The organism is Candidatus Bathyarchaeia archaeon (assembly GCA_038873195.1).
Lineage (GTDB): Archaea > Thermoproteota > Bathyarchaeia > Bathyarchaeales > Bathycorpusculaceae > DSLH01.
The window spans coordinates 57,238-114,908 of record JAVZEV010000002.1; the positions used below are offsets into that span (position 1 = coordinate 57,238).

Below are 57,671 nucleotides of genomic sequence, written 5' to 3' on the forward strand. Positions count from 1 at the left end.
GAGTTCCATAGGGAACGGTGCCTATTGTGTGTAGTATATTGGAATAAGCAGCGTAAGAGTCCCGTAATGGCGCGTATGCAACAATGTATATTAGAATGATGGAGACCAACATGAGAATTGCACCGACGAGTTTTGAATCGGTTTGTTTGCCGCAGTAAGCCCTAAAACCTATCAACAACAAAATTGCTCCAACAACCACGATTATCGGATACGTCAATGAAGATGTGGGGTAATAACCGTATGGAGCATAGGCACTTGCCGCTCCGCTAACTAGGATTATGCTACCTATTCCAACGAATAAAATTATGCAAGAGAACGCTGAAACTGAAGATGAAATTGCATCAAGGCTTATGCCAAAATCCCTTGCAGATTTAGCATTTCTTATTACTGCTCCGCCCAATATAGCGCCAAAAATCACCGCTATCAAGTAGCAGACTAGTCCTGCTATGAGCCAAGGTTGAATGTAGGGCATTATAAGCGACCACATGGAAGGTGGAATTCGCGCTAGAGATTCTATCACTACAACGATTATCCCAATAAAGGTTAACAAATATCCGGCACCGAAAACAAGTGCAGCATAGTATCCAGCAGTTCTGGCTTGTTTCTCCAAAGATGAAACAGTGCTAACTTCTTCAGTCATGCAGTCCTCCACCAGACTGCTACTTTGTCCGTTACTGCTTAAAAATTTTCTCAACAAACAGTAAAGTTGTATTTTATAAGCAACTTTTTATCTACTTATTAACGGTCGTAAGGGATTTGGCAATGAAAATCGCGTTTTGGCTTTTAGATTTGAACTATGAACTTCGCAATAACACGCCTGAAATTTGGCTCTGGGGCATTGATGATTCTGAAAATCGCGTGCTCGTTATTGACAGAAATTTTGTTGCTTATTTCTATGCTGTTGTTGAAGAGGGGGTGAATCCGAAAAAGGTTGTTGAAGAAATTGAGAAAGAGACTCATGCATCCATTGCTAAACTTGAGGTTGCTGAACGCAAGTTTTTTGGAAAGCCAATTAAAGCCGTGAAAGTTTACTGCAAAAACCCTGACGATATAATAAAATATGCTAAGGTTTTTCGAAAGCTCGAAGGCGTAAAAGATTGCTTCGAAGACGACATTCGCAGTTCTATGCGCTACTTAATTGACAATAATATTGCTCCGTGCGGTTGGCATGAAGTAGAAGTAGACGAAGAAAAGAACACGCTTCATGTTCAAGCTGACAAGGTTTATACAGCAAAATCTTCTCCTAAACTCATAGAGAAAACAGAAATTCCTCAACTAAGAATTCTGGGTTCCTCGACGATATGTTATAGTCGTGAAGGTTCACCTAAACCCGACAAAAACCCTGTAATCATTATTTCAACTGCAACAAACAGCGGCGAGGAAAGACAGTTTTTGGCGGATGAAAATAAAAATGATAAACAAGCTCTACAAGCCTTCTTAAATTATGTGCGAAATTATGACCCAGACATTATTGTGGGTTACGGCACAAACACGAAAGATTGGCAATATCTCAATGAAAGATGCAAAAAGCTTGGATTGCGATTAACCGTTGATAGAGTTGGAACTGAACCTCACACAAGTGTTTATGGACACGTTTCGTTAACTGGAAGAATCAACATAGACCTATCGGATTACGCAGACGAGTTTCCAGAAGTTAAGGTTAAGACTTTGGAGAATCTAGCGGATTATCTGGGAGTTATGAAGCTTGAAAACCGCACATTAATCGACGAAATAGACTTTGCGGATTACTGGGACAACAAAGACAAGCGTGAAATTTTAAAAAAGTTCTCTTCTGACAACACCCGTTGCGTTATGGGAATAACCGAAGCCATATTAGACTTTGCAATGCAGCTTTCAAATCTTGTAGGCTTACCATTAGACCACGTGGGAACTGCGGCTGTGGGCTTCCGCGTCGAATGGTTCTTGATAAAACATGCCCAAAAAATCGGCGAACTCGTGCCCAGAAGAATTGAACAGCCATATAGACCCTACGCAGGTGCGATAGTGCTTAAGCCAGAACCTGGACTGCACGAGAACATTGCAGTATTAGATTTTAAGGCTATGTATCCAAACTTGATGATAACTTATAATTTGTCTCCAGACACGTATGTACCGCCGAAAGAGCCAATTCCAAAAACTGGAGTTTATGAAGCGCCTGAAGTTAAGCATCGATTCAGAAAAGAACCGGCAGGCTTCTATAAGGAAGTATTATCATATCTTATTAGCGTGCGGGACGAAGTTCGCAAAAGAATGAAAACTTTGAATCCTAAAAGTGTTGAATACCGTGTTTTGGACGCGCGGCAAAAGGCAGTGAAGGTAATAACTAACGCTTCTTACGGGTATGCTGGTTGGATAGGTGCAAGATGGTATGTTAAGCCCGTGGCTGAAGCTGCAACTGCATGGGGAAGATACACAATACTTAACGCGGTAGATTTGGCAAAAAAGATTGGTTTAAGGGTTATCTACGGCGACACAGACAGCATGTTCGTAAAGTACGAGCCAGAAAAAGTGGAAAAGCTTTCACGGGAAATTGAGGAAAAGTTTGGGTTAGAAATCAAACCAGACAAGATTTACGTGCGCATTTTCTTTACAGAAGCCAAAAAACGTTATGCTGGGCTTCTGCCTGATGAGCGTCTTGATATTGTGGGTTTGGAAGTTATACGTGGAGATTGGGCTGCCATAGCTAAAAAAGTGCAGGAGAAGGTTTTGGAAATAATCCTTAAAGAGCAGTCTCCAAAGAAGGCAGCCGCTTTTGTGCAACAGTGTATTTGTGAACTTCGCCAGAAACAAGTGCCATTTCGCGACCTTATAATTTGGAAAACGCTGACAAAACCTGCAGAAGAGTATGAGATTAAGGCTTCTCATGTGGAAGCAGCGAAAATTTTGAAGGAAAAGGGTTGGGAGCTTGCGGTTGGCGATAAAATAGGTTATGTGGTTGTGGTTGGGACTGGACGTTTATATGAGAGGGTCAAACCGTACATTTTTGCTTCTTATGACGAAATAGATGTGGATTATTATGTGTCAAAACAGGTTGTGCCTGCTGCTGCCAGAATTCTCGAGAGTTTTGGCATAACCGAGGAACAGTTGCTAACGTCAAGTGTTGGAGAAAAGGAGACTCGAAAACTCACGGACTTTTTCGGCAGTTAAGCTTCTTTGATTTCTGAAAAGGTCATTAATTGAACGTTTAATGGTGATTTCACAGCTTCTGATATGCGCGATGCGATTATGTTTTTTACGTTTTTTTCGCTTGCCATGTCGACGATTCTCTGTGTTATGATGCCGTCGAAGACTACTGTGTCCACTCCTTCCATTTGCTGAAGTTTTTCAGCTAGTTGGCTTACTGGCAATCGTTCTATTTGTTCTAGCTTTTCGTTGAGAAGCACAGCTTCCAATGTGCCTTCTAATTCCTTCGCAATTTGAGCTATCTCTTTAGGAACTTCAATCTTTGGTTTCTCTCTTTTCGGGGGCTTGTATACTTCCTCTATAGGAACTTTTGCTTCTAAAGCATCAAAAATTTCTTTACAGTTTAATTCTTCAACTTCTTTGCCTCTCGGCGCTCTGGCAACGTATTTTACGTTTGCAACTTGCAAGAGTTCCTTTAGGATTAGGTCTCCGCCTCTGTCGCCATCTAAGAAGGCTGTGGATTCTTTTTCTCTGGTTAGTTTTTTGATTGTTTCTGGAACTTTTGCTCCTTCTAGGGCTATGACGTTGAGTAGTCCGCATCGCATTAGGTTTATTACGTCTGCTCTTCCTTCTACAACGATTATTTCTTTGGAGCTGTCGACTTCTGGTCCTGCGGATAATTCGTCTGGTCCGTACTTTTCGACTTTGGCTATTTTGAGGGTTTCTGCGATTTCTTTGAATACTTCGTCCACGGATGGCATGGATTCGATGGTCCATTTGTGGAGAATTTCTTTGGCTCTGTCGATTATTACTTTTCTTCTTGCTTCTCTTACGTCTTCGATTTTTTCGAGTGTTACTTTTGCGGCGCATGGTCCGACTCTGTTTATGCTTTCTATGCTTGCGGCGATTAGGGCTGTGGAGACGCGGTCCATGCTTGTTGGGATTGTTATGCTGCCTGTGGTTTTGTCGTTTTTTGAGTGTAATTCGATTTCGATTCTTCCGATTCTGCCTGATTTTTGCAGTTCTCTGAGGTCGAGTTCTGGTCCGAAAAGTCCTTCTGTCTGTCCGAAAACTGCTCCTATAACGTCTGGTTTTTCAACTACTCCTTCTATTTCGAATTTTGCATGTATAACATACTTTATGGTAAACGTTTGTGATGAACCCGTAAACGTGCACCTCCAGATTATTTTATGTGAGGGTTAGTTTCACCGTGTTATGAGAGAATCTTGCTCTCAATTCACGAGATTATTATTCTAACTCTTTATTAGTTTTATGAATTACAAATCTTGCTCTTTAATGTTTCCATGTAAGCTGTTAGGCTTTCAACATCTTTTATGTCTCTGCCTACGAGGCTTAATAGCGCATTTCGATATTCAGTGTTAATTTTTATTCTGGTTTTTTCAAGTATCTGTGTTAGGCGTTTGGTCCATTCTTCTCCGCGTCTGTCGAAATCTAACATCAGAATAACTTCTCGTGTTCCACATTTTTCTATTTCTGAAACTACGTCTAGGAGTGTTTTTCCGCCGGTTTTTGCTGAGAGTATTTTTCCTTGGATGCCCATGTTTCTTAATGCTTCAATGTCTTTTTTGCCTTCCACGACTATTGGGGTTCCTTTCGCTGATTCTTCAGCTAGGCATGACAGAATTTGCAGAATTTTCTCTTCTTTTTCTTTGAGGCGTGTTGACAAGATGTTTACCTTGTTATTTGAGCTTCTTTCAGCACTTCTAAGTGTTCTTTTGCTTGTTTGTTGGTTTCGAAGTATTTTCTGATGGGGCTGATGATTTTGGAGAGTTCTTCTGCTACTGCGTTTTTGAGGTCTTGCGGGTGCAGTTTGCCTTGTGCGTAGGCTTTTTCTAGTTCCTCGTAGTTTTCGAATTCTATTGTGCCGCCGAATTTTGTTGGGCGTTCTATTTTGAATGTTTTTGTTTCGTGGAATACTACGTGTTTGGCTATGTCTAAAATGGGGTTCATGTCTACTTGTTTTTCTGGGCACCATGCTTTGCGTAGTTTTTCTTTTATTTGTTGGTCTGTGTCGTGGATGAATATGGCGGTCCATGGTTTGGATTTGCTCATTTTGCTTGCGATGACTTGTTCGAGTTTGTCTTTGGTTTTGAGTTTGACTGGTTCTGCTATGCCCATGAGCACATGGTGGTGAACTGCGACTGGTTTGGTCCAGCCCATTTTTGGGAAGATTTCTCTTGCGAGCACGTGGGCTTTTCTTTGGTCCATTCCCCCGTGTGGTATGTCGGCGCCTATTTCTTTCACGTCCACTGCTTGCATTGGCGCGTAGAAATACTGGGATAAATCGAGTTTTTCGTTTTCGCTTCTTCCCATTATTGTTAGGCAACGGAGGCTTCTGCTGAGCGTCATGTGCTTCGCGAATTTTAGTAGGTTTCGCCAGTACTCGTCGTTGTTGTGGTAAAGTTCTGAGCCTACGACGATTTTTGCTCCGGGGCAGAAGAATTTGAAGGCTTCAGCGTAGTATTTGGATGCGGAGAGGATTTTGTTCCAGTCGCCGCCGAACTTGTTGTTTATGAAGCTGTGCCAGTCGGCGAGGTAGACTTGACATTTTATTCCTGCTTTTAGGAAGTCGTTTATTTTGAAGCCGGAGATTATTAGGTTTCCTAAATGTAGCAAGCCGGAAATCTCAAAGCCTTGATAGTGTCCGGGGTGCTCGTTTGTTTGTAAAAGTTGTCTTAGTTCTTTTTCTGTTAGGATTTCTTCTGTTGGCGGCTTTTTGATTAGGTCGATTTTTGTTTCTATGTCCAATCTTTATCAACTTCTAACTTTCTATGCGGAAGAGAGACTTAAAAGTTGTTTCGCGGGCGTTTGTTTCCCACGTAACCTATCACTTAACTTCACTGTGGAGCGTTGCGCTCCTCTAGGTTAAGCTCTCTCGGCGTGGGATTTTTGCGCCCGCGCCCACCGTGTCCCATGTTTGGGTAAACCCTTCGTCATTGGCTTGTTGCCTTTGTTGGGTCCGTCTTCATGGATTTGCCGGTGGGATTTGGGAAGCTCCAGACTTTGTCATCGCCCATGGATTAGGTGGGTTTTTGAAAAGTTAAACATTACTGTCTACTGATGAGTGGTTGTTGGAAAAAATAGGTTCTTTTTTGTGACTAGACCCCCCTTATAAATAGGTTGACCCGTTAGTCTACTCTCTTCCAAGGTAATGTGTTATAGGCTATATTTCATTATTTTCTTATTAGTGGTTCTAGGTCTATTTCGAATGCTGCTGTTGGGTTTTCAAGTTCAAAGTTGTTTAGGACTTGCGGGTGAATCTCGCCTAAAACGCCCAGCTGTTTGCCGTTGATGATTATGGCGGCGGTTCTGCCTTCTAAGAAGCTTGGGTGTTTAGCCTCTTTTATTTGCCATTTCAATCCCAAATTCGCAAGAAAAGCCTCAACAATTGATTTTATCTCGGTGAAGTTCGCTGTGGAATGTGAAGCGACTGCAGCTACGTGAAGTCTCCTTTCGCACATGGTTTCTGTTCGCTTGTTTATTTTTCCAACATCCGATGCCTCGAACAATCGCTGTGGAAAGCTTTCGCTTTTGTTGTCAGCCAAATTTTTCATCAGTCCAGGCAATAGGGATTGCCGCATTATTGTATAGTCCATGGAGACTGGATTGGCAAGTTTTATTGGGTTTTCTGGTTTGGTTCGCATGTACTCGTAGTGGATGCGTTCGTTTGTAAGTGTGAAATTCATGGCTTCCAAAAAGCCTAAGCCTATCATTATTTGACGCGCAGTGTTCGCCAGTCTGTGGGCTGGATGCTGTTCGCCGACTGTTACAGCCTTAGGAATTGTTGGCTTCAGCTTGTAATATCCGTAGCCTATGGCGACTTCTTCGACTAAATCCACTTCGTGAAGGATGTCAATTCGATAAGCGGGATAAGAAACTTCCAAAACTCCTTTGCATGTTTTCTTTGCATCCAATCTGCATTTTCGCAAGCACCTAATAGTTTCTGCTTCAGAAAGCTTCAAACCGAGAAGCTCATTTGCATAATCAACTCTCAACCTCATCTTTTCAGCGTCAAGGTTCGGCGAAACCACAGTGCGATCAGAGTATTTCACGTTAACCTTTTCGAGCGTGCCGCCCATTTCCGCTAAAGCTGTGGCTAAAACATTCAAGCTTTTTTCAACAGCTTCATAGCTTGTGCCAGTAACATCCAAAAACAAGTTTCGCGTGTTAGCGTCTACTCTCGTTAATTCCCCATTTATTATCGGAGGCATCGAAAGAACAGCGCCGTCCTTGTCAATTAACAATGGATACGTTGGCGACCAGTCCACAAGATGACGATAATCCATTCCCTTCTCATGCTTCTCCAAAATCTCCTTCAAATCCATCTCTTCAGTCTTACCTAAAGGAACAAACTTCACGCTTTTAGGCTCAACAGCCGTGAAAGTGAAAGGCGGCTTGACTACGTCTAGGTTGTGAATGCCAATAGACGCTTTTTTGCGGTCTCTGCCGATTCCCCAGTGAAGGTCTTCCTGAATCTCCATCAACTCGACAACAGCGTCTTCATCAAGCTTTATGCCACGAACAACGCCCGCAAGCATGTATGGTCTAACATTGGCAACAGCTTTGTCTATGACAAGCGTGGTTTTCGGAGCGTTCAAAGTGTATTTTGGCAGTCCAGTTTCCAATTCCAAGAATCCTTTCAAAGCTCTGGCGACACCCACGTAACTGCAAAAGTCGATGCGGTTGGGGTTATACTCGGCTTTCACGTAATCTTCAGTTATCTCTTCCAAGTCGAAGCCAATCCATGGCAAATTCTTTGTCAATTCCTCAATCGTGACTTTCTTGCCCATGAATTTGGAAAATCTTTCCTTGTAAAGCGTTATCACTGGCATAATGGTGTCCTCCTAAGCCATTCAAGACGGTTACCATAAAGTGTTCTAATATCATCCACGCCAAGCTCAATCATCGCTAAACGCTCTAATCCACCGCCCCACGCAAGCACTGGATATTTGACGCCCACGGGCGCAGTGACTTCTGGCCTAAAAATGCCCATTCCGCACAGTTCCATCCACCGCTTAAGTTTGGGATGGTAAACCATTGCTTGGGCTGAAGGTTCAGTGTATGGGAAGTAGCATGACCAAAACTCCACTTTCTTCAGTCCCATTTTCGCGTAGAACGCCTTTAACGTGCCCATTAAATCTTCAAGTGTCACGCTTTTATCCATGACTATGCCTTCTACTTGATAAAATTCTGGAAGATGCTTGTACGTGACTTGCTCGTTGCGGTAAACCCTATCAACAGAAAACACTTTTATTGGCGGTTTTCGATGCTGAGAAAGATACTTTATCGTTTCAGCTGTCGTGTGCGTTCGCAAAACAAGCCTTTTCGCTTCTGCATGACTCCACTTGTAATGCCAACCCTTAGAACCCGTTGTCCAACCGTTTTCATGCGTTTTAGCAACAGCATTCACTATGCCTTTTGAAGGCAGTTTCCCAGCTTTAGGATTAGCCAAATAGAAAGTGTCCATCATCTCGCGGGCTGGGTGGTCCTGAGGCTGGAATAAAGCGTCAAAGTTCCAGAAGGCAGTTTCAACTAATGGTCCACGGATTTCTGTAAAACCCATTTCGAGAAAGATTTCGCGGACACGAGTTATAATTTGCTGCAACGGATGACTTTTGCTCGGATAAACAACTGGCCCAGGCGCGGTAACGTCGAATTTTCTCAGTTTTGTTTCACGCCATTTTCCAGTAATAATAAGTTCAGGCGTTAGCTGAGTTACTTCTTCCTTAATAATTTCTAATCCTTTTTTGACTAGCTTCTTTCCCTCTTCTGTTAGCTCCAACTCGTAAATTGATTTCTCCTTTGTTTCCATAAGCTTACGACGTTTCAGCAGGGCAACAGCGTCTTGAAGCCACTTGTCCAACCCTTCAACAACCACTGATTTTCTTTCCGCTAAAATTTCGAGAAGTTTTTCTTCATCAGTTTTAGGTGGTTTCTGAGCTAAAACATCTTTGGTGATGGCGAGCGTGCGGTTCTTTTGGTTTATCACCGCCCATTTTCTCCGCACAAGCCAACCTAACGCTACAGAAACAGTGTCAGAAGGAACCTCTGCCTCTTTCACAGCAGTAGAAATTGCAGTTTCGCAGCCTTTGTTATAAAGCACGTTTAAAATTCTGCGTTCCGGCAGCCCCTTTTTCGCGTATAATGCCCCTTCCTTGCTAAGTCCCGCGATTGTCTGCTTCTTCTCGTTTATTTTAACAAGCTTCTTTTCCTGCATTGTCAATGCTGCGCGCATTATCGCAGCGTTTGGCAGTCCAGTTTCCGCCATTAATTGTTCAACTGAAGCCTTTCCTTGGAGCTTTTCTAACGCTAGAAGTGTTTTGCGTTCGTGTTCTCTGAGGTCAACCATGCTTTTTCCCTTCATGAATGTGGCTGGGTGAAGTTTGTAATGTAGTTGTTATTGTTTTAATAAAAGTATGCGTGGTCCTCGCTGTTTTTCGGTTAGAAAACGTTTGTTTTTTTATGTAAATTGGCGAGGCATCACTTCACCGTGCATAAGGGAATGTGCAAAGGATTATTTAATGTTTATTTCGCCCTCTTATCATTCAACATTCAGAATTTCCTTAGCTTTATCGATAAACTGCTTCTTTTTGCGTTGATGCTCCTTAACAAACTTCGTAACTATGTCAATCGTTTGTTTCTTATGCTCTCCACAGAGAAGTTTCCCAGTCTTGCAATCATTGTAAACCCTTATGATTTCATCATCATCCTCGACAAAGTGGAACATGCAAACTTCGTAAACCGGACAAATCTCGGGAACCCCGCCGAGCTCACGTTGTTCCTTGATGGTTGCTCTCCCGCCAGTAAACGCATTAGAGATTCTCTGCGCAATCACTTCAGGCTTGTCATGCAAAGTAAAATAGTTCATTAGGCGCTTGCTCATTTTCGGAGAACCATCCAAACCCTTCATGAGCTTGTGATAAGTCGACGAGGGAAGAACAAAACCGTATTTCTTATAGAATATTTGAGCGAGGTCTCTCGTGAAGCGAATGTGAGGGTCCTGGTCAACACCGACTGGGATAACTGTGGGTTTTGGTCCTCCAAACTCTTCAAGCTGAGGCAAAAGAATATCTCCAGCCTGTATCAAAGCAGCCAAGTATAAGCCTATGTTGCGTTCGCCGTAGATTGCCTTCATCGTAGCCAACGTTGCAGCTCTACCAAAGACTATCGCCAAATCCTTCACATGGTTTTCTTTGGATTGACGGTAAATATACGCTTTTTTCGGGTCCAACCCAAGCGCAAGCAAATCCGCTACGTTGTCAACGGCTATTTTTTCACTTTTTTCAAACGGAACCTTGTTGTCCTCGTAGGATTCAATATCTGCAATACAATAGAACGTCTGAGCGCCTTGCTGCTGGAAATAAATGATTTCCTTCGCAGTCATTAACGTGCCAAGATGGAACTCGCCGGAAGGTTTTATGCCGCTTAAAACTGCAAATTCCTCATGTTTCTTCATCGCATTCAGTATTCTTTCGAAGTCGCGGTGTCCGAAAACTACGCCACGCCTCATGTAAAGCGAAGGATTAGGCACTTTCGATAGAAACGGCTTAAACGGCTCAATTCCAAACTCTTTGTATAGGCGTTCGTAATCTGCAATCACGCTTGTTCCGAAGGGGTCAAGCACCGTTTTCTTGCTAGGGTCTTGCTGCAAGAGTTTCTCCTCCATAGGCGTTAAAGGAGCATATAAACACTAGAAGGTTTTTAAAGTTAAGTGCATACGCTACAAAAACAGAGAGAATTTTGGCAAGCGTTAATGCCAGTCCAACGCATTCCCCATCTAAAATGCTTTCAAGTGACGTTTAAACTTTCTGGAAGAATACTCCATGCGCTGGCTTGTTTAGAGCAAACCGCGTTTACGCAACATTTCGGCGAACTCTTCCTTTGAAGGAATCACAGAATCCTTAACCAGCTCCGCAGTTATTTTACTAACCATTTCCATGGCGCCTCTGTATTGCAACGCCTTAAAAAGCGAACCATCCAACTTCACAATCTTGTTGAAGTAAAGCGACTCCAAAGATTTTCTACCCGTAACCACCTCAACAGATAATTCATAAGTGGGAATTTCCACAACAAAATCACTTATTTTCCTATGTTCTTCAATTTCACTGGAAGGCACATGTTTTCTTTCAATAAGCTCTCCATTCTCAAACTTTGAAAACGTAGCAAAAGGCAATTCTTTAACGATAACCAGTGTTTTCCAGTTCATTCCCTTGACTTTTTCTCGATACTCCACATTAGCGTTTATTCTTTTCTTCAGCTCATCTGAAAATTCTGGAGATTCATACTTGAATGACATGAGTGTCTTGTTAGGACACGGGATATTTGAATCTTATGAGTACTTCCGATTAATAGAAATTGTCCACTGCACGAAAACGTCATAACAAAACTTAATAGATGTTTAAAAATACCAATAAAACGCAAACTTCGAGTATGCTTGTTTGAGGTAATAGCCATGTCTGAAAAGGTTAACGTCAATCCTTCCTCAGCTTCCAGACTGCTACATCCAATGCACACAGTGCTTGTTTCCTGCATTGACAAAAGTGGAAAACCAAACATTATAACCTTGGCGTGGGCAATGCCAACATCAATTAATCCGCCATTAGTCGCAATAAGCATCTCGCCACGAAGACACTCACACAGCCTAATTGAAGAAACAAAAGAATTCGTCGTCAACATCCCAACAATTAACATCCTAAAAGAAACGCTGTTCTGCGGCAGAGTCAGCGGCAGAGAACATAACAAGTTCAAAGAAACCGGCTTAACGCCTTTACCAGCGAAAAAAGTGAAGCCGCCAGCAATAAAAGAATGCGTGGCACATTTGGAATGCAAACTTCACAGTCAATTTACAACTGGCGACCACACAATATTCATCGGCGAAATAGTCGACGCCTACGCAGATGCTGATGCCTTCACTGAAACATATAGCCTAGAAAAAGCAAAAATGGTATTCCACCTAGGCGGAAACGAGTTCGCAACGCTTGACCCTAAAGTGTTAACGCCTAAACTATGAATGTATTGCTAAACTAGAACTGGTAACTTTCGCCAGGCTTAAGCACCACCACTTTCACTTTAGGCATTTTCTCTTTAACAATTTTTCCAAATTCGTCAGCTGATTGCGCCAGAACCGGAAACGTCTTATAATGCATCGGAATGACCGCTTTAGGTTTAAGCATTTTAACAGCCTCCGCTGCTTCCTTAGCACCCATAGTATAATAGCCACCTATAGGAATCAAAGCCAAATCAAGCTTGTATAACTCGCCGATTAAGCTCATGTCTCCAAAAAGCCCCGTGTCCCCCGCATGATAAACTCTTTTGCCTTCACCCTCAATTATAACACCGGTCGGCGCACCACGCGAATCCGTATGCAACGCTTGAGTTATCAGAAATCTTATTCCTTTGACTTCCACGCTCCCGCCAATATTCAATCCTTCCACGTTTTTGACACCGTTTTCTTTTGCAAAATCGCCAAGTTCAATGTTAGCCACAAAAGTCGCACTCGTCCTCTTGCAGATATTTATTGCATCGCCTAAATGGTCCCCGTGGTCATGCGTAACATAAACTATGTCCGCTTTAGTTATTTCCGAAGCCTTAACTGGCGATGTTGGGTTTCCATCAAGCCATGGGTCAACCAGAACAATTTTGTCAGCAATTTCAATTTTGAATGCCGCATGCCCAAACCACGTTACTTTAACCAACCATTTTTCACCTCGCCACTAAACCCTTTTAAATTATAACATGGTTAGGCGTTATTAAAAGTAAAGTGTGAAATCAATGAGTAAATACGATAAAGATGCCCTTGAAAAGCTTCAGCTTTCTGGAAAAATTCTCCGCGAAACACGAGAGGAAATGAGAAGTTTCGTTCGCGAAGACATGCCTATAATAGAAATCTGCGAGAGAGCCGAAGCGCTTATACGAGAAAAAGGTGGAAAACCAGCGTTTCCATGCAATGTTTCAGTGAACGAAATAGCTGCACATTATACGTCACCGCCAAACGACACCGCAAAAATTCCAAAAAACTCTATTGTCAAAGTTGACATTGGCGCTCACGTGGACGGTTACGTAACTGACACCGCATTCACAGTATCCTTTAACCCAGAACATGAAATTCTTGTAGAAACGGCTGAACAAGCCTTGAAAGCGGCTATAGACAACATTCGCCCAGAAATACCCACTTCAAAATTAGGCGAAATCATCGAAAAAACCATAAAATCACGCGGCTTAAAACCAGTCTCAAACCTAACGGGGCACTCAGTAGGACGATACTTGGTGCATGCTGGCACTTCTGTGCCGAATGTTTCACAGTTGTCTTTTTCAAAAATCAAGTTAGGAGGAGTTTACGCTATTGAACCCTTCGTGACTTTACCAGACGCTGTGGGACGCGTTGAAGATGGCGATGAAGCCACAATCTTCCGTTTTCTTAAAGCTAAATCTGTAAAAAACCCGTATGCAAAAGAGCTTATGAAGTATATCGAGGAAAACTTCAGAACCTTGCCCTTCGCTGAACGCTGGTTGGAAGGTGTGGTGCCAAATGAGCATCATCGAGACGCGTTTCGAGAATTATTAGCTTCAAAAGCAATCATGAGCTATCCAATTTTTGTTGAAATAAGCAGAAAACCCGTGGCTCAAGCAGAACACACCGTCTTAATAGTGCAAGAAGGCTGCGTCGTCCTAACCTAAGGACTCAATTTTTCTTTGACTTCCCTATAAATTGCCGTTATCAACATTTTGTCATTACATTTTTGGCAAGGCTCAACTTCTTTGAAGATGTAATCGCCACGCTGAAATTCTCTTACACTTTTGAAACCGCACTTTCGACATTCAATTGTAGTCGTCACGGGCGGAATCTCAATTTTTAAGCGCATGATTCGTCTTCTTGTCTGAAACAGCACGTATGTAGATAAAGCTACTCCCAAGAAACCCACTAATAAGAAGTATCCAGCTAAAACTTCGTTGCCGCTTCCAAAATAGGCAAGCGCAACCATTAACGCGCTCAAAGACAACGCTAATCCTATAAAGATTATTACCAACACAAACGATGAAATTTTAGTTGACGAGTTTTGTGGTGTTCTACTCATTCCATTTGCCTCCTCACTGCCCAATGCCTATCGTGTTACCGACACCCGCAATTATCACCTTGTCACCCTCTTTGGTCTTCTCCAAAATGACCTGCTTTATTCTCTCAATAGTCTTATCCACCGCGTCAAAGATTTCCTTGCGCATGGGCGAAACTGCATCGCCAATGTCCTCTTTGACTATTACTGCATTTATTGGTATTCGATACTTCAAAAGTGACTCTTCGATTTTGAACTGGTCAACGCCTGGTCCGCCTATCGCCGCGCCGACTCCTTCAGCAACTTCGCCGATTTCTTCGCCTTCAAGCTTCATGGCAGCATCAATCATTATTACTGTGGCAATCTTTCCTTCATTCTCTTCAATAACCGTTCTTATTCCATCTCCAATTTTGCCAACGTTTCCACCTGGTCCCTCAGCTTTTATCACATAGGCTGTGCGTCCTTCTATCGGCACGGTCGCGACAACACAATCCTTAGGTATTTTCCTTTTCTCATGTCCATACATGAGTTTTGCAGCCACTAATGCGCCGGCGCCGTCGCCGATTGGTTGTCCGTAAGCGAATGCTTTTAACGCGCTTGCGTAGGCTTCTGCTTCTCGCATGACGAGGGGCAGTATCATTTGCAACTGCATTATAATGTAGAGGCTAAGCGTCTTTTTGCCAAGCAAGTAATAGTGCCTTATCACCTTGTAAATGTAGTTTAACGCCATTGCCGCTTCAAGAGTGTTTTCTAAATTGTTAACTTGCGTCTCGTCTGCAGCGGGAGCCATAAACTTCACTTCGTCTTTAAACCGGACATCCCTAACGTCAAGTATGTGCTCAAGCTTCCAAACAACACCTGCTGGGTCAAGACTTTGAGGCGATATTGTGAAGTACTCTAGAAATCTGTCAACCCTCACGGTTGGGTCCACTTGCGGTTTTCCAATCTCCTTTATTGTTTCTATCGCGGTTTTTCGTCCTTCATCCTTTATGTACTTCAATTTATAAAGTGACCCTTCAACTTCCCTAATCATAACATACATTTGAATTCTCTGTCCATAAAAAATGAAAATTATGAAGACGACATAGAAAAGTATGTTAAGAATCCAGGAGAACTCTCCAAACGGTTCCTGCGCAACCGTATTTTGAAGACTGGAAATCACTGCGAATATGTTCACATGCTCACCTTTCGAAAAGACTAACAAACGCTTAGTTATAAATTTTAGGTAATTCTCCTCCAAATTAACAGATTAAATTATAAAAGGGGCAGCCAGCTTTCCCGGGTTCGCGTGGCCTAAGACCACACTACAGCCGAGAACGGAGCGCGGTTTAACTTCCGAGTTCGGAATGGGATCGGGTGGGTCCCGCGCCCTATGACCGGCAAACCCCAGAATACACGTTAAGCTTATGCTCATTAACTTTTCGCTTTTGACAGGCTAACTTTCTTCTTTTCGTATGGCTTCCCAGATGCCGAATCCGCCTACAGTTTCGGGGCGTTCGACAGGATTGTACCATGTTTTCTTCGTGCCAATTTTTGCCCGCATTTTCCACCCGAAAGATTTGGGTTCTTTCTCTATTGCTTGCAAAATTGCTTCGATCTTTTTGGTTATTTCTTGTCGATCTTTTTCCTCGATTTTTTTGGGGTCGATGTCTGCTTCTGGTCCGAGTTTGTCTATTTCTGTTAAGAATTTTTTGAGGTTTTTTAGGTTGGTTGTGGCTGTGTACCAGAATCCCCAGTCTTGTGACAGGGTTTTGGCTATGTACGCAGAGTCTATGCATTCTTTTTCGCTTTTTTCTTTAACCTCATGTGCTTTCAACAAGAGTAAGCAGTCTTTTAGGTCTTTAATGCTGAAGGCTTCCCACATCTGTATTTTTTCAAGAAGCATGTCTGTTGCCGTGATTGTTGGGTATTCCAGTTCAAGTCTTCCTTTGAAGTCTATTGGGTGGTTTGCCACCATTAGTTTGTCGAAGAAAACGTCAACGTAAAACCAGCCTTTGGGATGGTAATATATTTGTCTGTCAGAAGCTGCTGAAGAGAGTGTTGCTCTTCGTTTTGCGTAGCCGATTTCTCCAAAAAATTCTTTCACTTTCTCTCTATGCTTGCCATAGGACATGAAGTCTATGTCGCTGTATTCTTGACCTTGGACAACGCCTGTTCCAACTCTTCCCAGCTTGATTGTAAAGTCTCTGAAACGTCGGCAGCGTATGGCTATTCCTAACCCGCCCATAATTCTTAATGGTATGCCTTTTTGGTTGGCTTTCTCAACTATCGTTTCTGCTTCTTGCATGAAAACTTCGGTTGGAACTACATCTTTCCATTCTGCTGGTAATTCTCTTTTAATTTCCTTGTCCAATAGCCAAGCCATTAGGCGCTGCCTCTAACCTTCTATTCTCTGCAGCCTAGTTAGCTTGTCTCCTTTAAATTCTATAAAGAACGCTCGTATTATTCCTTCGGCGTATTCGCTTCCCGGGTTAACGCAGTGTGTCCTGCCTATTTTTATGCAACCCGCAGATTCATGTATGTGACCATGTAAGCCCAAGAAGGGCTGATATTTTTCTATCATTTTCCGTACAGCCTTTGAGCCTACTGGAACCATCACAACGCTTCCGCTCCGTATGATTGGATTCAAATCCTTATCCAACAGTGGCGCTTCGTCTATTTTGGATTCAAACGGCGGAGCATGAAAGTTGAATATAGCGTTTTTCACGTCTGTCAACTGAGAAATGTATTTTTCAAGTCTTTCTTCAAGCTTGTCTTCTTCCTCTTCGCGTGCCGTTTTCCATGGACTGGGGTTAACCCAACCGCAGCTTACCATCTCGTGAGATTCGTCTATTTTGATTACTTTGCCTTCTCCGTTGATTACGCTCTTGTGTTTTTCGATTAATTCGTCCACTGGAAATCTGTCATCATTTCCAGGGCAAACAACCACTTTTGTTTCGCTTGGAACTTTTTCCGGGATGAGGTCGAACCATCGTTTCAGCGTTGATATCATAACGCTGTGGAAGACTTCGTCTACTTTTTTGGGGTTTCTAGTCATTTCTTCATATTCACTTTCGTTGGTAACGTGTGGATAGTAGCCTATTCCCCTAATGTCTTTGAACGCTTTCTCCAAACCAGCAGAGTCTGTAGTGTGGGTTCCACCCATAAGATAATAAGTGTACTTTCCGTCTTTCTGCTCAACGATCGGAACAATCATTTTTCCAGTTAAATCTCCGCCGCAAATAGCCACATTGACTTTGAGCATGGCAGAAGCGTTTAGGAATTTTCTCCAAGACCCTTCTGACCCGTGCATGTCTGTGGCAAAAAGTATCTTAGTCGTCTCTTCTTTCTTTCTTCCAAACAGAAAGCTCAATTACGCATACTCCATCAAATTCAACGTGTTTTTAATATCGCCGAGTTATTTAAAATATACGTTACCATGGAAAGTTTTAAATGCTCTCAGCATTAAAACATTTGAGATTGGGTGCATTATAAAAAATGGCCTCAAGTAAGCCTGGACTTTTTGCTAGGGAAGCAACTGGACTCGTAAGGGAAATCGGCTTTACGTTGGGTGTCATCATAATCCTCAGCCACGTGGTCGGCTTAGGCTGGCAGAAACGCGCATTCCAATTCACTGGACCGATGCCAATGCCAACAGACATGATGCCACTTGGACTTCCAGCGATATTCTGGGCATTCCTAATCTGCGGCTTCATCGTGCTTATCACTGGCTACGCAGCGGGCTACGTTGCAGCAGCGATGCCAAGATCGGGTGGTGGCTACGTTACAATATCAAGAGTTATACACCCATCGGTAGGCTACATGTCCGGATGGCTAATGTTCCTTGCGGAAGCGTTTAGCTACGGGTTAATCGGCGTTGCGGTTTTTGAGGGGATTGAAATATTCTTTGGCATCGCAATGGCACCAACCGCTTATGATTTTGGCCCTATCGGACGGTTCCTCGGAGGTCTAGTGATAGTCTGGATATTTGCTATTATCGCGCTTCTGGGAACAAAACTCTATGGGCGATTAATGGAAGTAATATTCTACATACCCGCAGCAATTACAATAATCTTCTTTGCAATGTGGATAGCGGGTGCAATGAACCCTGCCGCTGTCGCAACTGGTGTGGAAAATGTTATGGGGGCCCCTCCAAGCACATTCGTGTCGGTTGCAAATGCCACTGGTATGACAGCCAATCCTGTCGGCTTCTTTGATGCTTTCTCAGTTGCGCTTGGTGGAGCCTTTTGGGCGTATATGGGTTGGTACGCAACAACCTTCTTAGCTGGTGAAGTTAAAGAGGCGAACAAAAAACTTCCTCAAGTGCTTTTGGTTGCTGGTGTTCTCATAATGGTAGTTTATCTGTTGGCTTCATCGCTTTCAGCCATCGCAGCAATGAATGTGGAGCCTTACACGGATAGTGAAGGGCATCAGTGGAGCTTTTTCCAAGCATACGCTTGGTTAAGTTACCCGCCAAGCAGCCTTAAAGATAGTGTTGTAGCCGCTAGAGATGCTGCTATCCCCAATTTCAAGGGTGCATGGAGTACAGGAATTGCATCTATCATTGCTAATGGCATGGGTATAAGCTGGCTTCCAGCGCTTATAGCAATAGGTGCTGTACTCTGGGTTGCTAACGACATCCCACCATTCCTACTCGTCGCTTCTAGAACCTTCTTCGCCATGTCATTTGACAGAATGATGCCAGAAAAGTTCTCCTACGTCAGTGAAAGATGGCACGCCCCCGTGTGGGCAATTTTAATCACAGCTATCTTTGCCATTCCAGCATGCATGGCAGAGGCTGACTTTCCGGCAGGAGCAACAAGCTATTTGGCTTTTGCAGGTGTCGTTGGAACAGACATATTTGACGCGTTCTTCCTAACAATGTTCTGTATATCATGCATGTTGCTTCCGCTAGAAAGAAAGGAAATCTACGACCGTGCAGCTGTCAAGCATTCGATAGGTGCAGTTGTCACCTTAGGATTTGTTGCAACACTTGGCGGAGCCTTCTGCCTTTACATCTTCATCAAAGAGTCACCGTGGATATGGTCTCTGTTTACAACCGGAGCAGCAACTGCAGACATAATAAGTGCGATTGGGTTCTTCGGCTGCATAATCGCGGGAATACTGTTGTATATAGGGTTTATGTACCGCAACACAACAAAGGGCGTTGACATGCGGACGCTGTACCTCAGCATCCCACCAGAATAGCCTTAAATATCCTCCCTCTTTTTATTTTTACATTGCCATTGGTGCTTAAAAATTGTATGAACTTAACTTTATCGTTGACATGGTGGAAGAACAAATAGCTAAAGGACATTTAAGATGGCTAGCTAACTTCAACGAAATCCACAGAGACTATAAACTCGGCAACATAGTTTTTCCAATTTATGCTTCAGGGAGCCTTCAGGAGAAAGGATTCTTCCTTTCAAAAATATTCTCAGCCTTGGTGACGCCAAAATACAAGATTAACTTTTTCATTTACACGTCTCCAACGGTAGATGCCAAATCTTTTAGAGAAATGATTATTTCGTTGAAGAGCAAGTTTGGTGAAGACGAATGGATTTTTCTAGGCTTGGTCCAAAGTCAACCATTTGACAAAGCAGTGAAAAATGCAATAAACGATTTGGTTGACAAAAATATTGGTGTTGTCGCCTTTAGTCTTGCATCCAAAGAAAATGTCACATCCAACAACGTCCTAGGAAAAGGACTTGCTAAACACCTCAAATTGACAGAGGCAAAGTTTGAAATTTTCGACGTGCCTAACTATATGAAAAGCTTCATTATACTTCTTGGATTGGGTGTTCTATTTTTAGTGGCTATTGCCCTCGCTGGGTGGCCTCAAGCCATTCATCCTTTAACCCTTCTGGTAGTAACGGGCTTATCTTTAGTGGGGGGTTACCGTCTTTACAAGAGTAACTACCACACTATTCTTTTGTTGAACAGTCAAGGATTCACCATTCAAGAAGGAAAAACAGTGAGAGAAGGAAAGTGGTCAAATTTCAAGGAAGCAACAATGTATGTCACTCCAAAACGTGAAGTTTGCATAAAACTATATTCGGAAAAAGAGACCGTGGAGCTGCCGATTTCAAGAGCGGGAATGTCCCGAAAAGACACCTACAACACAATAAAGCAGCTGATACGCAAGAAATAGCCTTACTATTCAATCATTGGTGTTTCCACAGCAGTATTCCACCATGGCTTGTCCCATTTTTTGTCAACCTTAGGCAAATACTTCAATAACTCGTTTATTCTGTTAGAAATGGTTGCAATGTCACCTTTCTTTAACCATCTTTCCATAAGTTCAGTTTTATCCGCCAAGTTCTGAAGATTGAGTGTTACGGTTAACGCGAGTTTCTTATCTCTTTCCAAAGCCTTCCTCATCTTGCTGGGGCTGATTTCGTCTTTTCCCTCACCTATAGCATGGTCTAAAAAAATTGCGCAGACATCTTTCGCGTCTTTCTCTTCCATTCCCAAAACAATCTTGTCTGAAGCGTAGTGTTCGTATGGTAAGATTCTGAATTCTTGCTTGTGCTCTTTTAGTAGGTGAGCATCTGACTTTGGATGGTCCATGATGAACTGTGACTTAGAAAGTATCAAGTTTTCCAAACCGATTGTGCACAAGTTTTCTCTGCAGTTTTCAAAGGAGTCTTTAACTTCTATTCGGTGACGCAAGTCTATATAGTCACAGAAAATATCGAGAACGGTAACTGTGGGAAGGCCTTCTTCGGTGATGCCGTTTATTGTTCTAATTCGGTATCGCTGACCCTGTCTCATGGCATTGAAAAGCACGTCGCCTTTTGTCCGAAAATACTTAAACTGTGTTCCAAAAGCCTTGTTCATGTTCAAAAGAAGCTTGCAAAAGTTCATTCCCTGTTTTTTGGGGATTATAAAATCTGTATCCTTTATCGCTCGCGCTAATGGACCGCCAGCATTTGCGCTTTTGCAGAGAATTTTGACTGCTGCTCCTCCAAACAGCAAGGCGGGAATAGGATTGTCGCTGACTTTTTTCTCAAAAGCTTCGGGGTATAACTCGTGAAGTTTAGGCGCGTTTATGGTCGCCCAAAGGGTTACCATGGCGCTTTTTAGTGGGAAATAGTTGAGGTCGATATAGGAGGGCAAACCTATTTTTTCTCTCAATTCATCTGGGTCAACGTTGGAAGTTAACGGCAAATCCACTTCGTAAGAAGTGCCGTCTATCTCTTGGTAAAGAACACATTTCTTTCGCGCATATCCGCCTGACTCGTTTCCCGTTATAAATGCCCTCCACAAACACACACGTTACCAGAATCAATCATAAATACTTTAAGATAATTAGGCATCAGCACATTTAACACATAGACCTTTCTAACTATTCTAAAAAGAGCGTAGGAATAACGCATATATCTTATCCTCTACAGTAAATTTAATGCCACAAACACAACGGGGCTGTAGTCTAGGAAGGTATGACGACGGGCTCCAGAATGCAACAAACGGGTTTGCGGACCGCCCGAAGCGGAATGAAGAAGTTCTGGAGCGGTCATAGAGAAACCCGTAGGAACAGCCAAGCGCTGTCTCCGGGGAAAGGTCGTCGGTTCAAATCCGGCCAGCCCCACCACAATGAGGGTTCTCAAGGAAAATTTGTGGCAACTTTTTTAAAGCCCCCCCTAATTGCTTAACTTTTGGTGTTGAAAAGTTGAGTTTGGCTGTTGACGCGGTAGATGTTGCTAAAGTCTTCGGCGAAATTCGCGCAGTGGACGGCTTAAGTTTTAATGTCAAAAACGGAGAAATTTTTGGGCTTATTGGTCCAAACGGAGCTGGAAAAACAACCACACTGCGCATAGTTTCAACTTTGCTTTTACCAACATCGGGCGATGTGAAAATTTTCGGATTAGATGTGGTTCAAGAAGCAGCTGAAGTGCGCAAAATTATAACTTATCTTCCCGAAGAAGCAGGCGCTTACCGAAACCTCTCCGGATGGGAATATCTGGAATTTATGGCTAAATTTAACACCGGAAGCAAGGATGAAGCGCAACAAATGGTTAATGAAGCGGCTGAAATAACTGGTTTGGGCGAACGCTTGAAGGATAAGACTAAAACTTACAGCAAAGGAATGAAAAGAAGGCTTCTCGTGGCAAGAGCCTTAATGAACAAGCCTAAACTCGCCATTTTGGACGAGCCTACCAGCGGGTTGGACGTTCTGCACGCGTTTCATGTTAGGGAAATAATCAAACGTTATGTGAAAGAGCATGGCGTAACAGTTTTGCTTTCAAGCCACAACATGCTCGAAGTTGAACACGTATGCGATAGAGTCGCGTTAATAAACAAGGGCAAAGTCATTGCTGAAGGAAAACCCAGCGAACTGAAAGAAAAGTTTGGAAGCGCAAATTTAGAGGAAGTTTTTGCGAAGGTGATTGGACTTGCTTAAGGGATTCGAAAACTTTTTGCTTAAAGAGCTTAAGGAGCTTGTTCGAGACCCCAAGATACTGTTGGGGATGATAATTGTGCCGTTGTTAATGTTTCCAGTGTTAGGCAGTATAATGGGTTATTCCATACAGTCCGCTCAAGAGCAATCTCAGAAAGCAACAATTCTCGTCGTAAACAATGATGAAGGAACCAATTCAACCTCTCTAATAGCGTTTCTCAATTTTTCAGCAAGGGTTTCTGTTGAAAACAATAAAGTTCTTGATAATAACACGATTCTGGAACTGTTGGCAAAATACAACACAACATATCTTATTGAAATTCCAAAAAATTTCAGTGCAAGAATGGAGGAGCACGAGAGTAACCCAAACGTAACTGCTTATGTGAGATTTTACGGAGCCTTTTCTGGAACCAGTCTCTTTGAAAATATTGGTTCTTCAGTAATTGACAGTTTAATCTATCAATTTAACAGAGTACAAGCTCCTGATTCTGTTGCCATTACCAAATCAACCATAATTAAAGGAAACGTCGTAGAAGGCGTTGACCCAAACATGCTGACCAACTTAATGTATTCTCAAGCAATAGCCATGCCAATCACCATTATGATTCTGCTTACCTACTCCATGCAAATAGCTGCAACCTCTGTAGCAATGGAAAAAGAAGAGAAAACATTGGAGACGCTGTTAACTTTGCCGATGGACCGCTTTGCAATTCTCATGGGAAAATTGTCAGGAACAATTCTTGTGGCAGGCATAGGCGCCTTAGCATACATGGTTGGCTTCAACTATTACATGGGCTCCTTCATGGCGATGGTTCCTGCTGGCACGTCTCTAGACCTAGCCGCTTTGGGACTTGTTCCGTCAGTTTTTGGTTATTTGCTCTTGGGAATTTCGCTTTTTGTCACTTTGCTCTCTGCGTTGGCGTTGGCAGTTATTGTGTCTGCGTTTGTAGAAGATGTGAGAAGCGCGCAGTCCATAGTCGGCTACATTTATCCCTTAATATTCATTCCAGCGCTTGCCCTAATGTATCTGGACATTAACACTTTGCCTCTCGCGTTGAAAATTCTTCTTTACGCTATTCCCTACAGCCACCCAATTATCACATCAAAGGCGGTTATAATGGGCGACTACTTAACCGCCACAATTGGCATAGTCTACGTTACCGCTTTCACATTAGTCGTAATGTATGTGGCTTCACGATTATTCGCAACTGAAAAAATCCTTACAGCAAAACTAAAGTTTAAGGGATTAAGAAAGCATGAAAAGACACCTAAGGAAGAGTTTCAGTAAAGCTTTTCCAAAGAAACGTAAACTTGTAACAGGTGAGAACGATTGGGAATTCAGCAAATCGAAGTTTACACAGTTACCCTAAAATATAAAAAACCTTTCAGAATCGCCCCAGGCGCAAGCACAGAAAGCCACAACATAATCGTAAAAATACTTACAGATTACGATGTGATTGGGTGCGGAGAATCCTCACCGTCTAAACGGGTAACTGGCGAAACCCCAGAAACAGTAGTAAAAGTTCTGGGCAAAATTGCTCCAAAACTTGTTGGCATGTGCCCACTTAGAATCGAACAGGACGTGGAAATAATGGATTCGCTTGTGAAGGATAATCCAGCCGCAAAAGCAGCCGTCGACATTGCATTATATGATATTCTAGGAAAAACTTGTCGCAAACCCCTCTACAGAATAATGGGTGGATACCGCACTGAAGTCTTAACCGACTTGACACTAAGTATAAAATCGCCTAAAGAAATGGCTAGAGACGCTGTTAAAGCCGTCAGAAAAGGGTTCAAAGCCTTGAAGGTGAAGGTTGGAGTAAACCCAAATGAAGATTTTGAACGCATAAAACTAATTCGAGAAGCAGTAGGCACGGAGATACTGTTAAGAATTGATGCCAACCAAGGCTGGACACCAAAACAAGCAATAGAAGTCCTAAACAAAATGGAAAAGTTTAACATTCAATTTGCTGAACAGCCAGTCTCAGCTGAAGACATCAAAGGCTTAAGAGAAGTCAAGAAAAACTCGCCGATACCAATAATGGCTGACGAAAGCATACACTCACCAGAAGATGCCTTACGTCTAATACAAGCTGAAGCCGTAGACTTAATAAACATTAAGCTGATGAAAAGCGGCGGAATACTGAAAGGCAGAAAAATAGCCGAGATTGCTGAGGCAGCGGGCATACCATGCATGATTGGATGCATGGGCGAATCGGAAATAGGCATAGCAGCTGGAACCCACCTAGCCGCTGCAACAAAAAACATACGATACGCAGACCTTGACTCCGACATTTTAATGAAAGACAAACTCGCGAAAAAAGGCGGAACAAAAGTGAAAAATTCAATGCGAATTTTCCCCAAAGAAAACGGCTTAGGCATAAAAGAGTTAAATGAACAAATGCTTGGAAAGCCGAAAATGATTTACAAGTAAGTTAATTATTATCGTGGATAGGAGCAAAATAGCAAATGGTCTCTCTTAGGGCTTTAGCGCCTTCATTAACCAGAATAACAATAGCCGCAGCAGTTGGCGCTGCCTTACATATCGGTCAAGGCAACCCAGATTTGATAGACGCGAACGCCGTAAAATTTTCCAGAGCCGTATTAACGCAGACAGACGTAGAAGGAGAAGTCATCTCATGCGAAGGACCCAAAGATAACGCCCCAGCATTCCTAAAAAGAGAAAAAGTGGGAACAGGCAAAGGACCAAAAGTCGAGTTTGTCGTAGACCCAGTTGACGGCACCACCGCTGCTTCCAAAGGCAGAAAAGACGCCATCTCCGCGCTCGCATGCGCGCCTGCTGGATGTTTTCAAGTGCTTCCAGACGATGGATACTATTTCAAAGTGGCAACAGACGATCATTCTGCTGGAAAACTTTCTCTGGACATGAGTGTTGAAGAGATTGTGCGAACAGTAGCTCAAGAAAAAGGCTTGCCTCTCGAAAACTTTACAGTAATAATGTTAGAACGTGAAAGACATGCAGACATTCTTAGCATTCTTAGAAAATTAGGCGTACGGATAATCCTCATTCCAGACGGCGACATCGCAGCAGCAGTCGTCACATGCATCCCAAGCTCAGGCGTAGACCTCCTTATAGGCGCAGGCGCCGGACCAGAAGCAACAATCGCTGCAACCGCCGTTAAATGTTTAGGCGGCACAATGCTCGTGAAAGTGTGGGAAGACAAAAAAGACGACCCCAAAAGGCTGGATAGACTAAAAGCGGAAGGCGTTGATGTAGAAAAAACATATACAGAAGATGAACTAGCTAAAGGTAACGAGTTGGTTTTCGCAGCTTCTGGAGTGACAAAAGGCGAACTCCTAGATGGCGTGAGATTCGTTAAAAACGGAGCAATTGTCAGTTCTCTCTGTATAAGGTTGCCAAGCGGAACAATAGAGAAATCCGAAACAAACCTACGATTCAAAGGTCACCCAGTCTATAAACACTTTTTAACTTAAAACGCAGCGGAAAAATGGGGCTGCCCGGATTTGAACCGGGGTCTAGAGAGCCCAAGTCTCCAAGCCTAGACCAAGCTAGCCGACAGCCCCATGGATAGTTTGGTGGGTAAAATAGAATTCTAGAGGATAAATTTAAAACATTCTCTCTAAAAGAAACGTGAGTAGAGGTTTTGTTATCTTTTTCTTATGCTGCACTGGAGGACTTTTGGGCAGACTAGGCATTCGTCTGGAATTGAGGCGTTTTTTGGAATGGCGTTTAAGAATCCGAAGTAGTGGGCGCATTTGGCTGGTGAGTCGAAGACTTTGGGATATTCTGTTGGTTTGACGCTGACGATTTTCATGTTTTCTACTATTATGTCTAGTTTTGAGTTGCAGTATGGGCATGCATAGTAGTTTTGTCTGGGTATTGTGGATGAGTCAGTTAGGACGGTTGGTTTTTCGAATTCTTTTCCGCATCCTTTGTATGGGCATTTGAGTTTTTCGTCGTGTAGGTGGAATGGAGGCATGACTCATCCTTCCAGAATATTCTTACAAAATGTATCTTTAATATTAATATTTAATAAATATTTCTGTTCACCCGCACAACAAAAATACACGAACGTAAAAGCCTCGGCCGGGCTTTGATCCCGGGACCTACGGTTTACGAGACCGTCGCTCTACCGAGCTGAGCTACCGAGGCGTCTGCAACTAATGAGGGAAACTGTTATTTTTAAGATGTTCGGAATAGCCTTTTCTAGGCAGTGTCTCCTATGAAAAACTCCAATTTGTTAAACACTATTTTGACAAGAACTTCTATCAGAGATTTTGACAAAAACAGAAAAGTTCCAGAAGAAATTCTTAAGCAGATTCTGCTTGCAGGAATTAGAGCGCCGTCTGCTGGAAACATTCAACCCAGAACGTTCATAGTTGTAAGAGGCGAAGTTGTTAAAGAACAATTGTATGAACTCTGCGAAAATCAAACGTTTATGAAAGACGCTCCAGTGTGGATTGTGGCATGCCTTGACCTTCATCGGCATTTAAAAGCTGCAAAACTAACCGGAGTAGACTACGATTTTACTGGCATTCTTCCCTACACTTTCGGAGTTTTGGACACTGCTTTAGCACTTGAAAACATGGTTATCGCCGCAGAAGCTTTGGGTCTCGGCAGCGTAATAATTGGGTCAGTGATTGAGCATCCGCAGAAGGTTAAGGAAATTTTGAAGTTGCCAACGCATTGTTTGGCGCTTAGCATTTTGTGCATGGGTTATCCTGTGAGAAAGCCTGGTATAAGGGGGAAATGGAGTTTTGACGTGATAGTCTGCGAGGACAGTTATAGGGATATAGATGCAAAGGATGTTTCAGATTACTGGAGAGAGTTCATGTCTAACGATTTGAAACGCCGTGGCGGAAAAGAGCTCTCGCGAGAGGAGTTTGAAAAGCTTTTGGCGGAAAGAAGTTATGGAAAGTCGTATTCAAGGCATTACAGAGAGGAATTTGTAAAGAGTACAAATGAGAAGTTAATGAATTTTCTTAAGGCGCAAGGCTTCATAAAAGAGTAGTGGAGGTTTGAGAAAACTGTTGCACAAGTAAGTGTCGCTTGTGCATGAAGATTAGAAAAAGTGCTCCGCATCGGATAGCTACCTTGAGATTTGCTGAGAATATTTAAGACAACAGTTTTCTATTCACTAATACACGGGTGTAGGGGTTTGAGCGACTTAGAAGCGATTGGAGAGAGAAAAATAATTGAGTTAATTCTAGACCAGCTTGAGAAAATGCCTAAGATGCCTATTCCCTTTGGTGATGACGTCTCCGCATATCCACTAAACGACAAGCAACTCCTAATTTTGAAAACGGACATGCTGGTAGGCAAAACTGATGTTCCGTCTGGAATGAGTCTTTGGCAAGCGGCGCGAAAAGCCGTTGTTATGAACGTGAGTGATTTCGCTGCGAAAGGTGTGGAACCAAAGGTTATTCTTGTTTCGCTTGGACTGCCCCGAAAACTTGGCGAGAAGGACGTAAAAGAAATTGGGGCTGGACTAAATGCGGGCGCACGCGAGTATGGTGCATTCATTATTGGAGGCGATACTAACGAGGCTTCAGATGTAATAATCAGTCTTTCGATTTTTGGAATTGCAGAAAAGGATAATGTTATGTTGCGGAGTGGAGCAGAACCCGGAGACCTTGTGGCGGTTACCGGCTTTTTCGGTAAAACTTCTGCCGGCTTGCAAATTCTACTTAACAATCTTAAAGCACCGAGGAAAATTCGTGAGTCTCTTGTTGAAGCGGTTTTGATGTCACATGCACGGTTAAAGGAAGGCTTAGCATTAAGCCAGACAAAAGCAGTCACAGCAGCTATTGATTCAAGCGATGGCTTAGCGTGGAGTTTACATGAAATTTCAAGGGCAAGCAATGTTGGCTTCTTGATAAACAAGCTTCCAGTAGCCAAAGAAGTGGAAAAATTTGCAGAAACCAACAAGCTTGACTTGTTAGAGTTGACGCTTTACGGCGGAGAAGAATACGAGCTTGTCCTAACAGTAAAGCCTAAGCTTTGGAGTCGAGCGGTAAGAGCTGTTGAGAAGGTCGGTGGAAAGCTTTTGCAAATTGGAAAGGTAACAGCTGAAAAGAAGGTTATTTTGGAAATTGACGGAAAAAAGCATGTTATTGAGCCGCGGGGTTGGGAGCACTTTAGGAAAAGTAATGTTTAAGTCTGAATTAAGTCATATTAATTAAATTGAAGGCTAATGCCAGATTTAACTAGTTACCTGACTGTTCGCAAAGCACTTTTCTATGAAAAGCTTCACGAGGATACTGTCAGATGTAGCCTCTGCGAAAGAAAATGTGAAATTCAGCTTGGCATGAAAGGTTTCTGCAGAACTCGAATGAATATCAATGGAGAGTTATTCACGCTTGTTTATGGCGATGTAAGCGCGATTGAAAGCCGCCCAATAGAAATCAAACCTTTCTTTCATTATTGGCCTGGGTCAACGGCTCTCACTTTTTCAACTTGGTCCTGTAATTTGAATTGTGTTTGGTGTCAAAATTTTCACTTGTCAAAGCTTGAGCCAAACCCTGCTAAAGCGGTTTATTACTCGCCGGAGAGAATGGTTGAGTTAGCTATTTACAATGGTGATGTCGGTTTGTGTGCAAGTTTTCAAGAGCCAACGCTTCTTTCTGAATGGGTGGTTCCGCTTTTCAAACATGTTAAAGAAAAGGGCTTAAAATATTGTTGTTATGTTTCAAATGGCTATATGACGCTGGAAGTTCTAAAGGCGCTTTCTAAAGCGGGGTTGGACGGACTTAAAATCGACATAAAAGGCGATGCTAAGGTGTATGAGAAATATTGCGGAAGAGCAGAAGTAGATAAGATTTGGAGAAATGCGCGAGAAGCTAAAAAGTTAGGGTTGCACGTTGAAATTGTTAATTTGGTTGTTAGAGACGTTAATGACGACGATGCAAGTCTACAGTGGGTTATTGAGAGGCATTTGAAAGAGGTTGGCGCTGAAACGCCTTTGCATTTTACGCGTTACTTTCCCGCTTACAAGTTTGATAATCCGCCGACAAAAGTTGAGATTTTAGAGAGGGCTTATGAATTGGCGAAGAAGGCTGGCGTGCTTTATCCTTACATTGGCAATGTTGGTGGGCATAAGTACGAAAATACTTATTGTCCTAACTGCGGGGAGAAGCTTATTCAGAGATATGAATACTACGTGTTGCAGTACAAAATTACTAAAGAAAAGAAATGTCCCAGATGCGCAACTTTTATTCCGATAATGGGAGAATACTGCGGCAAACAAGAGCGTCCCGCGTATCTTCTATGATTTTTTAAGCGTCTCTTTTAATCTGAAGTGAAGTAGTGCGCCGACGATTCTGCCACTCATGGAGACCATGTAGACAATTTGCAGTCCCGCGATTAAGCCGAAAATGCTGACTGTATATGCGGATAGGTATCCTCCGAGTAATGACCCGAAAAAAGTTGTCACACCTATCATTAAGTTGAATACTGCAGTGAAGCTTCCGCGGTGCTCTTCCGGCGCGATATCTAAAAGGTAGGCTGTGACTGCGGCGTTTCCAAGCGCCATGGTTACTCCCCAGAAGGCTCCAACAACTATTAATGCTTCTATGCTGGGTACAAAGGCGTAGGCAAGCGGCACCGTCACGAGGGTTAATCTAAATATTAGCAAGGCGGGTTTTCTTCCAATAGTGTCTGTTACTTTTCCAGCCCAACCCTGAAAAGCTATAGTTACTACAGATTGCACGACTGAAAGCAGCGCTATGTGCAGCATTGTGGCTTTTAAAACGTCTACTTGTGTTCTTGCGATTAGTGGCCAGCAGATTGACATGAAAAATTCGAAGACGCCGACTACGTAGCAGTATTTTACAAATTGCGGGTTTTTCTTTGCATATCTTAAAGTGTTAAGAAATTCTGACGTGAATTGTCTTCGTAGGTTCAGTTTTTCGCCGTTTTTCTTTTCTTTTATTCGAAGCATTGCCACGCAAGAGATTATGCCGCATGTGGCGGCAATCAACAAGGGTATGAACATCATTTCTTGAGGAGAACCGCCAACACTAAGCATTACAATTCCTGAGGCGACTGTTGCAATTACGCTGCCTATTGATGCCCAAAGGTTTATTGAAGCGTTTGCTCTTCCAAGTTTGGCTGATGGCACTAAATCGCCTACTAGGGCGGTCCACGCTGGCGTTGCCATCGAGCCGATTAGGGCTTGTACGGCGATTAGTAGGATTAGTTGAGTTGCGTTTGTTACGAATATCATCGGTATCCACAAGGTGGACATTATGAGGGTGCCGGCGATTATGAAGGGTATTCGGCGTTTGATGCGGTCGCTTAGGCGTCCCCAAAAAACTTGCATTACGTTGTTTGAGATGTTTGAGGCTGATTGGAACCATCCCATGTCTGATTCTGAAGCGCCAAGTTTTATGGCGTATGCTCCCATGAAAGGGTTGACCATTCCCGCGCCAAGTGAGTTCACTACAGAACGTGCATAAAGTGGCTTGAGACTTACTTCTTTTTGCTCCTGCTGGTTTTTTTCGTTTTTCACGCGTGCTTCACATTTGCAGGTTTATATTTAGATTTTCATTAAGCGTGAGTGGTTGCTTAAAAGCTCATCGTGCATTTTATGGATGAAATTATGTTTTTTTAACTATTGTTCGTTATGAAGATTTTCGCAGCTTATTATCCTTGAAAACACATGTTTTATGTTGGTTTTTATGGTTTTCAAGGAAAAATTTTTATTAAAGAGGTATTGTTTCTTTTTCAATCTCGTATCGAGATGCAAAATTTTGGGTGGAAATTTCTTCTATTTGCGTTTCTTTTTAGTTTTCGGCTTTTTGTGTTTTTTGGATACAATTACTGGTTGGGGTGGCTGATTTAGTTGCAGTATTCGGGCATTCGGATAAGCCTTTTGAATTTCCTTTTTCAATTGGTTCATGTTCACGTTTCCGTAGGTTCTTATGCTAACTATTGGGTTTTCGTTTTCGTCGTATTTTACTTGAAGTGTGTAGCCTGCGCCAAGTTCGACTTGGGCTGGTTCAAGGAGAAAGCCTTGTTCTTCTATGCCTATTTCGGTTATGTTTTCTGTTGGACGTTTTTGTTTGTGTTCTGCCATGGGAGTCACTTCGGTTTAAGAAAAGGTGGGTGTTGGAATTAAAGGGTTGTTGTGTTGTGATATGGATTGTGCATATTTAGTTAATGTATCATCATTTTTTCTTCGTGTTTTCTTAAGTATTCTGCGGCTTCTGTCATGTCCATGAAGAGGTCGTCTACGCGTTGCACATCTTCAACTGTAACTTTGTCTTTTTTGGCTGTTTTGGCGTTTTGTGCGGCTAAGCTTAGAAGTTGGACCGCATAGCGTAGTGAGCTTTTGGCTCCGACTTCTGCGAGTTTTTCTAACGCGTTTTTGTCAAGTTTGATTTTTTCTTCTGCAGAGCGTATGCGAAGTATTTCTTTTACGCTTTCTGTGTCGTATGGTTGGGTTGCGATTATGACTGAGCGGTCTATTAGGTCCACTGGGAATCCTAATGGGCTTTTTATGTCTGTTCCGCGGATTCTAGCTATGCCGCGGTTTGTTGCGAGTATTATGATTGGGACGAGTTCGCTTTCCATGGCTCTTCCGAGAAAGCTGAATGCTTCTAAATCCAGCAAGTGAGAGTCGTCGATGAAAAGTACGCCGGGGTGAATGTAGGCTTTGCCGTTGTCTACCCATTCTTTAACTTGTTGATCTACAGCCATGCGGATTTCGGTGTCGATTTCTTTTGTTTCCGAGCCGCCGAAGAATAGTGAGAAGAATCCGCCTTGGCGTTGTCTGGCGTTTAGTTCGTCTAAGTCTGCTAATGTCAGCATGTAAACGAATTCTTTTTCTTTTAAGACTTTACCGTTGGGACGTGGAATCTTGCGTGTTGTGTCTACGTCGTAAGTTTTTCCTTTTGTGCTTTCCATGCTTAGCCCTAGGTTGGCTACGCGTCCTGTTTCAGCATCTATTTGGATGACGCTGCCTTCTGTTATGCCTTCTTGAATTATTTGTTGAGCTATTTGGGCGCCAGCTTCTATGGATTTTTCTTCTTCTGTCGTGCGTAATGTTAGACGTACGCTTTCTGGGATTTTTTGGTATGGGTTGTATGGGTGTGGAGCGGTTTTTATGTCTACGGTTGTGAGTTCGCCTTCGTAGACCTTGCGCATTTCGTGGATTTCTATGCCTATGCATTTGCGGATGGCTTCGATGAGAATTTCAGTTTTTTTGCGTTCACTGCTGTAGACTTCGCTTCCGCTCATTTGGATGAATGGCACGTTAGCGCCTAGTTCGCGTGATATGGCAACTGCTATGGCGGTTTTTCCTGTGCCTGGTGGTCCTGCAATGATTATGGATTTTCCGCTGAGTTTGCCTTCTTTTATCATTTTTACGACTAATCCTGCGGCTTCTCGGGCTTTTTCCTGTCCGACCATGCCGTCTTTTACTTTGATTGCTTGTAGGTTCTCGTCTAATCCTAAGCCTTTGATGTGCGTGTGAGCGCCTATGCGTTCAAATCTGGTTGTGGGTGTTGTGGGAATTTCTCTTATTGAAGCCATGGTGCAGTTTCACCTCGTCTTATTTTGTGTTTGATGTTGTAGATGGTATTGAAAATTTTTCTCTGATATAAATTTCACTTTTCATTTTTGTCTAGCAGATAGTTTATTATCGTTATGCATGAGGCTGCAAGATAGGGTGTTTTTCCAAGACTGATTTTTTCTCCGTAACGTAAAGCGAAACCCTCCACCCTTTTTGGTAAGCCTACGTGGTCACCGAGGACGAAGACCGAGTTATTTCCAATTTCTATTTCGTCTATTGGTCTGCCGCCTTCTTCAAGAATGTAAATTTGTGCTTCTGCAGCTTTAGTTTTTAGTAGTGTCTCAAAGCTTGCTTTTGCTAGGCTTATCCCCGGATGCGGTTTACCAGACAAGACCTTTTTGAAAATTTGCGTCCATGTTTGCTGGTCAGTACGCACATCATGTAGCGTTAAGCCTTCTATTTTTAGATGCTGAGGCGGATTTGGCGGACCGTTTAATATAGCGTGGAAGACTGTGTCTTTGCGGATTGCATGAGAAAGAAAAAGAGAAGCAATTACACATTCATAAACTATGTCTAAACGTCCAGCATCATGTAGGTTTGTCCAGTTTGAGTCTGTTCTGCCTAAACGAGAGTATAAAATGAATTCTCGCATTGTTAGTCAAATTCTCTCGTATTGTGTTCTGTATGTTTTAAAAGTTTTTACAATGTTGGTAATTTATAACAGAATGAAATGGCAATCTTTGGATGTTGCCTCATAAAGGTTTTACTAATCTCTTCAACTCCAAACTCTAACTACTGTTTCAACCTATATATAAGGGGGGCTATAACTGTTTAAAACCTAACAGTTCCTAAAACTCTAAAAACTTACCATCCTTATAGAACAATCTTCCATCCGCGTAAATCTCTCCACCCTTACGCATATCCTTCAAAATATCCCAATGCAAAGCAGACTTATTCAAACCACCAGTTTCAGGAACAGGATTAAAACCCAACGCCATATGCAAAGTCCCACCCATCTTCTCATCAAACAACATATTCTTCGTAAATCGACTAATTCCATAATTCGTCCCAATCGCCAACTCCCCAACCCGCTCAGCACCATCAATCTTCAACAACTGCTGCAACAACTCGTCACCCTTACCCGCAGAAGCCTTCACAACCCTACCCTTCTCAAAAACAAGCCTAATATTTTCAACCTCACGCCCCATAAAAATCCCCGGAAACGTAAACCTAATCTCCCCTTCAACGGAATCCTCAACAGGCGCCGTAAAAACCTCTCCATCTGGCATGTTTTTCTCACCACAACAATTAATCCACTTTCGCCCTTTTACATTAAACCGCAAATCAGTATCCTCACCAATAATACGCATCTCACTCACCCCATCCAAAAACTTACAAATCTTCTCCTGCTTCACCTTAATCTTCTTCCACTCAGCAATTGGGTCATCCCTATCCACCAAACAAGCACTATAAACAAAATCCTCATACTCCGGCAAAGCCATCTCAGCCTCCTGCGCCTGCGCAGTAACAGGAAACGGCAAACCAGTCCACCTATACTTCCCTTCAGCTTCACGCTTAAACAAAATCTCCGCAATCTCCCTCCTAGCAGCACTCCGCATTCTAATCCTAGCAGGGTCAACACCCGTCAATTTTTTCGGATTTGGCTCACAGAAAATTCCAATCATAACATCAAAATGTTCAGCAATAAAACGGTCAAAAGGCGAAACAAAACTCAACTGATGTTCTTTGGCATATTAAAAAACGTGTAAGTCGTATCCAAACTTGCCATAATCAGTGGATAAGCGTCGCTCAATAAACACTCGCGGTAAATCTCATGCATCAACGGAAACGCCAAATCACTTCCATTAATCAGAACCTTCTCCTTAGGTTTCACATCTACACTGTAGTGAACACAGAGCTTAGCCAACTTCACAACTCTCTCATCAACCAACCAAACACACCAGCCTTAAAGAAAACGATAACAATTCAGAGCCAGCATAAAACCTTACCGATAACCTAAACAATGTACTTATCTGCCTTCTCAAAATCCCTAACAATCTCCATAACCCGCTTGCGAATATTAACACCCTCCAAAGGAATATCCTTAAGCAAAACCCACGGACTTTTCCTCGCAACAAAAGTCACAACATAATCCTCACCAAAACACTCCCTCGCAACCTTATACACTAAACGCCTAACTTCAACTTCAGAATACTCACCCAACGCATGCAAGTACTCATGTAAAAGCAAATTAAAAACCAAAGCATTCACAATTCGCTTCGACTTAACAGCAGCCTCAACAATCTCTACCAAAGCCCTATTCAAAACAATATTATTCGTCCCAACAGAATGGTAAGCACCCAACTGCAAAGGCAAATCATCTAGAAAAAGCATCATCCCGCCTCTACGCTTATGTAGAGAAGACTCCACACAATCCCTAACAACATCCCAAACTTCCCCATAACTCTTAGCACTCTCTAAACGACCCCGAAACCTATCAACAACCGAAGATTCACCCTCAGTCATACCAGCAACTCCCACAACGCTTTCAAATCTTCTTACAATCTTATATGCATATAGAAAATTCACACCTATACCATTTTTTGAAACACTAACCAAAACAAATAAAACCCCCAACCCAAAACAATTAGTTACTAAAAGGAGCAAAACAAAATGGCAAGCATAATCCTCGTCAGAGACGTAATGTCCAAAGATGTCCGCGTTGTCCGCCCAGACACAACCGTCAAAGAAGTCGTCGCCACAATGAACAAATTCAACATAGGCTCAATAATAGTCACCCAAGCAGACAGACCAGTAGGCATCATAACAGAACGCGACATCCTCAGAAGACTAGTAGAACAATGCCTAGCACCAGAAACCCTAACCGCAAGACAAATCATGACAAGCCCAGTCACAACGATAAACGAAAACACAACAATAGAAGAAGCCGCAAAACTCATGGCTAAAAAAAGAATCAAACGCCTCCCAGTCACAAACAACAATAAAATCGTCGGCATCGTAACCTTCACAGACATAGTAACCAAAGTGCCAACACTGCTATCAATTCTAGAAGAACTTGTCAGACCACACCGCCGAACATACTAAACCAAAAATAATAATCCTTCTTTCTACCCATTAACAAGTTCCCAAACAAACTTCCCTTCTTTCACAACCAATCGTCCATCAACAGTTACCGTAGGACTCTCAACCAAGAAATCCCAATGAATACTACTCTCGTTCTTGCCGCCCAACCAAGTATTCTGACCAATCGCAACATGACACGTGCCAAAAGCTTTCTCCGTTGCAAGAAGCATATCACCACAAGGATTCGTGCCAAAAGCGAACTCCGCAATACAATACGGATTCCCAGTTGCTTTCTCAAGCCGCGCTTTCAAAAACTCAAAACCTTTCTCAGCAGAAACAACAGCCTTTTCCTTTCCTCTAAACTCTATACGAATACCAGTGGCAACACTTCCCGGCAAATCTTTAGGACACAAAACGCCATAAGCACTTTCTTCCATCGGCGCCACAAAAACTTCCCCAACAGGCAAGTTGTGAACGTATTGAGCTATAGGAATTGACGGTGGAAAAGGTTTTCCGTCATCATTAATCCAATAGCGATTTTCAGCATGAAATCTTAAATCAGTGCCTCTTGGACAAGTTAAGTGAATTTCGCCTCCTCTTTTCATAAAATCAATCAGTCGCTGTCCCAAATCGGTTAAAGCATCATAGTCTATGTCTAAAGAAGCAAGGAACATTTCACGCGTTTCTTCATAGGTTTTTCCCAAAGCCTGCGCTTGTTGCAAATTTGGGTCCAAAAACGCCACAAGATGTGTCTTCTTTTTAAGGCACAGTTGGAGAATGCTATCGAAAGTCCATTTTGAAATTTTCTGAATTTCTAATAGCCGCTTTTGTGCTTCTGGCCTTTGATAGATTGAAGCGTCAAATCTGCTTCCTCTCATCCAAATAAGCCAATCTGCAACATCAACAATCGCTTTTGGAACTTTGGGTGTTTTTGCAAAGACTTCTATTGGAGCTTCTAGAAGCTTAGTATATGATATGTAATCTCCTTCACTCTGAACTAATGTTTCAATTCCTCGAGCTTCACATTCAGCAGCAAACGCGTAAGCAAGATCTAAATTTTCGACGCCAGCGTAAAAAACTGCGATTTCATCCCTTTTTATCGGAAGTGCATTATCTATGACTTTTTTGGCAACTGTTCTTAGACGTTTTGAAACATGAAACATGCTCTTTCTCACTCACTTTTAAAACTCTGGCTTGGCTTTCCCCAATTTTTTGCATAAACACGCCTTTACGAAACCGTAATATTCGGGTTCTGGCTTCACAGGGCGACTTTTAAATTCTCCATGAAATTGGGACGCAAAAAAGAAGAAATGATTTGGCAACTCCAGAATCTCCATTCTTCTTCCATCTGCACTCTTTCCAGAAAAAACTAATCCATTTTTTTCAAGTTTATCCAGATAGTCCAAGTTGACCTCGAATCTGTGTCTGTGGCGTTCGTAGATTTCTTCATCCTTGTAAAGGCTATAAGCTAGCGTGTTTGGTTTTATGATTATTTTGTGGGCGCCTAACCGCATTGTAGCTCCTTTAATTTCTATTCCACGCTGTTCTGGCATAAGGTCTACCACCGGGTTGGGTGATTGCGGATTGATTTCTGTGCTGTTTGCATCTTTTAAGCCGCACACGTTACGCGCAAATTCTATTACAGCCAACTGAAAACCATAACATATTCCGAGAAAAGGCATGTCGTTTTCTCTTGCATATTTGATTGCCATTATTTTTCCTTCAGTTCCTCTCGGACCGAAACCGTAAGGCACAAAAATTCCATCAAAGTTCTTCAAAATTTCCAGTTCCTTCGGGTTTTGTTCAAATTTTTCGGCTTCAATGTAACTGATGCAAACTTTTGTCTTGCAAGCGGCACCTCCATGACGCAACGCCTCGTTCATGCTTACATAACTATCTGTTAAGCCAGCATACTTGCCAACTAATGCAATTTTGACTTCATATTGAGGGTTTAATATAGCGTCAACAAACTTTTTCCATTCCTTAAAATCTTGCAATCGTCCCGAAAAACCTAGTCGTTTACAGATAAACTCGCCCATTCCTTGCTCGTCCAAAATAAGTGGAACTTGATAAACTGACTCAACATTGTAAGAGCAGAAAACCGCGTTTTCCGGGATTGTTCCAAAAAGAGCTATTTTCCTTAAAGATTCAGAGTCTATCATTTCTCGGCTTCTTGCAACTATGGTGTCTGGTTGAATACCGATACGCCGTAACTCATTAACACTGTGCTGCAAAGGTTTTGTTTTCATTTCCTTCGTAACATCTAAAACTGGAACCAACGCAACATGCACATACAAAGTGTTCTCGTAGCCCTCTTCCAAACGCATCTGACGGATGGCTTCCAAAAAGGGCAATCCTTCAATGTCGCCTACCGTTCCGCCGACCTCCGTTAAAACAACATCCACTTCAGAAGTTTTGGCAACCGCTCGAATTCGATGTTTAATTTCATTTGTCACATGCGGCACAATTTGAACACATCTTCCTAGAAAATCACCGCGTCGTTCTTTTTCAATAACTGCCCTATACACTAAACCTGTAGTAAGATTGTTTTCTTTTCTCAAGTTTAAATCAAGAAAACGCTCGTACCAGCCCAAATCCAAGTCTGTTTCGCCGCCATCGTCAGTCACGTAGACTTCGCCATGCATGTAAGGATTCATTGTTCCAGCGTCAACATTCACGTAAGGGTCAATCTTTATGACTGTTACCTTTAAGCCTCGTGCCTGCAACATTTTTCCAATAGAAGAAGTTACAATACCCTTTCCAACCGAGCTCAGCACGCCGCCTGTAATAAAAATGTACTTAACCATGATTCCGCCTCTGCAATAACAAAAGCATACGCTCGAATCTACATTTAAATTTATTCTAGAAGCTTCTTTGCGTAAACAAGCAGAACACTTATGACTACCGTTGCGTCGAAGCATTCACCTTTTAAAATTTCCTCAAATAGTGAATCAAAATCAACCATTTCAATTTCGGCTATCTCAGTGGTATCAAAATGTTCATTTTTACATTTTACCTTTGCAAAGAATATTTCTACAACTGCTTGACTGCTTGGGCCACGACTGAATCTACCAATCCAATCAAGTTTTTCAGCAGTAAAACCAGTTTCTTCTTCAAGTTCTCTCAGAGCGGCTTGAGAAGGTGTTTCGCCATTTTCTATGGCACCTCCTGGGACATCGTAAACAATTCTTCTGAGAGGATGACGATACTGCTTTGTCAAAACCATCTTCTTATCTTCTGTGAAAGCCGCTATAATGACAGCTCCATTGCTTTTGAAGTAAACGTATTCATAAGTTGTTCCATCACCAAATTTCACGCTATCTTCTAAGATTGTTATACCATGTTTATTGTAAATAGGCTTTGATGTTAAGATCTTTACCGAACAAAATTTTTCACTCAAATGTTTTGATTCCCCCTCTTAATATACCTCTAATGTTTGAAACGGTATATTTTTGAGAATCTCTTATTAGAGTTTGTTTGAGGAAGAGAGCAACTTGAGAAGAAGCCCAAGCGTGGTCTATTGGCTTGGAGAGAACTTGTATCTGAACATTACTAACAAATGCTCTAACAACTGTTATTTCTGCATAAGGAATTTCAAAAGTGGAGTTTGCAACTTTAACTTAAAACTTCCGAAAGAACCATCCGTCGAAGAAATTCTAGACGAACTTATAAAAGTTCTGAACCTAAAAAATTGGCATGAGATTGTGTTTTGTGGTTTTGGTGAGCCCTTGGAGAGACTGGATTGTCTTTTAGAGGTTGCACGTTGGATAAGGAAGCATTACGGAAAGCCAATAGGCATTCGCGTGGACACAAACGGTCAAGGTTTTTTGCTAAACAAGAATAGAGACATCATCACAGAATTAAAAGCTGCAGGCGTGGATAAGGTAAGTGTCAGTCTAAACGCTCATGACAAGGAAACATATAATCAAGTTTGCAGACCAAAATTTGAAAACGCATTTGAAAACGTATTAACGTTTATTGAGGAAACTAAAGGAAAATTTGATGTTGAGATTACAGCGGTAACTATTCTCGAAGTTGACCTTTCAAGGGTTGCCAAGATTGCCCAAGAAATAGGCGTGAAATTTCGAGTAAGAGAATACATTCCGGGTTTCTGGTGAATCTTGTCCTTTAACGATTTTCTGCTTGCTCTATAATTGATGTTATTTGTTCTCTTTTAAGGGGAAAACCATGAAAGTATTTCCCTCGAATCTTCAAATCTTTAAGAAACGTATCCTTTATCGATAATGGGTTTTCGAATTCTTTAACATAAGTGAATTCTATTGCCTTCTTCCAACCGTGTTTTTCGCATTCAAGTTTTTCTTCTTCAGAAAGCTCATCAATTGAGTATAAGTTCCCTATTTCACCATAGCCTACAACAGCATCGCCCTTGCCAGTCTTATGCATGAAAAGTATGGTTTGTCCCGGTTTCCATTTTCTGCGAGCGTTAGTGTAGTAGATTGCCATGTTAAAGACTTGCTCTACCCACTGTTTGGTGGCTATTCTTAAAATGTAACCGTCAGCTTCAACCATCAGAGACTCCGGTATTACTATTCTATGGGTTTATAGCTATTTTAATTTCGGTTTTTGATGTAGATAGTATGTTAAATGCTTCCGTAATATTGTCTAATTTTATTTTTCTTGTTATTAGCGGTCTTACATCAATTGTTCTAGACGCTATCAAATTAAGGGCTTTTCTGAAATGCAACGGCGTCGTGTGGAAAGCGCCCATAACTGTTACTTCACCATAATGCAGCATTTCCGCGTTAACTTTCACTTCCGTTCCAGGAGGACAGCCACCAAACTCCAAGACTGTTCCACCTTTCCTAACAAGTCTAAGGGCTTGCTCCCATGTAGCTGGCAACCCTATTGCTTCGATTACCACATCCGCACCGTAACCACGAGTAAATTTACGAACAGCCTCAATAACATCCGTTTTTCCAGCGTTAACTGTTTCATCAGCGCCGAGCTTTTCTGCAAAATTCAGTCTCTCCTCCACAAGGTCAATCATTATTGCCTTTTCCACGCCCATTTTCTTAACCGTCAACATATGCAGTAATCCAATTGGCCCAGCACCAATTATAGCCACGGAATCGCCCAATTTAACATCCGCTTCTTCAACGCCATGCAAAACACATGCCAAGGGCTCAGTGACGGCTGCTTCTTCAAAAGAAACATGCTGTGGAATTTCTTGCATGTTCACCAAAACCATCCGCGCTGGAACCTTAATGTATTCTGCGTAAGCACCCCAAAGCCAAATCATATTCTCGCAAAGATTATACTTGCCCTTCTGGCACATTGTGCAATGCAAACAAGGCGCACTGTTGCCAGCACGAACACGCATCCCTCTCATAGGCCATTCCAAATTCTCTCCTACTTCAACAACTTCTCCAGCCCACTCATGACCAAAAATTGTTGGAAGCTTTATAACCTTCTCAACATAGCCCCTCTGAAATATTTTTAAATCTGTGCCACAAGTTGTTGCTGTTTTCACTTTGACAAGAATTTCGCCGGCATTAACCTTCGGTTTTTCAACTTCCTCAACTCTTAGGTCTTTTACACCATAAAGCATGGCTGCTTTCATTCAGAATCACCCATCCAACACAACGACTTTTAAGCTTTCTTTATTCTTGAAAGCTGTTTCGAAAGCTTGTGCTGTATCGTTAAGCGAAAAACGGTGAGTTATCAACTCTTCCGCATTTATTTTTCCAGCTTCTATTAATTCCAAAGCCTCTCTTGTTTCCAAATGTGAAGTTGAATAGGATGGAATTATTTGGATTTCGGAAAAAAACAGTTCTTTCGGGCTTACCTGCAAGTATTTTCCCGGGTCAGTCGGAGCAAAAATGCAAAGTTTTCCGCCTTTTCGAATGACGCTTAAACCCGTCTTATAGGCTTCCAGGCTGGGTGCGGTAACCACCGCCACGTCCACGCCTCTCCCTTCAGTTTCAACCTTAACGATTTCCGTCAAATTTTCCTTTTCTGAGCTAACCACGACATCCGCTCCAAATTTTTTAGCTATTTTCAGGCGGTAATCAATTAAATCGCTTACAATCGTTTTTGTAGCTCCAAAAATTTTCGCTAATGCTGTGTGAATTATTCCAGTTGCTCCAGCACCAATTACTACTACCGAATCGCCTTTTTGAATATTACATTTCTTTAGAGCTCTTATGCAGCAGCCTATTGGTTCAATTAATGTTGCTTCTTCAAAAGACATTTTTTCTGGAATTTTTAACGTGTCTGTCTGCAAGTTAGGCGCTGGAACTTTGAAGTATTCTGCTAATCCGCCAGGTTTAATGTTCGTGTTGTGAAATTGCTCGCATAGTGTGTAATCGCCATGTTTACAATAATGACAAGATAAGCAAGCCACATGATGATGGACAAAAACTCTGTCGCCAATATCGAAATCCTTAACTTTTTTTCCTTTTTTTGCAATCACTCCAGAAGGTTCATGACCAAGAACAAGTGGAGCGCGAGTTTTCAAATACCACTCCATAAGGTCTGAACCGCATATTCCACAAGCCTTCATTTTTACCAAAACTTCGTCTTCTTGGATTTTTGGTGTAGGCATTTCCTCTATCCTTATGTCTTGTGGGCTATAGTACATAGCAACCTTCATTTTGATTCACTTGTCTTTCTATCACTGAACACTTAAGACTTTCCAAAATACGTTTTAACATATAAAAATGTCAATTCAAAAATATAAGCGATAGATAATTTCAATTTTCACGCAAAAAAAACATTGCTGAATAAAAGGTTTTTATAAAAGGAAAGCAAGTTATTTTCCATGAAAGCCGAAAAAATAGAGAAAATCTCCGGATACGCTTTCCTAATAATTGGATTAATCTTCATAATTCTCCCAGCAGTGCTGGCGCTCGTAATGTTTTTGACTGGTTGGCAAATCCCACAATTTATCCCCATTCAACCTGGAGAAACAGATAGTTACGTAAAGGCAGTTACAACCTTCAGTAACGCTTGTCTTGTATTCTTCATTTTTGTTATACTAGTTTGGGCAGGTTCCATCCTCTCAAGTCGTGGAGTAACACTGATAAGAGATGTAAAATTGAAGCTTGTCAAGAAAAGCTTACGTGAAGTAGAGGAAACCGCCGAAAAAATAGAGAATGAAGAATCTTAGCCTTTTTTTAGCTCTCTAATTCTGAAGCCCTTTCAATTTTTCCTTTTATACTTCGCAGAAACTCAGAGGCTGGAGCACCATCAACGATTCTGTGGTCATAAGAAAGACTCAGCATCATTCTCGGTTTGACCTCAACTTTCCCATCAACCACAACAGGTTTTTCCATTATTTTTCCTACGCCAAGTATGGCTGCTTCTGGAGGATTGATTATTGGTGTGAAAAATTCAACGTCATACATGCCGAGGTTTGTGATTGTGAACGTGCCACCTGTTAACTCTTCTTTGGATAGTTTTCCTTGTCTGGCTTTTTCCGTTAACCCTTTTATGGCTGCATCAATTTCTTGTAGGGACTTCTTGTCGGCATTATGGATGACTGGAACAACTAAACCATACTCAGTTGCAACGGCAACGCCTAAGTTTACATCTTCGAAAACTTTTATTTGATTTCCATCTAACGTTGAATTCAACAGCGAATGCTCGGCCAATGCTTTTGCAACAGCTTTTACGATAATCGTTGTATAGGACACTTGAAGTTTATTATGCAATTCTGCAGCTTCAGAAACATCAACCTCCATCACTACTGTACTGTGCGGAGCTGTTTTGAAGCTTGTTGAAACCCGCTCAGCAGATGTTTTTCTGAAACCACTTAACGGAATAACCTGCTTAACTTTAGGCAAAACCCCTCGACTTTCTTCTAAAAATCTTTTAACATCCTCCTCAACTATCCTTCCTTCAGGTCCACTACCTTTTACAAGCGATAAATTTACTCCATGCTCTCTTGCTAAACGTTTTGCAGCCGGCGAAGCCAAAACCTTCTCTTCTATTTCCCCAGTGGCTTGAGGCACTTCTGCACGAATTTGCTCTTCAGAAAACGCTTCATCTGGACCTGTTATAACAGCCAGAACAGCATCAACCAGAGCATCAACACCTTCATCTACTAAAATTTTCCGCAACACTCCAGAGGCTGGCGATTCCAAGTCATACGTGGCTTTTTCGGAAATTATCTCAACTATCGGTTCGCCTTTCTCCACAGCCTCTCCTTCTTTTTTGTACCATTTACCTACGGTGCCTTCTTTCATTGTTAAACTAAGTTTTGGCATGACAACCTTCGTAACCATTCTTAGACAACCTCTTTAACCGCCTTGATTATCGCCTTCTCATCGGGAATCACGTATTGCTCCAATGGTGGACTAAAGGGGATTGGCGTGTCTGGCTCTGCCACTCTTATTATCGGAGCATCTAAATAATCCAAGGCTTCTTCAGCTACTACGGCAGCAATTTCGGCGCTTACACCAGCAGTTTTGCAGTCTTCGCTTACTATGACTATTCTTCCAGTTTTCTTGACTGACTTTATTATTGCTTGCTTATCCAGTGGTGTTAGTGTTCTTGGGTCAACAACTTCTACACTTATGCCTTCTGCTTCAAGTATTTCTGCCGCTTTCAACGCCTTATGAACCATGTATAAAGTAGCTACTATTGTTACGTCAGTTCCTTCTTTCTTCACATCAGCCACACCAAAAGGAATAGTGTACTCTTCTTCCGGAACTTCTCCCTGAATCGGATACAACAGCTTATGTTCACAGAAGAAAACAGGATTGTTACCACGTATGGCTGATTTCAAAAGTCCTTTTGCATCATAAGGCGTGGAAGGCACAGCCACATGCAAACCTGGAACATGCATAAACCAAGCTTCCAAACTTTGAGAGTGATGAGACGCAATGTTTACGCCAGCTCCAAAAGGTGTTCTGATAACAAGTGGGCAGCTTATTTGACCACCAAACATATAGCGTATTTTTGCTGCTTGATTTGCAATTTGGTCCATCGCTAAAGCGGTTAAGTCTCCAAACATTATTTCTGCAACTGGACGCATGCCCGTTATTGCAGCGCCAACAGCCGTGCCGACTATGGCATTTTCGGAAATAGGTGTGTCGCGGACTCTTTCATCTCCGAATTCTTCTGCCAAGCCTTCGGTTACTTTGAAAGCGCCTCCCCAGTACTTGCCGATGTCCTCACCAAGCAGAAAAACTGTTGTGTCTCGGCGCATCTCCTCTCTTAAGGCCTCTCTTAAGGCTTCTTTATATGTTATTTTTCGCATACTTTTCTCTCTCCAAACTTAAGCGTAAACATCCTCCAACGCTTCTTCCGGCATGGGAAACGGGCTTTCTATGGCAAACTTGACTGCTTCTTCAATTTCAACCGAAACTTCCTTTTCAATATGCTGAATTTCAGCTTCACTTAACACCTTTGTATGTATGAGTTTTTCTTTGAAACGCTTAATCGGGTCTTTTGCCAGCCATTCTGCTACCTCTTCTTTAGGTCTATACCTTGCCGGGTCAACGCGTGAATGCCCCTTATGTCTGTAAGTTTTACATTCGATTAATACTGGGCCTTCGCCTTTTCTGGCTCTTTCAACTGCCTTTTCTGCGACTTCATAAACTGCTAAAACATCGTTGCCGTCTACAACAACGCCTGAAATGCCATAAGCTATTGCTCTATCAGCTATGTTTTCTATATTCATAACTATTGATTGGCGTGTTCCCATAGCATAGAGGTTGTTTTCGCAGACGAATATTACTGGTAGTTTCCATATTGACGCCATGTTTATGCCTTCGTGAAATGTGCCTTGATTTGAAGCGCCTTCCCCAAAGAAACATACTACAACTTGGTCTGTCCGCCTAAGTTTTATTGATAAGCCTGCACCGACTGCGATGGGTATCCCAGCTCCGACGACCGCGGTTGCGCCTAACATGCCTATGCTGAAATCTGCTATGTGCATTGAACCGCCTTTGCCTTTGCAGTAGCCTGTTTTTTTGCCTAAAATCTCAGCCATTGTCCGTTTTAAATCGGCGCCTTTTGCTATGCAGTGTCCATGTCCTCTATGCGTGCTAGTAATATAGTCGTCCTTGCGAAGATTACTGCAAACGCCAACCGCCACTGCTTCCTCTCCAGCATAAAGATGAATTGTGCCTGGAACAAGATTTTGAGCGTAAAGCTCGAAAACTTTCTCTTCAAAAAGACGAATTTCAAGTATTTTTCTAAGCATCTGGGTGAGTTTGTTTTTTGGCAGATTTAACATGAACTTTTCCCTCAGCGCATTTGGTGACTTATACTTTTTCATGCTTTTATATTATTTGATGATGAGAGCACAAACCATATAGAATTAATTATTGTAGTATTCTGTAAAGGAATCCCTCATGCAGAAGTCCTATTCACGCTTGCTTGGCATAGTTGGAAAACCAAACACTGGCAAGTCCACCTTCTTTTGTGCTGCAACTTTGGCTCCTGCTGAAATTGCAAACTACCCCTTCACGACGATAAAGCCGAACAGAGGCGTTGGTTATGTGCGGACTCCATGTGTGCATGAAGAATTTAATGTTAAAGACAATCCAGTTAACTCTCTATGCTTGGATGGCATAAGGCTTATTCCCGTGGAGTTCATCGACTGCGCTGGTCTTGTTCCGGACGCTTGGAAAGGAAGAGGACTTGGCAATCAGTTTCTGGACGAAATCAGAAAGGCAGACGCTTTAATTCACATCGTTGACGCTTCCGGCGGAACAGACTGTGAAGGAAGACTATGCAAGGCTGGAGAACATGACCCAGTGGAAGATGTTCGCTTCTTAGAACGCGAAATAACTATGTGGATGGCAAACATACTAAAACGTGACTGGCCCAAAATCGCCAGAACTGCAGAATCCGAAACAAGAGACCTTTTCTCAATGCTGGAAGAACGATTAAGCGGTTTAGCAATCCGGCGGAGCCACATGATTGAAGCAGTTAGAAAGACTGGCTTAAATGCTGAAAAGGCAACGGCTTGGAGCGAAGAAGACTTCTTAAAGTTCGTGGACATGTTAAGACGAGTTGCCAAGCCCATGTTAATCGCGGCGAACAAGATAGATGTGCCTCCTGCAGAGGAAAACTTGGAAAGACTCAAAAAATTGGACTACCTAGTTGTTCCTTGCTGTGCAGAAGCTGAACTCGCGTTAAGAAGAGGAGCAGAAAAACAGTTAATAGATTACCGACCTGGAGACTGCAACTTTAAGATACTTACTCCAGAAAGATTAACTGAAAGCCAAACCAAAGCATTGGAAACTATTAGAGAGAAGATTCTTCTCAAATATGGCTCTACGGGTGTTCAAGATGCAATAAACACGGCTTTCTTCAAGCTCTTAAACATGATTACCGTTTACCCTGTAGAGGATTTGGAGCATCTAGCAGACCATAACGGGCGAGTTTTACCAGACGCTTACCTCGTGCCCTACGGAACGACAGCCCGCCAACTTGCCTACTTAATCCACACTGAGCTTGGCGAAGGGTTCCTCTACGCAGTTGAAGCTCGACAAAGAAAACGAATCGGAGAAGATTATCCACTCAAAGACGGAGACGTCATATCAATTGTAAGCACAAAGAAAAGAGCTTAATCTCCTTTTTTACGCGCCAAAGCGTCTCTTGCGTTTTTGAAAAGTTCTAACCGCACGTAGAAGGTCTATTAAGCGGAAATCAGGCCAGTAAACATCTAGGAAGCAAAGTTCGCTGTAAGCTGATTGCCACAGTAAAAATCCGCTTAGTCTTTCTTCGCCTGACGTCCTGATTATCAAGTCCGGGTCTTGCTTAGGCATGTAGGAGGTGTACAAGTACTGCTCAAATAGCTGTTCGTCTACTTTTTTTGGGTCTATTTTTCCTTCTTGCACTTTTTCGGCAATTTTTCTTGCGGCATCCACGATTTCTGCTCTTCCTCCGTAGGCAAAGGCGATGTTTAAGAAATGCTGGTCATAATCTTGCGTGGCCTTTTCTACATCCATTATTAATTTTTGCAGACTCCCAGGCAACAGATTTATCCTGCCAATCACCTTTACGCGTACTTTGTTCTTGTGTATGCGTTCGTCCGTGAGAATTTTCCGAAATTCCTCTTCTGCAATTCGCATAATTTCTTCGACTTCATTTTCTGGTCTAACGAAGTTCTCTGTAGAGAATGCGTACAGCGTTATCGATTTAACATGAAGCTTCTGACACCAATCAATCAGATCTTCAACTTTTTTTGCTCCTTTTTCGTGTCCAAGCCATGGGTCAAGGGCTTTGCCAGACGCCCATCTTCTGTTTCCATCTAGGATTATTGCTATGTGTTCCAGTTTTCCGCCGTTCTTAACTTGGTGCCAGAGCCATTTTTCATAGAGTTTGTATGCTCCAATTATTGAGAGTAAAGTTTTAAACATCATTTGCACCTTGCATTTCGAAGGGCATTAGCGCATGGGCATTTATCCCCACGTTCTAGGGGTAAAACTTTAATGGTTTCAATTAAAACTTGCTCTAGCTTAGGCATGAGTGGTTCGCAGATTTCATGAACTTCATGTGTAGTCAACTTTTCTTGCATGCCAGCAGCCATGTTTGAAACGTAACAGAAAACAGCATAGCACATCTCAAGCTCGCGTGCAAGCACAGCCTCGGGTATTCCAGTCATCCCAACAATATCGCAGCCTAAACGTCTAAACATTTCAATTTCTGCCGGAGTTTCAAAGCGAGGGCCTTCAGTGCACACCAACACAGCCTTATCCCATGTTTTTAATCCGATTTTTCTTGCGTTTTCAGCCAAAATTTTGCGAATTTCTGGACAGTATGGCTGAGAAACGTCAATGTGAGTAACTGGTGCTTCATCGTAGAAGGTTGTAGAGCGTAATTTCGTGAAGTCGATAAAATCGTGAGGAATAACGATGTCGCCGGGTTTGAAATCGCGGTTTATTGCGCCCACAGCGTTTACGGCTATTATTCGCGTCACATCAATTTCATGTAAGGCATAAACATTTGCCTTATAGTTTATCTTATGTGGCGGAACCAGATGTTTTGGGCCGTGTCTTGGAAGAAAAACAACTTTTTTCCCCTCTATGCTGCTAATAGACAGTGGTGGAGCTATTCCGTAAGGTGTTCCAACGTGCAGCCGCTTAGCATTTTTAAAGAAGCTTTCGAAACCGGTTCCACCGATGATGGCAATTTTAGCCTTCTCCAAGATTTTCAACCTGCTCTTCTGTCTTCCTGAAAAATCCTTTTGCAGACCTATGAACCACGAAGACAACTAGAACTGAGGCTATGCCTATCAAGATGCCAACAACGATAGAAAGGATCAGCTTGTCGTATCCCAACTCTGGTCTAATTAACACGGTCGAAGTTTCATCAAGAATTACTCTGGACCACGCTACAGAAGCGATTAACGCAGCATTACGCAGTAACCTGCTATCACGTTCAAAATACCAACGTATAGTTCTTCCAACCAGCGTTACAGAAATTCCAACTATTATAAGGTCCATAGCCCCCTTGATGAAGTATCCAGTTAACTTCGGTAGAATACTCAGCCAACCTGCCATGTCTACTGGCGGTGGCGTTTGTATCGCAACAAATGATGCAGCATTATTCCAGCCAAGGAAAATGCCAATGCCTATGCATAAGGCTCCCGCAACTGCGGTATAATTTGAAATCTGTACTGGGAGAGGTGGCGGTGAATATTCTTTTATCCATTGGTAAAAGTTCTTTACTGTTTTGTCAATTCCGAAGCCTTTCACAAGTAAGAATGTGCTCACGACGAAAATGAATGCTATCCAATAATAATAGAGTAGATTGAAGAATGAGAGAATTCCCCATATTAGTATAAGCAACCCTGGCAGGCCTAGTGCAATGCGGGAATAACGCGGATTTTCCATGAGCATTTTAAGATAGCGCGTGAATAAGGCTGCTGTTTCTTCGATTGATTCACTGTGTTTTACAACTATTCTTCGAACAGATGTCACTGGCACTCTAGACTCTATAAGTGGCAACACCGCTTGATCAGAGTATCCATCAGTAACTAAAATAACCTCGCTTGCAGGAAAAGAAGTCAATAGTTCGTTTAGTTCAGCAACTATTTTTCTGTCAGCGCCGACTCCGCCAAGCTCAGAGCCAGCTATTGTTGCTATTTCAAACATTTCTTCTGGTTTGTTTTCGCTTTTTAATCGGTCATATATGCTTACGGCTTCAAACATTGCATTCGCATCTGGTTCTTCCGGGTCTTTTAGGGCTAATGCCACCGCCGCATTAAGGTTCTCATCTCTTCCAATTACGGGGGTTTTAACATTAGTTTTTATTCCTAAATCGCCATCTCTATCCACACATAGAATAAGAATTTTTTTATGCTCTTCTTTTGCTTCTTCGGCTGCCATCTAAGTCTCTATTCTCCTATAGTTAATTAAGAGTATTTTACTTTAATCTTGTGCTTTAATTCCCTTTTCTGCTAGTAGTTGAAACTCTTCCCATGTCAATTTCTCGCCTCGTCTAAGTTTTTCTCTTGCTTGACTCTCAAGTTTTTCGCGAAGGATTTCCTCTGTTTCCTTTTTTTCTTTAGCTTCTGCCTCTTGAATTTCTTCTCTCAGCTTTTTTATCTGATTTGAAATTTCCGTCATTTGCTCGCGGAGTGGATTTGCTTTTTCTTTTGATTGTAAAAAGAGCTTGTGCATGTTATCTGCTTCCGTTTTAATTTTTTTGGATTCTTCAATTTTCTCAAGCATTTTTTGGTGAAGCTTTTGGCTTCTTTGCGCGGTTTCCATCAGTTTTTCATGTTGAAGTTTGCCTTGGTCTTTGAGAGTTTTAATTTCAATTTGTAACTTCGAGATTTGTTGGTTTAATTGATTAAGTTTTTTATGGACGCTTAGTTGAGTTTCTAACTGCTTAACTTTTTCAACAAGTTCCTTTTCTTCCCCTAACTCTAATGGTGTTGTTTGAATTTTCCATTCAATGCTTTCAATTTCTTTTTGTAAAATCTGAAAGCTTTTGGGAGGCTTTCTTGGCGTTAAAGTTTTGATTTCTTCTCTTAGCTTCTTTATTTCTTCAATCTTTTCGGTAATTTCTTTTTTTGAGGCTTCTCTTTGCTGTTTAAGTTTTTTTACTTCCTCGTTTAGTTTGTCTCTTTCATTTTTTAATTCCGCTATTTCTGCGCGTTTTTTCTTGAACTGCTCGTTTAGTTTGTCTCTTTTTTCTGCCAATTCCATTGCTTCTGCATCTAGCTTGCTTTTTTGTTCCTTTAATGCCAGAAACTTTTGAGTTAACTCTTCGATTTTCTTGGTTTTCTGCTGCTTTGACAATTAATCTTCCTCTTGTTTGTGCATTCCTTGAATGTGTTTGATTAGCTTTACTAATTATTCGATGTTAAAAAAGATGCAGTTACTGCTTTTAAACTGGCGTTTTTGCGGATTTTGCGTGCCAGAAAAGGTTTCTTCCTAGTCAAACTTTCATATCTATTCGAGGATTATTCTTGCATCTACTGTTTTCGCTCCCTTTTCGTAAACCATTATTGGGTTTAGGTCCAACTCTTTTATTTCTTGATGTTCCATCACCAATTTTGACGTACTCAGCAAAATTTTAACTATTGCGTCAATGTCTGCTGGAGGCTGATTTCTATATCCTTTTAACAGCGGATACGCCTTAACTTCTGTAATCATTTCTCGGGCTTCATCTTCAGTTATGGGCGCAACACGAAAAGTCACGTCTTTCAGAACTTCCACAAAAATTCCGCCCAGCCCAAACATTATTGATGGCCCAAATTGTGGGTCTTTGATTGCGCCGACTATAATTTCTGTTGATGAAGGCGCCATTTCCTGCACGAGTATTCCGGTAATTTTTGCTTTTGCATTATGCGTTTTGACGTTTTGTAGGATTTGTTTGTAGGCGTTTCGAACTTCTTTTGCATTCTTTAGATTAACAATTACGCCGCCAACATCAGATTTATGAAGAATGTCTGGCGAGACAATCTTTAAAACCACAGGATACCCTATTTTCTCTGCAAACTTAACAGCTTCCGCTTCGTTTCTTGCTAATTCAAATTTTGTAACAGGAATCCCATACTCCAAACATACAGTTTTAGATTCGTTTTCGAGGAGATTTTTCCTTCCTTCTTTATACACAACGTTGAATAATTTTGATGCAATAGTCAATGTTCATCATCCTTCACGAGATATCTACGAGGGAAATTGAAATTCTGTTATTCCACATTAATAAATCATTTTGGTTGGATATTAAGGAGACCACATCTTATATTCCCATTTATAGGTCCCGTTATCCTTTAAAATCCAAGCATCACAACCAATTTGTCCACTAATCCATCTGTTGTTTGTTTCATCCCAATAATGCCAGAACCAGTATTTTTCTTCTGATGGAGCTGCACTGACATTGTTAATTGAATTTACAAGTATGTGACCCGGTTCCATCCATGAGTAGTAGGTGTATGTCACTTCTGTCATGTTGTGTGTCAAATCGAACAATGTTGTGCCATGAGGAACTGAAATATTGTGCCATTCTACAGTTCCGTTTCCGTAGTCAATGCATAAATTTACTTTTATAGCACTTATTTTGTCCATAAAACTCTCGAGTTCTTTTGCTGCTAGGTCTGTTAACAATTTATAGAAATCATTAAGTAATGAGTTAAATTCCTCTCGTGTTATACTCTGCCCGTTCAATGTTCGGCTTAACAAATTATTATATGTTTCATTTAGTTTTGGAAATCTGTTCAATGCTAATGTGTAATTATTACCCATATTAGAAAGTAGATTTTTGTATTTGTCCACGAATAAGGAGAGATTTTCGCCAAAATGGTAGTATTCTTCAAGCAGTGAATTATAGTCTCTCGATAGCAAATCCAGCTTAGTTATCGATGTGTAATAATTTTCAGTTAATTCAGTAAGCAATTGTTGCTTTTCATATGCTTGTTTTTGATATCTCATCTGCTCAAGATAGTAATAGGCTGCAAATCCTGAGGTTATTGATGCCCAAACAGTAATTGCTAATGTTATGAACACTATTGTTCTTTTTTCAACCAATTTTTTCCACCACCAAAAGCTGATTTACCGCTTTGATTAACGGGAAGAAAGCTAAACCAAACACTGCAATGTTCGACGCTGTATGGATTAGTGAAAATGGCGTGCCATACCCAAGTGCGGTTATTACTGCCAGAGCAGGGTCTGTTCCAATAATCATATAGAAAAGAGCCATCCCAATATTGGTTACTAAATCATAAAACACCGTCAAAGCCGCCCCAAGAACCGCAGTTTCAAGCGGATTTGGCCTTTGCGTGTATTTCTTATATAAACCGCCAACCACACCAACCACGCTCATACCTAACATTTGAAAAGGCATGTTTAAACCAGCAAACCCCCACGGTGATAAAAATCCATTAACGAACATAACAAAACCTCCAAAAAACGCTCCAACAAACGGACCAAACAAAAAGCCAACAACAAACGAAAAAAGAGAAGTAAACTCAACATTAGGCGGTCTCGGAGCCAACTGAACCGCTAAGCATAATCCTGCTAAAACACCAAAAAAAGCTGCTGCACGTGAATTTTTGAGTGGGTTAAGCATAGATGTTGGATGGATTATCCATCCATATAAATCTTTCCATTTGCTTACTCTGAAACGGTTAAGAAAGCGAAAATTTTTGCATCATTAACCATGTTTTCGATTTTTGTGTACTCATTCGGTTGGTGGGCTGTTTCGTCTATTGTGCTCCAGACTACTGCGGGAATATTTATTCTTCGGAAGAATGCGGCGCATGTTCCTCCACCAATTCCACCTACTTTGGGCTCTACTTTTTTGATTTCTATTATTGCGTTTTTTAGCATAGTGACTATTTTGGCGTTTGCGTTTGTGGGTTTTGGTGCAATGCTTTTCTGTAAGACTTCAATTTTTATTGTAGCTTCAGTTTTCTTTTCATATTCTTTTGCGAGTTCTTCAATTTCGTTCAATATTTCTTCTAGGTTGTATTCTGGTAGGATTCTGCAATCAAAATAGGTTATGTCTTCTCCTGGAATTATGTTCACAGCGTCGACATTTTTTTCTTTCTTTGTCGGCTCAAATGTGCTCTCTGGCGGATTGAAATACTGGTTCTTAAGCGAATATTTTTCGTGTAACATTTTGTCCAAGGCTGATGCGCATTCCATTCCAATGCGATGTGCATTCAAGCCCTTGTTTGGCATGCTAGCATGCGTTTGCTTTCCAATGGTGCGCACTCTAAACCACAAGGCGCTTTTTTCAGCTATTTCAATGAAGCTTCCATCTTCGTTTCCTCCATCTGGCACAACGATTAAGTCGCTTTCTTTGAAAACTCCTTGTTTCGCCAAATATTGAATACCGTACCTGCTTCCCTGCTCTTCATCTGCAACAAAAGCCAGAGCAACAGTTCTTTTCGGCCTTATTTTCAGACTTTTTAAAGCTTTAATAGCAAAGATTGACGCAATCATAGACTGCCCGTTGTCTTCGCTACCACGTCCATAAACTCGTCCTTCATGGATAGTTGGCTCGAAAGGTTTCGTAATAGTCCAAAGGGAATTTTCTCCTGGTGGAACTACGTCTAAATGCGTTATTATCCAAAGTCGTTCAGACGTGTTTTCTCCGTAAGAGTATGCTACAATGTTTGGTCTCTTTTTTGAAGGAACACGGTTGTCTTCTGCATCGAAGTGTTCTATCTTGTCAAAGTCCATGCTTTCCAATAAGTGCATTAGTTTTTCAGCTTTCTTCGTTTCCCCTTCTCCACCATTTTCTGGAGCAATCGCTGGAATGCGGATAAGCTCAATTAACGCGTCAACCATCTCGTCTTTTTGTCTGTCAACTTCTGAGAGAATGTTTGAATATTGCATACGCCTCACACACATTTAGGCAATTAGTAGAGTAACAGCTTATCATCTTTAACGTTTGCTGAAACAAAAAGAATTGGAACTTGTGCAGTTTCTAGCTCAGCTGCTGCAAAGCCTTGAGTCGTTTTACTATGTTGGGGTGTGTAGAGAAAATCTCGATGATTCTGTCAACTGTTGTTACTTTCTGTGAAAGAATTTCTTGGACTAGTTTTTGTTCGCTAGAGCTTGACATCGTTGCTATTGCCATGGCATCTGCTTCTGCGCGGTCCGGGTCAGCAATGAATAAAGCTTTAAATGCGTTTAGGTGTTGCGTGTCATTTCTGGTTCTTCGCAGGTTTTTTGACGCTTGAACTATTTTTGCTAGGCCTTCGGAAAGTTTTCTCGAGCCGTCATCAACAATTTGCACGCTGTGTCTATCTGCGTAGTATTCGCGTAGGCGGCTTAGATATAATATGAACATGTTTAGAAGCCATGAGAAAGCCATGAATCCTAAGCCTAACGCGGCTCCGCCACTATCATTTCTCTGTTTGCTGTATCTTGACGAGAGCATAAGTGAAAAGCCTATGTAATAGAATAACGCTGGCAAAAGAGAAACAAACATCATTATCTGTACGTCTCTATGCTTCAAATGTCCAAGCTCATGTCCAATAACCGCCTCAACTTCTTCTGGCTCCAAAGTTTTCAATAATCCACTCGTGACGGCTACTCGGTTTCCTGCTATGGGCGAGCCATAAGCAAACGCGTTTGGAATGGGAATTTGTGCAAGCATTAACCTAGGCTTTTTCATTCCACTTTTCTTGCTTAAGTTTTCGACAACTTCATGGAGCTTTGGATTTTCAGTTTCAGGTATTTCGCGTGTGCGATAAAGCCCGTCGATTATGTATGGTGATATCAGCCACTGGAGAATGTTGAAGGCGACAACTAAGACGCCTAAAGTGATAAGGTCGAAAACGCCTGCCAGCGTTAGAACTACAGTAAAAACTAACGTGGATAAGCCAATTATTATGGCTAGAGTTCCGAAGATGGAGAGTCGAAGTTTCCAAATGCTCATTTTTTTATCCCGATAATGTTCACGAAACATATACTTGCTTATATTTTTTGCTCCACAAAAAGCCGACTTGTTATTCTGCAGAGAATTGATGGAATAAGTTAGTTTTAAATGATTGGTTGGTTAACGTGTTTGTATGAGTGTCCTTGTAGATGATGTTGGAAGTTTTCCGTTGCCAGTTAACGTAGATAGAAGAGTCTTCGAGAAGGCGTATGTTTTAGCTAGAAAGGCGATGCTAGGTGGAAAAGACATAAAAGACGACGATTTTTTATTAAACAAGTTTTACCATGTTGTAATTGACTCGTTTAAGAAAAAACTTGATACGGGGTTAGATGTAACCAATTACCCGCAGCATTATGACATACACAAGCAATTTTCAGATTTAATACATGAATCAATGAGCAAAGGCACATACGTTGTTGAAGATGAACACGCAATAATACCAGAAGTGAGAGTAATCCAAGAAGCTGCAAAAAGACTCTATGAAGAAAAAAAGAAAAAAATTTTATTACGCGTCTGCGTCACTGGACCCTTGGAGCTATATGCCAGAGAACTTGGAACAACTCCGTATAAGGATATACTTCTGATGTTTGCGGAGACAACGAGACGATTTGCAAAGAATGCTATATTGGATTCCAAATACGTTAAAACCGAAGTTGTTTCCATTGATGAGCCAAGTTTCGGCTTTCAAGACATAAGCATTGATAAGGAAACAATCTTGAATGTTATGGAGAAAGCCTTCGATTTTAAAGGAGCTACAAAACAGATTCATCTTCATTCTTCTTCGAGAACTGCAGAGCTGTTAGAAGTGAAAAATCTTGATGTAATATCTTTAGAGTATGCTGCTTCTCCTAAAAACATCGAAGCAATCTCAAGAAACATGCTTGAAAAAACAGACAAGCAGATAAGAATTGGTATATCACGAACAGATATAGACTCAATCATTGCCGAACTATATGAAAGAGGCATAACAAAACCACACCCAGAGCAGTTAGTTGAGGACGAAGAAACAATAAAAAGAAGATGTATTGTAGCTAAAAGCAGGTACGGCGACCGAATGACTTTTGCAGGACCAGATTGTGGCTTGGGCGGCTGGCCTACACAAGAGGTAGCTCAACTGCTTTTAAGGCGAACAGTGAACTCCGTGAAAAAACTTTAAAACCCATTTGTTTCTGCCAATTTAATGAAAAATTTGATAAAGGATTTCAGCGTTAATGTTATTTATGAAACAAGAAAATCTTGTAAGACTTCTCTTCGAACTCATTAAAAACTCAAAACGAAGCGATAGAGACTTAGCGAAAATTCTAGGCATTTCTCAGCCTACCGTAACTAGACTGAGGAAAATTCTGGAAAAAGAAGCCATAATACAATACACGGTAATTCCGAATCTTTCTTATTTAGACTTCGACATTTTGGTTTTCACGTTTGCTCGCACAAAAGAACTTGTCCATCCTCTTTGGGATAAAGGAAAGGAATGGGCTAAGCAACAACCGAACATTCTGTTCGTATCTACCGGTCAAGGAATGGATTCAGACGCAGTTATGGTTTCCGTGCATAAGGATTATGCTGATTTTATCAATTTCTATCACATTTTCAGAAGAGATTGGGGCAAGTATTTAGAGGATTTTAAGACGTTCATAATAAGTTTGAAGGGCAGCGTCCAAACGAAACCGTTCTCATTCAACTATTTAATTGACG

General features: G+C 41.8%; 58 protein-coding genes, 3 tRNA genes and 1 rRNA gene (2 of these 62 only partly in view). 19 read left to right on the top strand and 43 right to left on the bottom strand.

Annotated features, from left to right (window positions below; all coding sequences use genetic code 11):
* Positions 1 to 640, bottom strand: partial view of a hypothetical protein gene (locus QXW63_08455; protein MEM3461922.1) — the 5' portion only. The gene continues 422 nt to the left of window position 1, outside the view; only the first 640 of its 1,062 coding nucleotides appear in the window; the start codon lies at positions 638 to 640; the stop codon falls past the left edge of the window.
* Between the two features lie 122 nt (positions 641 to 762).
* Between QXW63_08455 and QXW63_08460 the strand changes: the two genes are divergently transcribed.
* Positions 763 to 3,147, top strand: a complete 2,385-nt coding sequence (locus QXW63_08460) for a DNA polymerase domain-containing protein (GenBank protein ID MEM3461923.1) — start codon at positions 763 to 765, stop codon at positions 3,145 to 3,147.
* On the opposite strand, the gene dnaG is transcribed toward QXW63_08460, so the two are convergent.
* The 7 genes from dnaG to QXW63_08495 all read right to left on the bottom strand — a co-directional run bounded on the left by dnaG (position 3,144) and on the right by QXW63_08495 (position 11,440).
* Positions 3,144 to 4,310: a DNA primase DnaG gene (dnaG, locus tag QXW63_08465; protein ID MEM3461924.1), complete on the bottom strand. Its 1,167-nt coding sequence runs from the start codon at positions 4,308 to 4,310 to the stop codon at positions 3,144 to 3,146. The two genes, QXW63_08460 and dnaG, sit on opposite strands and share 4 nt — an antisense overlap.
* Positions 4,311 to 4,393: 83 nt before the next feature.
* A complete protein-coding gene (locus QXW63_08470) occupies positions 4,394 to 4,810 on the bottom strand; it encodes a toprim domain-containing protein (GenBank protein MEM3461925.1) in 417 nt (138 codons plus the stop codon).
* Positions 4,811 to 4,815: 5 nt separating this feature from the next.
* On the bottom strand, positions 4,816 to 5,892 hold the full coding sequence (locus QXW63_08475; GenBank protein ID MEM3461926.1) for a tyrosine--tRNA ligase: 1,077 nt from the start codon (positions 5,890 to 5,892) through the stop codon (positions 4,816 to 4,818).
* Positions 5,893 to 6,317: 425 nt separating this feature from the next.
* On the bottom strand, positions 6,318 to 7,976 hold the full coding sequence (gene pheT, locus QXW63_08480; GenBank protein ID MEM3461927.1) for a phenylalanine--tRNA ligase subunit beta: 1,659 nt from the start codon (positions 7,974 to 7,976) through the stop codon (positions 6,318 to 6,320).
* The gene (locus tag QXW63_08485; GenBank protein MEM3461928.1) at positions 7,967 to 9,493 is read right to left on the bottom strand and encodes a phenylalanine--tRNA ligase subunit alpha; all 1,527 of its coding nucleotides are present in this window, start codon (positions 9,491 to 9,493) and stop codon (positions 7,967 to 7,969) included. The genes pheT and QXW63_08485 overlap by 10 nt, the downstream gene beginning before the upstream one ends.
* A 192-nt stretch (positions 9,494 to 9,685) precedes the next feature.
* The gene (gene trpS / locus QXW63_08490; protein ID MEM3461929.1) at positions 9,686 to 10,795 is read right to left on the bottom strand and encodes a tryptophan--tRNA ligase; all 1,110 of its coding nucleotides are present in this window, start codon (positions 10,793 to 10,795) and stop codon (positions 9,686 to 9,688) included.
* A gap of 186 nt (positions 10,796 to 10,981) precedes the next feature.
* Positions 10,982 to 11,440: a hypothetical protein gene (locus QXW63_08495; protein ID MEM3461930.1), complete on the bottom strand. Its 459-nt coding sequence runs from the start codon at positions 11,438 to 11,440 to the stop codon at positions 10,982 to 10,984.
* Positions 11,441 to 11,596: 156 nt separating this feature from the next.
* On the opposite strand from QXW63_08495, the gene QXW63_08500 reads away from it, so the two are divergent.
* Positions 11,597 to 12,154 (top strand): flavin reductase family protein, encoded by a 558-nt coding sequence (locus QXW63_08500; protein ID MEM3461931.1) that lies wholly within the window; start codon positions 11,597 to 11,599, stop codon positions 12,152 to 12,154.
* Between the two features lie 13 nt (positions 12,155 to 12,167).
* Here the strand turns inward: QXW63_08500 and QXW63_08505 are convergent, their stop codons facing one another.
* Positions 12,168 to 12,839 (bottom strand): metal-dependent hydrolase, encoded by a 672-nt coding sequence (locus tag QXW63_08505; GenBank protein MEM3461932.1) that lies wholly within the window; start codon positions 12,837 to 12,839, stop codon positions 12,168 to 12,170.
* Positions 12,840 to 12,915: 76 nt separating this feature from the next.
* On the opposite strand from QXW63_08505, the gene map reads away from it, so the two are divergent.
* Positions 12,916 to 13,821, top strand: a complete 906-nt coding sequence (gene map / locus QXW63_08510; GenBank protein ID MEM3461933.1) for a type II methionyl aminopeptidase — start codon at positions 12,916 to 12,918, stop codon at positions 13,819 to 13,821.
* Here the strand turns inward: map and QXW63_08515 are convergent.
* The 5 genes from QXW63_08515 to QXW63_08535 all read right to left on the bottom strand — a co-directional run bounded on the left by QXW63_08515 (position 13,818) and on the right by QXW63_08535 (position 17,547).
* Entirely contained in the window at positions 13,818 to 14,219 is a 402-nt protein-coding gene (locus tag QXW63_08515; GenBank protein MEM3461934.1) for a hypothetical protein, read from the bottom strand. The genes map and QXW63_08515 overlap by 4 nt on opposite strands.
* 13 nt (positions 14,220 to 14,232) lie before the next feature.
* Positions 14,233 to 15,372, bottom strand: coding sequence for a DUF1512 domain-containing protein (locus QXW63_08520; protein ID MEM3461935.1), 1,140 nt, complete (start codon positions 15,370 to 15,372; stop codon positions 14,233 to 14,235).
* A gap of 87 nt (positions 15,373 to 15,459) precedes the next feature.
* Positions 15,460 to 15,579 (bottom strand): 5S ribosomal RNA (gene rrf, locus QXW63_08525).
* Between the two features lie 51 nt (positions 15,580 to 15,630).
* A complete protein-coding gene (locus QXW63_08530; GenBank protein ID MEM3461936.1) occupies positions 15,631 to 16,560 on the bottom strand; it encodes a hypothetical protein in 930 nt (309 codons plus the stop codon).
* 12 nt (positions 16,561 to 16,572) lie between these two features.
* Positions 16,573 to 17,547, bottom strand: coding sequence for a phosphoesterase (locus QXW63_08535; protein MEM3461937.1), 975 nt, complete (start codon positions 17,545 to 17,547; stop codon positions 16,573 to 16,575).
* 125 nt (positions 17,548 to 17,672) lie between these two features.
* Here QXW63_08535 and QXW63_08540 point away from each other — a divergent pair, with 125 nt between their 5' ends.
* A complete protein-coding gene (locus QXW63_08540) occupies positions 17,673 to 19,382 on the top strand; it encodes an APC family permease (protein MEM3461938.1) in 1,710 nt (569 codons plus the stop codon).
* Positions 19,383 to 19,434: 52 nt separating this feature from the next.
* The gene (locus tag QXW63_08545; protein ID MEM3461939.1) at positions 19,435 to 20,325 is read left to right on the top strand and encodes a hypothetical protein; all 891 of its coding nucleotides are present in this window, start codon (positions 19,435 to 19,437) and stop codon (positions 20,323 to 20,325) included.
* A 5-nt stretch (positions 20,326 to 20,330) separates the two neighbouring features.
* Here QXW63_08545 and QXW63_08550 read toward each other — a convergent pair whose 3' ends face one another.
* Positions 20,331 to 21,443 carry a hypothetical protein gene (locus QXW63_08550; protein ID MEM3461940.1) on the bottom strand — a complete coding sequence of 371 codons (1,113 nt, stop codon included), beginning with the start codon at positions 21,441 to 21,443 and terminating at the stop codon, positions 20,331 to 20,333.
* A 152-nt stretch (positions 21,444 to 21,595) separates the two neighbouring features.
* Here QXW63_08550 and QXW63_08555 point away from each other — a divergent pair.
* The 5 genes from QXW63_08555 (at position 21,596) to QXW63_08575 (ending at position 26,031) form a co-directional block, all read left to right on the top strand.
* Positions 21,596 to 21,768, top strand: a tRNA-Trp gene (locus tag QXW63_08555).
* 78 nt (positions 21,769 to 21,846) lie between these two features.
* Positions 21,847 to 22,578 carry an ABC transporter ATP-binding protein gene (locus QXW63_08560; GenBank protein ID MEM3461941.1) on the top strand — a complete coding sequence of 244 codons (732 nt, stop codon included), beginning with the start codon at positions 21,847 to 21,849 and terminating at the stop codon, positions 22,576 to 22,578.
* Positions 22,571 to 23,863, top strand: coding sequence for an ABC transporter permease (locus tag QXW63_08565; protein MEM3461942.1), 1,293 nt, complete (start codon positions 22,571 to 22,573; stop codon positions 23,861 to 23,863). Before QXW63_08560 ends, QXW63_08565 begins: the two co-directional genes overlap by 8 nt.
* 42 nt (positions 23,864 to 23,905) lie before the next feature.
* Positions 23,906 to 25,009: a dipeptide epimerase gene (locus QXW63_08570; protein MEM3461943.1), complete on the top strand. Its 1,104-nt coding sequence runs from the start codon at positions 23,906 to 23,908 to the stop codon at positions 25,007 to 25,009.
* Positions 25,010 to 25,044: 35 nt separating this feature from the next.
* Positions 25,045 to 26,031, top strand: a complete 987-nt coding sequence (locus tag QXW63_08575) for a fructose-bisphosphatase class II (GenBank protein MEM3461944.1) — start codon at positions 25,045 to 25,047, stop codon at positions 26,029 to 26,031.
* 15 nt (positions 26,032 to 26,046) lie between these two features.
* Here QXW63_08575 and QXW63_08580 read toward each other — a convergent pair.
* The 3 genes from QXW63_08580 to QXW63_08590 all read right to left on the bottom strand — a co-directional run bounded on the left by QXW63_08580 (position 26,047) and on the right by QXW63_08590 (position 26,710).
* A tRNA-Pro gene (locus QXW63_08580) sits at positions 26,047 to 26,121 on the bottom strand.
* Between the two features lie 83 nt (positions 26,122 to 26,204).
* Positions 26,205 to 26,537: a hypothetical protein gene (locus tag QXW63_08585; protein ID MEM3461945.1), complete on the bottom strand. Its 333-nt coding sequence runs from the start codon at positions 26,535 to 26,537 to the stop codon at positions 26,205 to 26,207.
* 99 nt (positions 26,538 to 26,636) lie between these two features.
* Positions 26,637 to 26,710 (bottom strand) — tRNA-Thr (locus QXW63_08590).
* Positions 26,711 to 26,810: 100 nt separating this feature from the next.
* Here QXW63_08590 and QXW63_08595 point away from each other — a divergent pair.
* The 3 genes from QXW63_08595 (at position 26,811) to amrS (ending at position 29,828) form a co-directional block, all read left to right on the top strand.
* The gene (locus QXW63_08595) at positions 26,811 to 27,569 is read left to right on the top strand and encodes a nitroreductase family protein (protein ID MEM3461946.1); all 759 of its coding nucleotides are present in this window, start codon (positions 26,811 to 26,813) and stop codon (positions 27,567 to 27,569) included.
* Between the two features lie 147 nt (positions 27,570 to 27,716).
* A complete protein-coding gene (gene thiL / locus QXW63_08600; protein MEM3461947.1) occupies positions 27,717 to 28,715 on the top strand; it encodes a thiamine-phosphate kinase in 999 nt (332 codons plus the stop codon).
* Positions 28,716 to 28,751: 36 nt separating this feature from the next.
* On the top strand, positions 28,752 to 29,828 hold the full coding sequence (amrS, locus tag QXW63_08605) for an AmmeMemoRadiSam system radical SAM enzyme (GenBank protein ID MEM3461948.1): 1,077 nt from the start codon (positions 28,752 to 28,754) through the stop codon (positions 29,826 to 29,828).
* Here amrS and QXW63_08610 read toward each other — a convergent pair.
* The 7 genes from QXW63_08610 to QXW63_08640 all read right to left on the bottom strand — a co-directional run bounded on the left by QXW63_08610 (position 29,823) and on the right by QXW63_08640 (position 35,597).
* Positions 29,823 to 31,067 (bottom strand): MFS transporter, encoded by a 1,245-nt coding sequence (locus tag QXW63_08610; protein MEM3461949.1) that lies wholly within the window; start codon positions 31,065 to 31,067, stop codon positions 29,823 to 29,825. The two genes, amrS and QXW63_08610, sit on opposite strands and share 6 nt — an antisense overlap.
* A gap of 258 nt (positions 31,068 to 31,325) precedes the next feature.
* A complete protein-coding gene (locus QXW63_08615) occupies positions 31,326 to 31,634 on the bottom strand; it encodes a hypothetical protein (GenBank protein MEM3461950.1) in 309 nt (102 codons plus the stop codon).
* A gap of 80 nt (positions 31,635 to 31,714) precedes the next feature.
* A complete protein-coding gene (locus QXW63_08620; protein MEM3461951.1) occupies positions 31,715 to 33,091 on the bottom strand; it encodes a RuvB-like domain-containing protein in 1,377 nt (458 codons plus the stop codon).
* Between the two features lie 74 nt (positions 33,092 to 33,165).
* Positions 33,166 to 33,723 (bottom strand): tRNA (pseudouridine(54)-N(1))-methyltransferase TrmY, encoded by a 558-nt coding sequence (gene trmY / locus QXW63_08625; GenBank protein MEM3461952.1) that lies wholly within the window; start codon positions 33,721 to 33,723, stop codon positions 33,166 to 33,168.
* A gap of 196 nt (positions 33,724 to 33,919) precedes the next feature.
* The gene (locus QXW63_08630) at positions 33,920 to 34,807 is read right to left on the bottom strand and encodes an aminopeptidase (protein MEM3461953.1); all 888 of its coding nucleotides are present in this window, start codon (positions 34,805 to 34,807) and stop codon (positions 33,920 to 33,922) included.
* Positions 34,804 to 35,022 (bottom strand): aminopeptidase, encoded by a 219-nt coding sequence (locus QXW63_08635; protein ID MEM3461954.1) that lies wholly within the window; start codon positions 35,020 to 35,022, stop codon positions 34,804 to 34,806. The genes QXW63_08630 and QXW63_08635 overlap by 4 nt, the downstream gene beginning before the upstream one ends.
* Positions 35,023 to 35,087: 65 nt before the next feature.
* Positions 35,088 to 35,597: a hypothetical protein gene (locus QXW63_08640; GenBank protein ID MEM3461955.1), complete on the bottom strand. Its 510-nt coding sequence runs from the start codon at positions 35,595 to 35,597 to the stop codon at positions 35,088 to 35,090.
* Positions 35,598 to 35,744: 147 nt separating this feature from the next.
* Here QXW63_08640 and QXW63_08645 point away from each other — a divergent pair, with 147 nt between their 5' ends.
* Positions 35,745 to 36,176 (top strand): CBS domain-containing protein, encoded by a 432-nt coding sequence (locus QXW63_08645; protein MEM3461956.1) that lies wholly within the window; start codon positions 35,745 to 35,747, stop codon positions 36,174 to 36,176.
* Positions 36,177 to 36,199: 23 nt separating this feature from the next.
* On the opposite strand, the gene QXW63_08650 is transcribed toward QXW63_08645, so the two are convergent.
* From QXW63_08650 to QXW63_08660, 3 genes are read right to left on the bottom strand one after another with little or no spacing between them, the layout of a single operon-like run.
* Entirely contained in the window at positions 36,200 to 37,318 is a 1,119-nt protein-coding gene (locus QXW63_08650) for an aminopeptidase (protein MEM3461957.1), read from the bottom strand.
* An 18-nt stretch (positions 37,319 to 37,336) separates the two neighbouring features.
* A complete protein-coding gene (locus tag QXW63_08655) occupies positions 37,337 to 38,962 on the bottom strand; it encodes a CTP synthase (GenBank protein ID MEM3461958.1) in 1,626 nt (541 codons plus the stop codon).
* A gap of 50 nt (positions 38,963 to 39,012) precedes the next feature.
* Positions 39,013 to 39,555: an NUDIX hydrolase gene (locus QXW63_08660; protein MEM3461959.1), complete on the bottom strand. Its 543-nt coding sequence runs from the start codon at positions 39,553 to 39,555 to the stop codon at positions 39,013 to 39,015.
* Between the two features lie 94 nt (positions 39,556 to 39,649).
* On the opposite strand from QXW63_08660, the gene QXW63_08665 reads away from it, so the two are divergent.
* Positions 39,650 to 40,273, top strand: a complete 624-nt coding sequence (locus QXW63_08665; protein MEM3461960.1) for a TatD family nuclease-associated radical SAM protein — start codon at positions 39,650 to 39,652, stop codon at positions 40,271 to 40,273.
* A gap of 10 nt (positions 40,274 to 40,283) precedes the next feature.
* Here the strand turns inward: QXW63_08665 and QXW63_08670 are convergent, their stop codons facing one another.
* Genes QXW63_08670 through QXW63_08680 form a run of 3 tightly spaced genes read right to left on the bottom strand, consistent with a single transcriptional unit; the run spans position 40,284 to position 42,768 of the window.
* Positions 40,284 to 40,685, bottom strand: coding sequence for an EVE domain-containing protein (locus tag QXW63_08670; protein ID MEM3461961.1), 402 nt, complete (start codon positions 40,683 to 40,685; stop codon positions 40,284 to 40,286).
* Between the two features lie 22 nt (positions 40,686 to 40,707).
* Positions 40,708 to 41,736, bottom strand: a complete 1,029-nt coding sequence (locus tag QXW63_08675; protein ID MEM3461962.1) for a zinc-binding dehydrogenase — start codon at positions 41,734 to 41,736, stop codon at positions 40,708 to 40,710.
* A gap of 6 nt (positions 41,737 to 41,742) precedes the next feature.
* On the bottom strand, positions 41,743 to 42,768 hold the full coding sequence (locus QXW63_08680; GenBank protein MEM3461963.1) for a zinc-dependent dehydrogenase: 1,026 nt from the start codon (positions 42,766 to 42,768) through the stop codon (positions 41,743 to 41,745).
* 168 nt (positions 42,769 to 42,936) lie between these two features.
* Between QXW63_08680 and QXW63_08685 the strand changes: the two genes are divergently transcribed.
* The gene (locus tag QXW63_08685) at positions 42,937 to 43,284 is read left to right on the top strand and encodes a hypothetical protein (GenBank protein MEM3461964.1); all 348 of its coding nucleotides are present in this window, start codon (positions 42,937 to 42,939) and stop codon (positions 43,282 to 43,284) included.
* Positions 43,285 to 43,291: 7 nt separating this feature from the next.
* Here QXW63_08685 and QXW63_08690 read toward each other — a convergent pair whose 3' ends face one another.
* The 3 genes from QXW63_08690 to pdhA are packed head-to-tail and all read right to left on the bottom strand — an operon-like array spanning position 43,292 to position 46,359.
* Positions 43,292 to 44,401, bottom strand: coding sequence for a dihydrolipoamide acetyltransferase family protein (locus QXW63_08690; protein ID MEM3461965.1), 1,110 nt, complete (start codon positions 44,399 to 44,401; stop codon positions 43,292 to 43,294).
* Between the two features lie 2 nt (positions 44,402 to 44,403).
* Complete coding sequence (locus QXW63_08695) at positions 44,404 to 45,378, bottom strand: alpha-ketoacid dehydrogenase subunit beta (GenBank protein MEM3461966.1); 975 nt, start codon at positions 45,376 to 45,378, stop codon at positions 44,404 to 44,406.
* Positions 45,379 to 45,396: 18 nt separating this feature from the next.
* Positions 45,397 to 46,359 (bottom strand): pyruvate dehydrogenase (acetyl-transferring) E1 component subunit alpha, encoded by a 963-nt coding sequence (gene pdhA, locus QXW63_08700; protein ID MEM3461967.1) that lies wholly within the window; start codon positions 46,357 to 46,359, stop codon positions 45,397 to 45,399.
* A 118-nt stretch (positions 46,360 to 46,477) separates the two neighbouring features.
* Between pdhA and QXW63_08705 the strand changes: the two genes are divergently transcribed.
* Complete coding sequence (locus QXW63_08705) at positions 46,478 to 47,701, top strand: redox-regulated ATPase YchF (GenBank protein MEM3461968.1); 1,224 nt, start codon at positions 46,478 to 46,480, stop codon at positions 47,699 to 47,701.
* 9 nt (positions 47,702 to 47,710) lie between these two features.
* On the opposite strand, the gene uppS is transcribed toward QXW63_08705, so the two are convergent.
* The 9 genes from uppS to QXW63_08750 form a co-directional block, all read right to left on the bottom strand.
* Entirely contained in the window at positions 47,711 to 48,493 is a 783-nt protein-coding gene (uppS, locus tag QXW63_08710) for a polyprenyl diphosphate synthase (protein MEM3461969.1), read from the bottom strand.
* Entirely contained in the window at positions 48,493 to 49,281 is a 789-nt protein-coding gene (gene mtnP, locus QXW63_08715) for an S-methyl-5'-thioadenosine phosphorylase (GenBank protein ID MEM3461970.1), read from the bottom strand. Before mtnP ends, uppS begins: the two co-directional genes overlap by 1 nt.
* Positions 49,268 to 50,464, bottom strand: coding sequence for a DUF373 family protein (locus QXW63_08720; protein MEM3461971.1), 1,197 nt, complete (start codon positions 50,462 to 50,464; stop codon positions 49,268 to 49,270). Before QXW63_08720 ends, mtnP begins: the two co-directional genes overlap by 14 nt.
* A gap of 42 nt (positions 50,465 to 50,506) precedes the next feature.
* Positions 50,507 to 51,382 (bottom strand): hypothetical protein, encoded by an 876-nt coding sequence (locus QXW63_08725; GenBank protein ID MEM3461972.1) that lies wholly within the window; start codon positions 51,380 to 51,382, stop codon positions 50,507 to 50,509.
* Positions 51,383 to 51,535: 153 nt separating this feature from the next.
* A complete protein-coding gene (locus tag QXW63_08730) occupies positions 51,536 to 52,225 on the bottom strand; it encodes an acetate--CoA ligase family protein (protein MEM3461973.1) in 690 nt (229 codons plus the stop codon).
* 87 nt (positions 52,226 to 52,312) lie between these two features.
* Positions 52,313 to 53,113 (bottom strand): hypothetical protein, encoded by an 801-nt coding sequence (locus QXW63_08735; protein ID MEM3461974.1) that lies wholly within the window; start codon positions 53,111 to 53,113, stop codon positions 52,313 to 52,315.
* On the bottom strand, positions 53,106 to 53,654 hold the full coding sequence (locus tag QXW63_08740; GenBank protein MEM3461975.1) for an ECF transporter S component: 549 nt from the start codon (positions 53,652 to 53,654) through the stop codon (positions 53,106 to 53,108). The genes QXW63_08735 and QXW63_08740 overlap by 8 nt, the downstream gene beginning before the upstream one ends.
* A 44-nt stretch (positions 53,655 to 53,698) precedes the next feature.
* Entirely contained in the window at positions 53,699 to 54,928 is a 1,230-nt protein-coding gene (locus QXW63_08745; protein MEM3461976.1) for a M20 family metallo-hydrolase, read from the bottom strand.
* A 91-nt stretch (positions 54,929 to 55,019) separates the two neighbouring features.
* Positions 55,020 to 55,976, bottom strand: a complete 957-nt coding sequence (locus QXW63_08750; GenBank protein MEM3461977.1) for a zinc metalloprotease HtpX — start codon at positions 55,974 to 55,976, stop codon at positions 55,020 to 55,022.
* A gap of 133 nt (positions 55,977 to 56,109) precedes the next feature.
* On the opposite strand from QXW63_08750, the gene QXW63_08755 reads away from it, so the two are divergent.
* Positions 56,110 to 57,132, top strand: coding sequence for a hypothetical protein (locus QXW63_08755; protein MEM3461978.1), 1,023 nt, complete (start codon positions 56,110 to 56,112; stop codon positions 57,130 to 57,132).
* 64 nt (positions 57,133 to 57,196) lie between these two features.
* Positions 57,197 to 57,671, top strand: partial view of an Lrp/AsnC family transcriptional regulator gene (locus QXW63_08760; GenBank protein MEM3461979.1) — the 5' portion only. The gene runs 26 nt beyond the window's last position; the window shows 475 of its 501 coding nt (coding positions 1–475); the start codon lies at positions 57,197 to 57,199; its stop codon lies beyond the right edge, outside the window.

Excerpts from the sequence above, each read along its gene's own strand:
- QXW63_08460 (MEM3461923.1), top strand. The coding sequence starts at position 763 with ATGAAAATCGCGTTTTGGCTTTTAGATTTGAACTATGAACTTCGCAAT.
- pheT (MEM3461927.1), bottom strand. The coding sequence starts at position 7,976 with ATGCCAGTGATAACGCTTTACAAGGAAAGATTTTCCAAATTCATGGGC.
- QXW63_08485 (MEM3461928.1), bottom strand. The coding sequence starts at position 9,493 with ATGGTTGACCTCAGAGAACACGAACGCAAAACACTTCTAGCGTTAGAA.
- QXW63_08495 (MEM3461930.1), bottom strand. The coding sequence starts at position 11,440 with ATGTCATTCAAGTATGAATCTCCAGAATTTTCAGATGAGCTGAAGAAA.
- QXW63_08500 (MEM3461931.1), top strand. The coding sequence starts at position 11,597 with ATGTCTGAAAAGGTTAACGTCAATCCTTCCTCAGCTTCCAGACTGCTA.
- map (MEM3461933.1), top strand. The coding sequence starts at position 12,916 with ATGAGTAAATACGATAAAGATGCCCTTGAAAAGCTTCAGCTTTCTGGA.
- QXW63_08515 (MEM3461934.1), bottom strand. The coding sequence starts at position 14,219 with ATGAGTAGAACACCACAAAACTCGTCAACTAAAATTTCATCGTTTGTG.
- QXW63_08530 (MEM3461936.1), bottom strand. The coding sequence starts at position 16,560 with ATGGCTTGGCTATTGGACAAGGAAATTAAAAGAGAATTACCAGCAGAA.
- QXW63_08540 (MEM3461938.1), top strand. The coding sequence starts at position 17,673 with ATGGCCTCAAGTAAGCCTGGACTTTTTGCTAGGGAAGCAACTGGACTC.
- QXW63_08575 (MEM3461944.1), top strand. The coding sequence starts at position 25,045 with ATGGTCTCTCTTAGGGCTTTAGCGCCTTCATTAACCAGAATAACAATA.
- QXW63_08585 (MEM3461945.1), bottom strand. The coding sequence starts at position 26,537 with ATGCCTCCATTCCACCTACACGACGAAAAACTCAAATGCCCATACAAA.
- amrS (MEM3461948.1), top strand. The coding sequence starts at position 28,752 with ATGCCAGATTTAACTAGTTACCTGACTGTTCGCAAAGCACTTTTCTAT.
- QXW63_08615 (MEM3461950.1), bottom strand. The coding sequence starts at position 31,634 with ATGGCAGAACACAAACAAAAACGTCCAACAGAAAACATAACCGAAATA.
- QXW63_08620 (MEM3461951.1), bottom strand. The coding sequence starts at position 33,091 with ATGGCTTCAATAAGAGAAATTCCCACAACACCCACAACCAGATTTGAA.
- trmY (MEM3461952.1), bottom strand. The coding sequence starts at position 33,723 with ATGCGAGAATTCATTTTATACTCTCGTTTAGGCAGAACAGACTCAAAC.
- QXW63_08640 (MEM3461955.1), bottom strand. The coding sequence starts at position 35,597 with ATGACTGAGGGTGAATCTTCGGTTGTTGATAGGTTTCGGGGTCGTTTA.
- QXW63_08645 (MEM3461956.1), top strand. The coding sequence starts at position 35,745 with ATGGCAAGCATAATCCTCGTCAGAGACGTAATGTCCAAAGATGTCCGC.
- QXW63_08650 (MEM3461957.1), bottom strand. The coding sequence starts at position 37,318 with ATGTTTCATGTTTCAAAACGTCTAAGAACAGTTGCCAAAAAAGTCATA.
- QXW63_08655 (MEM3461958.1), bottom strand. The coding sequence starts at position 38,962 with ATGGTTAAGTACATTTTTATTACAGGCGGCGTGCTGAGCTCGGTTGGA.
- QXW63_08670 (MEM3461961.1), bottom strand. The coding sequence starts at position 40,685 with ATGGTTGAAGCTGACGGTTACATTTTAAGAATAGCCACCAAACAGTGG.
- QXW63_08675 (MEM3461962.1), bottom strand. The coding sequence starts at position 41,736 with ATGAAAGCAGCCATGCTTTATGGTGTAAAAGACCTAAGAGTTGAGGAA.
- QXW63_08680 (MEM3461963.1), bottom strand. The coding sequence starts at position 42,768 with ATGAAGGTTGCTATGTACTATAGCCCACAAGACATAAGGATAGAGGAA.
- QXW63_08685 (MEM3461964.1), top strand. The coding sequence starts at position 42,937 with ATGAAAGCCGAAAAAATAGAGAAAATCTCCGGATACGCTTTCCTAATA.
- QXW63_08690 (MEM3461965.1), bottom strand. The coding sequence starts at position 44,401 with ATGGTTACGAAGGTTGTCATGCCAAAACTTAGTTTAACAATGAAAGAA.
- QXW63_08695 (MEM3461966.1), bottom strand. The coding sequence starts at position 45,378 with ATGCGAAAAATAACATATAAAGAAGCCTTAAGAGAGGCCTTAAGAGAG.
- pdhA (MEM3461967.1), bottom strand. The coding sequence starts at position 46,359 with ATGTTAAATCTGCCAAAAAACAAACTCACCCAGATGCTTAGAAAAATA.
- QXW63_08705 (MEM3461968.1), top strand. The coding sequence starts at position 46,478 with ATGCAGAAGTCCTATTCACGCTTGCTTGGCATAGTTGGAAAACCAAAC.
- uppS (MEM3461969.1), bottom strand. The coding sequence starts at position 48,493 with ATGTTTAAAACTTTACTCTCAATAATTGGAGCATACAAACTCTATGAA.
- QXW63_08720 (MEM3461971.1), bottom strand. The coding sequence starts at position 50,464 with ATGGCAGCCGAAGAAGCAAAAGAAGAGCATAAAAAAATTCTTATTCTA.
- QXW63_08740 (MEM3461975.1), bottom strand. The coding sequence starts at position 53,654 with ATGCTTAACCCACTCAAAAATTCACGTGCAGCAGCTTTTTTTGGTGTT.
- QXW63_08745 (MEM3461976.1), bottom strand. The coding sequence starts at position 54,928 with ATGCAATATTCAAACATTCTCTCAGAAGTTGACAGACAAAAAGACGAG.
- QXW63_08750 (MEM3461977.1), bottom strand. The coding sequence starts at position 55,976 with ATGAGCATTTGGAAACTTCGACTCTCCATCTTCGGAACTCTAGCCATA.
- QXW63_08755 (MEM3461978.1), top strand. The coding sequence starts at position 56,110 with ATGAGTGTCCTTGTAGATGATGTTGGAAGTTTTCCGTTGCCAGTTAAC.